This is a genomic window from Pseudomonas sp. GL_117 (assembly GCF_057835125.1).
In genome coordinates this window covers 2,229,349-2,284,999 of sequence record NZ_CM174418.1, presented here as the reverse complement: position 1 = coordinate 2,284,999, position 55,651 = coordinate 2,229,349, and the positions used below count along the sequence as shown (strand labels likewise).

Genomic DNA, 55,651 nt, shown 5'->3' with positions numbered 1-55,651 from the left:
TCTGCCACCGCCGCTTTGCCTGTCACCGATCTTTCCAGCGCCAATGAAGCCCTGACCCTGCGCCTGCCCAGCTCCCTTGAGCTCAAGCATCAGTTGCCCCTCAGTCCATTCCTCAACGAACAAGTCCACAACCATCGCCAAGCCGTGCGCGCCATCCTCAATGGCGAAGACTCACGCTTGCTGGTGATTGTCGGCCCGTGCTCGATCCACGACCCCGAATCGGCCATGGAATACGCTCGCAACCTGAAGAAACTGGCCTTGGATGTCAGCGACCAGATGCTGCTGGTGATTCGTGCCTACGTCGAAAAACCGCGCACCACCGTCGGCTGGAAAGGCCTGGCCTACGACCCGCACCTGGATGGCAGCGATGACATGGCCGCCGGCCTCACCCTGTCCCGCCAGCTGATGCGCGAAATGTTGCGCCTGGGCCTGCCGGTGGCCACCGAGCTGCTGCAACCCATGGCCGCCGGCTACTTTGATGACCTGCTCAGTTGGGTCGCGATTGGTGCGCGCACCACCGAGTCGCAGATCCACCGTGAAATGGCCAGCGGCCTGGGCATGCCCGTGGGCTTCAAGAACGGCACCGACGGCGGCGTCGCGATTGCCTGTGATGCGATGCGCTCGGCGTCCCACCCGCACCGCCATTTCGGCGTCGACAGCCAGGGCCACCCGGCGATCATCCAGACCCCAGGCAACCCCGATACACATCTGGTGCTGCGCGGCGGTCACCGTGGGCCGAACTACGATGTGCAAAGCGTCGCGCAGGTGAAGCACGACCTGGCCAAGTCCAAGGTGGCGGCGCGGATCATGGTCGATTGCAGCCACGCCAACAGCGGCAAAGACCCGCTACGTCAGCCGGCGGTGTTCAATGAGGTGCTGGAACAACGCCTGCAGGGCGATACCTCGCTGGTGGGCATGATGCTCGAAAGCCATCTGTTCGAAGGCTGCCAGCCGCTGAGCGCGTCGATGAAGTACGGCGTATCGGTGACCGATGGTTGCCTGGGTTGGGACGGCACCGAGCAACTGTTGCGCAGTGCGGCCGAGCGTTTGCGCATGCAAAACAGAACCGACTGAGAGACGACGGCCAACCGATGGGAGGGCGCCCCCTCCCACGGTCGGATTCGTGACCTGCGGTAAAGACTCCTTTTCAGATTCGACGGTTTTTCCGAAGGCGTGAGCAGCAGATACTCGACGCTACTGTTCACCCCCTTCAGGAGTTACTGATGTCTGTCCCTACCCAAACCGTTCCGGCCTTCGGCCTTGGCACCTTCCGCCTGCAAGGCAAGGTGGTGATCGACTCCGTGAGCACCGGCCTGGAGCTGGGCTACCGCGTGATCGACACCGCGCAGATCTACGAAAACGAAGCCGACGTCGGCCAGGCGATTGCCGACAGCGGTATCCCGCGTGATGAACTGTTCATCACCAGCAAGATCTGGATTGCCAATTTCGCTGAAGGCCAACTGATTCCAAGCCTGCGCGAAAGCCTGCGCAAACTGCAGACCGACCACCTGGACCTGACCCTGATCCACTGGCCGTCGCCGGAAGACCAAGTACCCGTCGCCGAATTCATGGGCCAGTTGCTGGAGGCCAAGCGCCTGGGGCTGACGCGCCATATCGGCATTTCCAACTTCACTGTCGACCTGATGAAACAGGCGATTGCCGCGGTTGGCGCCGAACACATCGCCACCAACCAGATCGAGCTGCACCCCTACCTGCAAAACCGCAAAGTGGTGGATTTCGCCAGCGCCAACGGCATTCAGATCACTTCGTACATGACCCTGGCCTATGGTGAAGTACTGAAAGACCCGGTCATCCAACAGATCGCCGAACGCCATCAGGCCACGGCAGCCCAGGTCACCCTGGCCTGGGCCATGCAATTGGGTTACGCAGTGATCCCGTCGTCAACCAAGCGCGCCAACCTGGAAAGCAACCTCAAGGCCCTGGAGCTGACCTTGAGCGCCGCCGACATGGCACAGATTGCCGGCCTGGAGCGTGGCCATCGCTTGACCAGCCCCAAGGGTATCGCGCCGAAATGGGATTAAACCCCGGTCGCCGGCGTACGGGATAATTCACGCAGCCATGGCAACACGCGCAAGCCACGGGCCGCCGTCGGGGGGTCGATGATGTCCATGAAGTGTTCAAGGTTGACGTGGTCCGGCACCCCCGGCAAACGCACGAGCACCGCTGGGGCAATACCAGCAGGTTGGCCAAGGTCCAGGTGGTCGTAGACCAGCACATGACGTACCTGAAGCTGCGGCCCGCTGGCCTGGGCCGCGAGCCCCGCGTTGATGATCAGCACATCAAACGGCTTCGCCGGGATGGCAGTGAGGATCTGGACTTCATCGAAGGTCTGCACCGGCACTATCCGGTGATACCCCAGTTGGTTGAGCATTTTTTCGATGTGCAGCCGCTGCAGGTGCTGTTCATCGGCAATCAGGATGGTTAGTGCTTTGTTCGGCATGGCAAACCCCTGGGCAGGCAGCGCTCGTCAGTGAGCGCCGCCCATTTTCCAGACATCTTCCGAAGACAAAATCAGGCTTGTTCCCCCTTCGCGTAGGAGTTCTCCCAAACCCACCGAACGGTACTCAAGGTTGATTGCAATAAACGCTCAATCTCTGCTGCAGATCAGCGCAAGCGTCACTCACCGCGTCAACCGCCGCCCCCAGGGCCGTCTTGTCCTTGGCTTCACACACCGCTTCCAGCGTTTCACAACAGCTGATCAGCGCCTGCGCCTTGACCATGCGCGCTCCGCCCTTGGCCCGATGCGCAACGTCGTGCAACCTGGCAAAGTCGGCCTCTTGTCGCAGCGTCGGCAATAACGCGCGATCCGCTTCCAGGCTGTCGAGCAGCGGCGTCAACAATTCCTTGAGAGCGCCGCGATCATTTTCCGTCAACGCGATCAGCGTGCTCAAGTCATACGCCTCGACGGCATTCGCCGCAGCGACGCTCGCCACCCGCGAGGCCAACGCCGCTCGCAAGTCATCCAGCCCGGTGGGTTTGAACAGGCAGCCATCCATTCCCGCTTGCCGGCAGCGCTCGGTTTCTTCCGGCTGCGCATTGGCCGTAAACCCCAGGAGTAAACATGGCACCAGCCCCCGTGCCTGCTCTTGAGCACGAATATCCTGCGCCAGCTGGTAGCCGTTCTTGAGCGGCATATTGCAATCGGTGATGACACCATCAAAATCCCCCGACTGCCAAAGCGCCAGCCCCTGAACACCGTCTTCGGCGGTGGTGATTCGGTGCCCCAGGAAGCTCAATTGTCGCGCCAACAACAAGCGGTTGGCCGGATAGTCATCCACTACCAGGATGTTCAATGCCCGGGCGGGTGGAGTGTGTGCAACCGCTGCTCCCGTCTCGAGCGCTGACGCCGCTGCCAGGTCCAGTTGCATTCGCACATCAATCCGCGTGCCCTGCCCCAGCACACTGCTCAACTGCAACTGCCCCCCCAGCATTTCGCACAAGTTGCGGCTGATCACCAAACCCAGGCCGGAACCGCTGCGCACCGATTGCTCGTTGTTGCTGCCCTGGATAAACGGGTTGAATAGCCGCTGCTGATCTTCAGCGCTGATGCCGACCCCGGTGTCCAGCACCCACAGCCGCAATATCAGTTGGTCAGCCGTCACCTCCCCTTGCGCACCGAGCAACACCTGGCCGCTGGCGGTGAACTTGATGGCATTACTCAGCAGGTTGGACACCACCTGCTTGAAACGCAGGGGATCGATCAGCACCGGGCGATCAATCGATGGGGCCAGTTCAACCTGCAGCGCCAGGCCCTTGGCCCGCGCCAAGCCCTCGAATACCCGCGCCACGGACATCAACAGGTCGCGCAGGTTGGCCGGCTCCAACGCCAGAGAAAGATGCCCGGATTCAATCCGGGCAATGTCGAGAATATCGCCGATCAGCTCCAACATGCCGTGGGACGCCACCGAGGCGACCTCCAGCGCATCACGATCAGCCCGGCCCTGCTCGGCGTTTTTCAACGCCAACTCGATCATGCCGATCACGGCGTTCATTGGCGTGCGGATCTCATGGCTCATGGTCGCCAGAAAAGTCGTCTTGGCGCGGTTGGCGGCGTCGGCCTCGTCCTTGGCGTCCTGCAATTGGCCCAACAGGCGCTGGCGCTCGCTCACATCCACCCAGCCAGCGATCATGCCCACGACCTTATCGTTGCCATCGCGGTACGGCAGCATCCACTGGTAGATCGTCAGGACATCCCCCGAGGGCAACCGAAGTATCCGGTCATGAATCTGCGGCTCGCCCCGGGCCATCAACTGCAGGTAATCCTCATGAAACGACTGGGCTTGCGGCGGGTTGCCGGTGTCGGTTTCCACGACAGTCTTGCCGATCACATCCTCGAGCTTGAAGCCGAACACATCGAGGTAGGCGTTGTTGCAGGCCATCAAGCGGCCCTGGCGATCACGCACATAAATCGGGTGCGGCGTGCCGTCGATCAGCACACTCATAAAGCGCATCTGATCACTCAGCGCCCGCTCCGCCTGGGCCCTTCGGCGAATCAGGTTACGCAGGTAGATCGCCCAGCCCAGGGTAATCAGTAACAACAGCGCCGCGAGGCCGAACCCTTGCAGAATTGCGTTGCGATGCCGCAGCCAATAGCTGTCCTGGATGATCACCTCATTGCGCCAGTGGTTGCTCAGTTCGTCCATTTCTTCGGGCGTGATGCTCAACAGTGCCTTGTCCAGGATCGAGTACAACTCCAACTGGCTGCGGTTGACGCCAAACGTCACACGTGCCGGTTCCGTGCCGACAGTGCTGGTCACCCTCAAACGATCGCGGTAATAGCGGGCAATCATGTAGCGCGCACTGAGGAGCGACAGCACGGTCGCGTCGACGTTGCCACTGGCCACCATCGCCATGGCTTGCTCAGGGCTTTCGGTATCAACAAAGACGATGCCGGGATAGTCGCGGGCAATTCGCTCGCCCAGGCTGTTGCCACCGATAAAGGCCAGGCGCTTGCCGTGCATATCTTCCAGCGTGATCGGGCTATTGCCCTCAATGCGGCTGACGAGCACATAGGGACTGCTCAGGTAGGGCCGGGTAAAACGGATCTTGTCAGCGCGCTCATTGCTGGGGGTGACGACCGCGAGCATATCGACACTGCCCGCACTGGCTTCGTCGATTTGGCGAGGCAGTGAGTTGCCCTTTACCACGTCGAATTTCAGCCCCGTACGCAAGCTGATCCGCGACAGTACCTCGGCACTCAAACCCTCGAGCTGCCCCTGCTCGTTGAAAAATGACAGTGGCAGAAACTTATCCAGAGCGGCCACTTTCACCCGCGGGTGTTTCTCCAGCCAACGTTGCTCGCGTTCACTCAGGCGCAGCCGGTCAACTTCCATGGCCCCGCCGCCACCGGCGCTCCAACGTCGCAGGATTTCCATCTGCGTGGTCACCGGCACGGCCGCCAACGCGGCATTGAGGATACGTAGCAATCGATCATCACCCCGGGTGACCGCAAACGCGAAAGGGTTGACTTCCAGGGCGGAAAAATCCGCCATGCGCACGTTATTCAGGTGGTTTTTATTGATCAGGTAACGCGTGCTGATCGCGTCGCCCAGGTACACATCCGCCTGCTCGAACGCGACCGCCCCCAGCGCCTCAAAGGACGAGGCGTAGAGCAGCAAATGGGCGCGGGGGTAAAATTTCTGTACCGCCTCGGGCTGCATATAGTGATACAGCATGGCCACGCGCTTGCCGGCCAGGTCGGCACTCAAACCCTGGGTGTCTGCGCTGCGGGTCGCCAGCACCGGTTGGTCATTGGCATAGGAGCGCGACAGCGCCAGTTGCGGGTCCACCGCTTCAAAACCGTTGGCGGAGCCGAGAAAATCCACCGCGCCCAGCTTGAGTGCCTCGATGACTTCATCGCGGGTGTCGTAGCGACGGACCTCTACCCGGATATTCAACGCCTGCGCCACCAGCGCCGCGTAATCGGCGGTGATGCCTTCGAAATCCTCACTGTTGCTCATGTCGAAGGGCGCGTAGTCGGGGGCCGATACGCCCATCGATAACACCCGCCGTTCGCGCAGCCAGCGCCAGTCGGCTTCGTCCAGCACGACATTGGGGTTTTCGAGGCGAGAGTGGCCCAGCAACTGCAGCGAGTAAGGTTCGTCAAGGGCTTGCGCCGCCAGGGGCAACAGGCTCACCCAGAGCAGCGCGACCAACCCTCGCAGCGCGCGGGCGTTCATTTCAGATCAGCTGATTACGTTGTGCGAACTTGGACAAGTGCACCACCGACGACATGTGCAATTTCTCCTTGAGTCGCGTCTTGTAGGTGCTGATGGTCTTGTGGCTCAGCAGCATGTCCTCGGCGATTTCCTTATTACCCAGGCCCAGGGCCAACTTCTGCAACACCGTCAATTCGCGATCAGACAGTGCTTCCACCAATTCAATCTCGGACGCTTGCAAATCATCACGGCGCACTGAACTGGTAGGCAGGCTGGGAAAACAGCTGTAGTTGGACATCACCGCCTTGATTGCTTTTTGCAACTCGTGCAGCTCACCCGTCTTGGCAACAAAACCCATGGCTCCAGCGCGCATGCAGCGGGTGGAAAAAAACACTGCGAGGTACGACGTCAACACCAGGATCTTGCATGGCAAGCCCAGCGCCTTGATTCGGCTGATCACTTCCAAACCGCCCAGTTTGGGCATCGCCAAGTCGAGGATAATCAGGTCGGGGCACTGTTCGCGAGCAATCTGCATAGCATCGGCGCCATTGCCCGCCTCGAAGATTTCATTGAAGCCTTCCTGCTTTAGCAGAAAGCGAACCGTGGCACGAATGAACGGGTGGTCATCCACAATTAAAGCTTTGCTCATTAAGACTCCCCTGAAGGACAAATTAATCTGACACATCACACGGGACCCAGCTACCTGTGAGAATTGACAGTTCCGACGAGCGGTTCCGCACTTTTCCAGATGCCAGCCAGGCAGTGCCTGGTCCCTCCAATTGAACAACACCATTGATGCCTGAAGTTCTGCGCAGCCTTTTAGGTAGCAGCAAGCGCGCAACCTTAACAATGAAGTGGTGCTTGAATTGAAGGGATAGTCCTGACTGCGTGTAGGATTTATCCGTAGGAAATCAGTCGGTCGTGCTCGGACTCCAGAACGCCTGCACCACCAGGCTGGAGTTGGATATGCGTGTCACCAGTGCATCCAGCTCATCGCCATCGACCGACGTCGCAACCAAAGTGGCCTCGATCTCCACCTCTTCACTGCCGAACGGCCGCACATCCACGTCGCTGGCCGGGTAGTTGCACCGTGCGAGCTCGGCTTCCAGCAACACCATTACCGCCTGCTGCTGACTGCGCTGCGCGATCACATACAGAATGTTGGTGACCTCCGCCGACACCACATCCAGCGGCTGGCGGTTGATGTTATTGACGATCGGCCGCAGCAACGTGTTCGCTGCCAGCACAAACAACGTGCCCAGCAGCGCTTCGAGGATCAGGTCGGCACCGGCGCAAGCGCCGACTGCCGCCGACGCCCACAGGGTGGCCGCAGTATTCAGCCCGCGCACATTGCCCTCTTCGCGCATGATCACGCCGGCCCCCAGGAAACCGATGCCCGAGACCACGTACGCCACCACCCGCACCGCCCCTTCCGCGCCGCCCAGGCGGTTGGCCATGTCGACAAAAATCGCCGCCCCCACCGCCACCAGCACGTTGGTGCGCAAACCGGCCGTGCGCTGGCGATACTGGCGCTCGAAGCCGATCAAGCCGCCGAGAATAAACGCCGCACTGAGACTGACCAGGGTGTCGACCAGCGAGTCGAGGTTGATGTTGTTGATTGCCTGCATAAGAAATCTCCTCAGTTCATTGCCAGCCACATTGATGGATGTGGCTGCTGCGCGAGAACACCGTCATGCAGGTACGACCCGCTGCGCCACGCCCATCGGGTAGGCGCAGTCAGCTTGGCCCGCCCGCCGTAAAAGGCAGGCGCGTCCGTAGCATCCCGAAATGGCTCGGGTGCTGGTCAGCGTCGATGAGAGGGAGTCCGGCAGGCGCCAGGACTGGCTGCTGCCGGGATGCCGCTTCTCGCGTGTATTGGCGAGACAACGGCATCGAAAGAATGCGCGTTACCTTGCCGAGTATGTGCCGGTAACCAGAACCGGCCGACGACTGTCGCTCGAACAAGTACCCACTGAGGGTCTCCGCTATTGATAAAACCGCGCCAAGGTTACGCCCCGACTACAGACGAGTAAACCGTAGGAAAGTTACTACATGACGAATAAGACGCTTCTTCAGGAGCGGTTCAGCCTGCTTGCGTCAGAACACTTCAATCATCCCGCGTCAGCACTTCGAGCAATTCAATCTCAAAACGCAGGTTGCTGTTGGGCTGGATATGCGCGCCCATCGAGCGCTCGCCGTAGGCCAGGTGCGCCGGCACGAACAGCGTGCGCACACCACCGACTTGCATGCCCATCAGGCCTTGGTCCCAGCCCTTGATCACACGGCCCGTGCCGATCACGCACTGGAACGGTTTGCCACGCGCCCACGAGGAGTCGAACACGGTGCCGTCTTCCAGGGTGCCCGTGTATTGGGTAGTGATCAGTGCACCTTTGACCACGGTTTTGCCATCGCCCAGGCGGATTTCAGTGATCTGGAGTTGGTCGTTGTTCATGGCAAATCCCGTTGAATGCGCAAAGGCTGGGGTTTTCCCAGAATTGGTTGGGTTTGGCAAGCGCTTCACGGTGGCACAGGCAAGCCCCCTGCCAGTGGTTTGACCGCGTACCTTGCACTATCGCGAACCACAACTGTCCTAATCTCATGCCCCCTCGCCCCCTCGGAGCCCCCATGACCCAGGATGTCCTCGCCAAAGAAACCAACCGCCGCCAACTCCAGCAGATCATCTCCGGCCTGTCCGACGGGATCATCCTTGCCGAAGTCGACCAGACCCTCCTCTGGGCCAATGAGGCGGCGCTGAACATGCATGGCGTGGACGACGTGATGGCATTGGGCGCCAATACCCAGGAATACGCCGAGCGCTTCACCCTGCGCTATCGCAACAACCACCCCGTGCTGCTGGACAACTACCCACTGGCCCGTGTGGCGGCAGGCGAGGAGTTCAGCGACGTGGTGGTGGAAGTCACCCCCACTGCCGATCCGGACAGAACATGGGTCCACCGCCTGCGCAGCCTGGTGATCAGCGATTCCCACGGCGCACCGGAATTGCTGGTGCTGATCCTCAGCGATGCCACCGAGTGGGCCAGCGCCGAGCAACGCTTCGAAAAAACCTTCAACGCCAACCCGGCACCCGCCGTGATCTGCCGCTTGAGCGACCTGCGTTACATCAAGGTCAACCAGGGGTTTCTGGAGATGACCGGCTACAACCGCGATCAGGTCATCGGCAAATCCGTGTACGAGTTGGATGTGCTGGAACAGGCCGAACGCAAAGACCTGGCGATTGCCCGCCTGGGCGAAGGCGCGACGATCCCGCAGATGCAGGCCGAGCTGAGATTGCCCGGGGGCGGCAGCAAGCTGGTGATCGTCGCCGGGCAACCGCTGGACATGAACGAGGAAGACTGCATGTTGTTTTCCTTCACCGACCTGGAGCCGCGACGCAAGGCGGAAACCGCCCTGCGCCAGAGTGAAGAGCGCTTCGCCAAGTCGTTCCGCCTGACGCCGGTGCCGACATTGGTGTGCAACGCCGGCAACCGCCAGGTGGTGGATGTCAACGAAGCCTTCATGAGCATTACCGGCTATATCAGTGAGGAGCTGGTCGGCAAGGCCATCGAAGACATCGATTTCATCGACAGCCCCCAGGCGGGCACACAGTTGTTTGCCACCCTGGAAAAGTCCGGCAACCTCGACGGCCAGGACCTCAAGGTGCGTAAGAAAGGCAACGAGGTGATCGATTGCGTGGTGTCCGCCGACACCGTGATCATCGATGACGTGCCCTGCTACCTGCTGGTGATGATGAACATCACCGAACGCAAGCGCTCGGAGCTGGAGCTGGTGGCGGCCATCGAGGAGGTGATGCAGGACGCATCTTGGTTCAGCCAGACACTGATCGAAAAACTGGCCAACGCCAAGAGCGTCAACAGCCCCAACCAGCCTGCCATTGCCTTCACCGACCTCACGGCCCGTGAACGCGATGTACTGGGACTTATCTGCGAAGGCTTGGCCGACAAGGAAATCGCCGCGCGCCTGAAACTGGCGCCCAACACCGTACGCAACCATGTGGCCACGGTGTATTCCAAGCTGGGGGTGCACAGCCGCAGTGCAGCCATCGTTTGGGCCCGTGAACGCGGGCTGTTTGCCGGTGAACTGCGCCTGAAAAAATAGCCCGGCCAAGTGCAAATGCACTAGTGCAGCTAGTGCGAATTCGCCTTATTGCGGCGCCAGTCAAGCCATAACCTTCAAGACATCGAACTTTTGTCTTGAAGGAACCTGCATGTTTACCCTCGCCCAACTGCGCAACTGCATCGAAGAAGGCCTGTCGCCGCTGACATGCGAGTTCACCCTGTGCCGGGATGCCTCCTTGACCCTCAAGGTATTTGACGCTGATACCGGCCGGGTGGACCTGGTGGTGACAGGGATCAGCACCAACCGGCTGCAGACCCCGCACGAAGTGGAAAAGATGGTCGAAGAGTTGCGCTACGAATTGCAAAGCAACAACGTCGGCAAGCTCACGCTGAAGGACTGGCCTTCAACGACGAACCAATGAAATAGAACACCCCACCTGCGACGATAAACGCCCCGAGCATGTAGAACATGGAGTGGGCCGGCAGACTGGCCAGCACCAGCCCACACAACACCGGCCCCAGGGCGGCGCCCAGGTTGGACAGATTCTGCGCGCCGTAGTACATGCCGCGCAGGTGGTCCGGGGCGATGCGGTCGATAAACATATATTCGGCCGGAAACACGATGATCTCCCCCACCGTGAACACCGCCATCGCCAACACCCACCACAGCACGCTGGTGGACAGCGCAAAGCCGATCAGCCCCAGCATGAACATGCTCAAGCCGAAAATCAGCCACTGGCTCAGGTGGCGGTGGGAAATGCGCCGACCAATCACGTACTGCAAGGCAATCACCAGCACGGCGTTGGTAGTGAGGACGGCGCTGATCACGGTGTAGGTGTATTCGGCCGAGGTCGTGGTCACCAGGTATTGCGACAAGTAGGCCGTGAATTGTCCAAACACCACCGCGCTGAGCAAACCGCCGACGGTAAAGCACACCAGGCGATGATCCCTCAACAGCACACGCCCGACGGCAAGAAATGACACAGGCTTGTGTGTCGCGTCGATGGTGGTCAACGTGCGGTCGCCCCAGCGCCAGTACAGCAGGAAGAACCCCGCCCCCAGCAGCGCCGACAGGATGAACGGCAGGCTGATGTCCAGCTTGGCCACCACCGCACCGAACGCCGGCCCGACGGCATAGCCGATATTGGTCAGGGTGTACTTGATCGAAAACACCTCGCTGCGCGCCTCTTCAGGCAACAGGCTGGCGAAACCGGCCTTCACGGCGATGTCGATGACCGCGTAAGCGAGGTTGATCAGGATCAGGCAGCTGTAGAACCCCCAGATATACTGCGCGAGGACCGTGCCGATAAAGCCCAGCACGAACAGTACGCTCAGGCAGAGCAACAGCCGGTAACTGTTGATGCGGTCGACGAGAAAACCACCGTACACGCTGAGCAATGAGCCGACGATCAATGAACTGCCGATCACCAGGCCGACCTGGGTGATGTCCAGGGAGAAATGGCTGGTAAGGTAAATCACAAGGTAGGGAAAGGTAATTGCCTTGGCCAGCGTCAGCATCAATGTGGCGGACAACAACAGGTTCACGGTGCGGGGGTAGTTTCTTATTGTGGCAAGCATCCTGCTCTCTTTCCTTGAAGGTAACGCGGCCTTTTCAGCCGCCTACCTTAACGCAAGAATCGGAACAACAGGCAGGTCATTTTTTGACGGGCGTGATCTCAAGGATGGTGCCGTTGGTGGTCTTGAGCAGCACGAATTTATCGTTCACCCGCGCCCATTGGCTGTCGGCTTCAGGCTGCTTGAGGCCGCGCTTTTTCCAATCGCTGACAGCGGATTCCTTGCGCATCAGGATGTCTGGGGCTCGATCGCCTTCTTTCAGATCACGGCTGTTGATATTCGAAGGTTGCACGGTTTCCTGGGGGGTGTCTGCGGCTTGCACGACGAAGCTCGCGCCTGACAGGCTGGTCGCTACAAACAGGCAGGCGGCTAGGCATTTGGCTTTCATGGGTGCTCCTTCAATGAATGATGCGTACCCAGATTCCGACCGCTGCCACGCAGGATCATTCAACCCATATTTCATACCTGTGGTTTGCCTTTATAGCCCGCATGCATCTTTTGCAGAGGGTGCTCGGTGGGTGTCTTGGGGCTGCTGCGCAGTCCAGCGGGAGCAAGCTCCTCACCTTCGTCCCATCCGGCCATTGCCCTGGTGAAATAAATCCTGTAATTTTTCATGAAATTTATAGAAATAAATTTCATGACCCCACAAGAAGAACTTGCCACCCTCGCCGCGCTGATCCACGACCTGCGCAAGCACAAGAAACTCACCCTCGCCCAGCTCGCACAAAAAATCGAGCGCTCTGTGGGTTTCCTGTCCCAGGTCGAACGCGGCCTGTCGCGCCCCACCGTGGCCGACTTGACGGCCATCAGCCACGCCCTCGACGTGCCCACCACCTACTTCTACAGCCAGCCAAAACCCAAGGCGGTGGACTGGATCACTCGCCCCAACGAGCGGCGCACGGTGTATTACGCCAATGGCATCACCGACATCCTCGTTTCGCCGAGCATGAACGGTGCCTTTTCGATGCTCGACAGCCTACTGGCACCCGGTGCCAACAGCGGCGAACAAACCATGAGCGACCGCGCCGAACAGGCCGGTTTTGTACTGGAAGGCGAGCTTACGTTGTGGGTCGAAGGTGAAAACGACTGCGTCACTCTCGGCCCCGGCGACAGCTTCCACCTGGCCAGTTTCGCCCATTGCCGCTACGCCAACCTGACCGACCTGCCCGCCCGCGTGCTGTGGGTTTACAACTAGGAGCTGCCCCCGTGAAAAGCTATTCCTCTGCGTTGCTGGCCGAAGTACGGAGCTTTCGTCAGAACCATCCCGATGTGCGCTACGTCGACCTGATTGCCCTGGACATTCCCGGGCATTTCTACGGCAAGCGCTACCCGGTGGAGATGCTGGAAAAAGTTGCCGCCGGCAGCCCATTGAAGCTGCCGCAGAACGCTGTGCTGCTGGGGGTCCAGGGTGGGCTGTTCAAGATTGGCGACTACTGCTTCAACGACGGCGACCCGGACGCCAACCGGCGCCTGGTGCCCGGCACGCTCAAGCCGGTGAGCTGGGAATCACAGCCCCTGGGGCAGATGCTGATCACCTCGGATGGCACCGAAGCGCCCATCGAATTCGAACCCCGCGAGGTACTGGCCAAGGTATTGGAGCGTCTGCATCACAAGGGCATTCACCCAGTGGTGGCGTTCGAATTGGAGTTCTACCTGTTCGATAAAAAACTCGCCGGCGGCCTGCCGCAATTCGCCCGCGACCCGCTGAGCGATGACGCCGACGACCAGCCCAACCTGCATATCGAACGGCTGTCGCGTTTCAGCGAGGTGCTCGACGACATGGCGCAAACCGCCAAGGACCAGGGCATCGACATCACCGTGATTACCGCCGAGCTGGGCCCCGGCCAGTTCGAGATCAACTTCGGCCACCTCGACGACGGCCTGCGTGCCGCCGACTGGGCCGCCCTGTTCAGCCGCAGCACCCGCGGGGTGGCGCTCAAACACGGGTACCGCGCCAGCTTCATGGCCAAGCCATACCTGCAATACCCCGGCAGCGGCATGCATGTGCACGTCAGCCTGTATGACGGCGCCGGCAATAACCTGCTGGCGGCGCACCAGCAACAACCGCTGCGCCACGCGGTGGCGGGCTGCCTGGAGTTGCTGCCGCACTGCATGCCGATCTTCTCGCCCAACCACAACGCCTTCCGCCGCCTGGGCGGCACAGTCAACGCGGCGACCCGTGCCAGCTGGGGTTTCGAAGACCGCGATGCGTGCGTGCGCATCCCCGACTCCGATCCACGCAACCTGCGCATCGAACACCGCCTGGCCAGCGCCGACGCCAACCCGTATCTGGTACTCGCGGCGATCCTGGCAGGTTTGGAACATGGCCTTGAAACCCAGCGCGAGCCCTTCGCCCCACTCAACGAAGACCGCAACAGCGGCGCCGACTTCCCCCTGGAAATGCTCGATGCCGTACGCGCCATGAGGCACCAACCGGTATTGCGCGATAAGCTGGGCGCCGAATTTGTCGACGTGTACTGCGAGAACAAACGCCAGGACCACTTGGCTTTTCAGCAAGAGATCCATGCGCGGGAATATCGCTGGTTTCTCTAACCCCTCTGATGGAATCACCGATGACCGAGCAAAGCGCCCCAGCCCTCAAGGAAATCTTCAACGTCGAGCGCCTGCAACACATCGCCAGCGAAATGACGGCGGTGTACCCGGCATTCGACGCCAAGGGTTTCCTCACGCACGCCACGGCCGGGCTGGCCGAGTTGTCGGTGTTGCAACGCATGGCGCGGGTCAGCGAAAGCCTGCATGCGGTAATCCCACTGGCGTACCCGCAAACCCTTGAACTGCTCTACGCCCTGGCACCGCGCCTGAACAGCAGTTTCGTCAGCCTGTTCCTGCCGCACTTCGTGGCAAGCTACGGGCAGGATGACTTCAAGCGCTCCATGGCCGCACTCAAGTATTTCACTACCTTTGGCTCCTCCGAATTCGGCATCCGCCACTTCCTGCTGCGCGACTTCCCGCGCACCCTCGCAGTGATGCAAACCTGGTCGCAGGACACCAACGAGCACGTACGCCGCCTCGCCAGCGAAGGCTCGCGCCCGCGCCTGCCCTGGTCGTTCCGCCTGGCCGAAGTCCAGGCCAACCCTGAATGCTGTGCGTCGATCCTCGACAACCTCAAGGCCGACCCCAGCCTGTACGTGCGCAAATCGGTGGCCAACCACCTCAACGACATCACCAAAGACCACCCCGACTGGGTACTCACGCTGATCGAAGGCTGGTCGCTGGACAACCCCCACACCGCCTGGATCGCCCGCCACGCCCTGCGCAGCCTGATCAAACAAGGCAACACCCGTGCGCTGACGCTCATGGGCGCCGGGGCGAAAGCCGAGGTAAAACTGCACCAACTGAGCGTGACCCCCGCGGTGATCAACCTGGGTGAGCGGATCAACCTGTCGTTCAGCCTGGAATCCACCGCCGACACCGCGCAGAAGCTGGTGGTGGACTACGCCATCGACTACGTGAAAAGCGCGGGGCACAGCGCAAAAAAAGTGTTCAAGCTCAAGGCGTTCACCTTGGGCGCGGGTGAACAGCACAACATTCGGCGCGAGCAACATATCCGTGAGCTGACCACTCGCAAGCACTATCCCGGACGGCATGTCGTGCACGTGTTGGTGAATGGGGAAAGGCTCGGCAGTGCCGAATTTGAATTACGTGCCTGAACAAGTTGCTTAGAGAAATGCCTCTGAAACAGGCGTTCCAGACAGCACCAGCGACGAACGTCCAGACAAGGCGCAGAAAACGTTCAAGTTTGTATCATCAGTAATGGCATTTAGCCTTTAATCTGAGGCATTATCCCAACCATATATAAGGTTATTGGAAGGGAGTTCTGTAATGGCCTGGTCGCTGGCACTCAATTTGGATGAGCAGGTCTACCCGCTTAGGATCGTGCAGCGCGTGGTCTATAGCCTCGCCAAGGATTTCTCCTTTTTGGTGCGCCATGAGCATACGCAATGGGTGCTTGAAGTCACGCCGAATGATTCATCCAATCTGCTGGGCTACGCTGCTGAAACGGCCAGAGCCATGATCCTTCGCCATCTGAATGATTTCGCACTCCGCGACCAGATTGCACTGGAAACCCGCGGTTTAAGGGAGCTTCTCGCCAGTGTCGCCTTGAAAGAGTGCGGCTACTGATATGTCTGTCGCCCTGATTGCCAAGCAAACCGATTACCGATTGCTCCCGTTTCGTTTTATGCGAATGCCTGAAGTCGGCGACTCACAAGTACTGATCACGGCAGACACGGGAGAGCACCTGTTTGTGAAAGACAGTGACCTGCCTGGGATCGTACATAAACGTCTCGATCGTCAGTCAGCCTTGTATAAAGACCTACTCGCACGTCATTTCATTTACGAGCCGGAAATACACACGCCCTTTCCAGAAATGGCCGCGCAGATTCGCAGCCGCAAGAACTTCCTCTTCGGAGGCCCGGCACTGCATTTGTTTGTGGTCACTTTGCGATGCAATCACACCTGCCAGTACTGCCAAGTATCCCGCGCCCCGCTAGGCGACCATGCACATGACATGTCTGCCGAAGATGCCATGCACGCAGTCGACCGATTATTCGAGTCTCCCTCGCCGGTGCTCACCGTAGAGTTTCAGGGCGGCGAGCCCCTTCTGGCATTTGACCGGGTCAAACAGATCATCGAGGCCGTGAGTGCTCGCAATGAAACCGAACACCGCAGTATTCAGTTCATTATCAGCAGCACGTTGCATCACCTCACAGACCCGATCCTGGCGTTTGCCAAACAGTACGCCGTGCAATTTTCAACGTCCCTGGACGGCCCGGCTTTTTTGCACAACGCCAACCGCCCCACCCCGGAAAAAAATGCCTATGAGCGCACACTTGAGGGTATCCATCGCATACGCGATGTCCTAGGCCATGACGCCGTGTCAGCACTCACCACACTGACCTCAAGAAGTCTGGAGCACCCGAAGGCAATCATCGACGAATACGTCAAGCAAGGGTTCAAGAGCATCTCCCTCAGGCCGCTGAGCCCCTACGGCTTTGCCAAGAAGTCCAGCGAGCGCTTGGACTATTCGATTGACCAATACTTGAGTTTTTATACCGAGGCGCTGAGTTACCTGATTCAACTCAACAGCGAAGGAACCTACTTGAGCGAGGGCTATGCCTCGTTATTGCTCGGCAACATGCTCACGCCGTTCTCAAGTGGCTATGTCGATTTGCGCTCACCATTGGGCGCCGCGGTGGGAGCATTGGTCTACAACTACGACGGTGACGTATACCCCTCTGATGAGGCACGTATGCTGCTAGAGATGGGCGAAAGCGGATTGAAGCTGGGTACTGTCCGCCAGCCGTTGAGTGAACTGTTGCACTCGCCGGTTGTGAGGCAACTCTTGGACGCCGGAATAGCGGAGGCATTGCCGGGCTGTTCCGATTGCGCATTGGTGCCTTATTGCGGCGCAGACCCTATCGAACACTTCGCCCGCCAGGGGGACCCGATAGGGCATCGATCCTTCAGTACGTTCTGTCAAAAAAATACGGCACTGCTTACCCACCTGTTCGGGTTATTACGCAATGGGGATCACTCGACCCAACGAGTACTGATGTCGTGGCTGGCACGCCGCTCATTCAATGATCTAGCGCAGCCAGGATACGGAGGCTGAGATGCTCAGACTGGATACGCAATTTGAGATTCAACACCTCGACAGGGCACGCCTGCTCAAAGTCATCAGCGTTAACGAGTTGATCGAAAAAGGCACAAACGGCTGCGCCGGCGAAGCCAGCTTCAACGACCTGCTGCTATGGCTGACACTCGAAGAAGTGCTTGAGCAACCCACACTGCTGACACTGCCAGTCGCTGGCATCTTGCTCGTCGACGGCGCGCTTGCGACCGATTACCCAGGAATCATCCTCACGGCCCCCAAAGACAACCGAGTGGTTCAACCAGGGGATGTGATTGCGCTGTCACCGGCTTCGAATGTCGTCAGGGTGCTTTATAGACGCAACGCCAACAGCAACCTGCTGTTCATCACCGACAGATGCAACAGCCTGTGCCTGATGTGCTCGCAACCCCCCAAGGACATCGACGACTACTGGCATGTCGAAGAAAACCTGCGGCTGATTGATCTGATGGATAAAGGCGATGAACAAATAGGTATCAGCGGCGGCGAACCGACGTTGTACGCCGACGGCCTCCTGGCACTGATCAAAAAAGCCAGTGAGGTCTTGCCGGAGAAATCGCTGCACATTTTAAGTAACGGACGCCTGTTGGCGCAGGCAGGCTGGCTGGCCTGTCTCAACGAAATCCAACACCCACGCCTCACGTGGGGTATCCCGCTGTATGCCGACAATGCGGCAGACCACGATCATGTCGTGCAAGCGCCCGGGGCGTTCAGCGAGACCATGAAGGGGCTGTACAACCTTGCTCGTGCCGGTCAAAACATCGAAATCAGGATTGTACTCAGTCATTTGACGACATCACGGCTACCTGAGCTGGCGCATTTCATTTTCCGCAACCTGCCGTTCGTGCAGCACATCGCAATGATGGGAATCGAGAATACGGGGCTTGCAAAGAAGAATTACGACGTCTTATGGATCGACCCGTTGGACTATCAAGACACACTCGCCAGCGCCTGCCATTTCCTCGATATCCGGGGGCTGAGTGTGTCGGTCTATAACTTGCCGTTGTGTGTACTTGATCCATCGCTGAAACGGTTCTACCGGCAAAGCATTTCCGATTGGAAGAATCTGTTTATCGACACCTGCCAATCCTGCACAGCCAAACACTACTGTGCCGGTTTCTTCAAATCTCACTCCCTTCGCTGGCAGAGCCGAGGCATTCGCCCGCTCAATCTGAACGAAGGCATCAACTACGCAAGGAGCGCTTCATGACACTGATGGACCGTTGGAAAATGCTGATCAGCCAAGGCGTCGCGCTGGTTCCCGTCGCATTGAGCCCCTTGGCTTATGCCAATCAAGTCGCATTGACCCAGCCTGAATGGACGACGACAGATAAATCCCCTGTCTTCAACAACACACTCAACGCCCCCGACGCCGTCAATATCTACGCGGCACATCGCTCCCACAGCTCCCACAGGTCACATAGTTCCCACAGCTCGCACTACAGTGGCTCGGGTGGTTACAGCGCCCCACGCAGCTACACGCCACCGGCTTCCGCCTACAGCGCCCCCTCTACGACAACCAATCGTTTCAGCGGATCAAGCGGCCGTGCTGCGTCTACAGCACCTTCAGCAGCGCCAGCCAGAACATCTGCTACACCTGATCGAAACCAGTTGGTCATGCGCGTGCAGACGGCATTGATGGTCAAGCGGTATTACAGCGGCAGCATCGATGGTGTTTTAGGCAATAGTACCCGCGGAGCTTTGATGGCTTTCCAGGCGGACTCGAACTTGCAGAATCATGGCCGAATGGACACGCCGACGCTGAATGCACTGGGGATTGCGATTCCCTAGTCGATTTCGAAATACCAGACGTAGGAATGCTCAAAAGAAGGCTCTAGAACGGGCCTTTCAACAACATTGATTGTCGAACGATCCTGGCCTTCCCCGTTGCGATCCATTATCATCCGGCGCCTTCTCGCTACCTGCCAGGTAGCTGTTTCAATGTGTCACCCGAGGCGCCCATGTACCGTTTTTTGTTTCACCGCCCTTTGATTGCCATCAGTCTGGGGCTTGTTACCCCAGCCGTTTTTGCCGCATTGCAACCCTTGGCCGAAGCCCCGCTGGCCAGCGACACCGAGCTGCATTGCCACTTCAATCGTGACGCCAGCACCGACTGCACCACCACTTACCAGTACACCATTCTCAAGCCCAGCGGCCGCGAGATGCTCTCGCGGATCGACTTCGATTACTCCGAAGGCGATACCTTCGAAGTACTCGGCGCGCAATCCACCCAGCCCGGTGCCAAGCCGGTCGCCCTGGCGGACACGCAGATCGATACGCGTACCGCGCCCAACCCGGACCAGGGTTTCAGTCGCGACAAGCAGACCTCCCTGGCCTTCCCCAACCTGCGCGTTGGCACTCGGATTCGCTACACCGTGCGCGAGCATCACCCCGCCAAGCCGCTGATGACGCAGTTTCATTACGCCCTCAAGTTCGGCCCCAGCGCAGCCCGGCGCGACCACTTCAAGGCACGCTTTACTGCCGAGCGGCCGATCCAGTGGCGCAGTGAAGGGTTCGACGGTTTCCAGGTGACGCCATCAGCCAACGGCAAGACCCTGGACGTGGTGCAAAAAGCCCCGACTTTTCTGAACTACATCAACGAATCCTCCAACGCTGCGCTGCTGCACATCCCGCGCATCGAGGTGGGCAGCGCCCTGGAACGTCAGGCGTATTTCGGCGATCTGGGCCAGCGCTACAACCAGATCCTCGGAGCCAACCTGCCGCCGCAAAGCGCCGCTGCCGTCGTCGCCGTGCGCAACCTGGCGCCGGCCGAGCAGGTTGCCCGGTTGATGCAGCACATCAACGATCACTATCGTTACCTCGGCGACTGGCGCGCCACGGAACGCGGTTATGTGCCGTTCAACCTGGCAGAAATCGAGCAGCATGGGTATGGCGACTGTAAAGACCTGGCGATCCTGTTGACCGCCCTGCTCAAGGCCAGCGGCATTCACGCCGAAACCGCCTGGGTCAGCCGCGGTGATCTGGCCGAGTCGTTGCTGATCCCCGGCACCCACGCGCCAAACCACGCCATCGTGCGCGCCCAGGTGGACGGCCAGGTCTGGTGGCTGGACCCGACCAACCCGGTGTTTGCCCCAGGCCAGACCATGCCTGACCTCCAGGACCGCTGGGTGCTGGTCAACGACGCCCAGGGCCAGGTGCGCGAGGAACATATCCCGTTGGAACGTGCCGAAACCACCCTGCGCCTGAATAAACAGGTGCACTACGACCAGCAGGGCAATGCCACGATTCAAGCAACCCTCGCCTTCAGTCGCCTGCCGCTGATGCAACTGAGTGTCGCCGACCGCCAGCAAGGCGCCACCGCCACCGACCAGAACATCTGCGCCAACTTCGGCCACGAGATCAGCGACTGCCGCGTCTCCCGCGCAGCCACAGGTTTTGTCGTACACGACGGGTATAGCATCACGGCCAACATGAGCGACCAGCGTGCCCTGGAAAAACTGGGGAACGACTACGTCTACTCCGATGAGTCGCTCAAAGGCCGCTGGGATACCTTCATCGACTACCGCCGCCAGGGGCAGCAAGCCGACCTGGACCAGGGCAATCCGCAAACGAATGACTACACCATTACCCTGAGCGGCGGGCAGATGGAAAAGACCATTCCCGGCTGCCAGGTACGCTCGCCGTGGTACGACCTGGACCTGGAAGGCAAGCGCGAGGATGGCGTCTTGCGCTATCACTATCGCCTGAGCCAGAAAATGCGCTGGCTGACCCACGATGAAATTGTCAGCGCGGCGTTTGGGAAGATGGTCGACGATGCACGGGCCTGTGCGGAGCAGGTGCATCAGGTGGTGAAACTCTAAACCGTCCTGACACACCAAAATCAAACTGTGGGAGATTCTATGGTTGAGGGGCAGCATATCCGCCAACAGTGCCGCCTTCGCAGCCTCGCTAAAGCTCGACACAGGGGATTGGCAGTGCCTGGGCGATCTCCAGCCGAGCGCTGACAGCCCAGCAACACCGATCACCTGTGGGAGCGGGCTTGCCCGCGAAAGCCGAGTGTCAGTCAGTAGATGTGTGACTGATTCACCGCATTCGCAAGCAAACCCGCCCCCACAGGTTTAATCCGGTTTCAGTCAGTTGGTTTCGCCGAGCAGCAACCCTTGCTCCCGCGCACACAACCCCACCACGTAATCCCACAACACCCGCAGACGCACCGACTTGTGCAGCTCCCGGCGCGAACTGATCCAGTAGCTGCGCTGGATGTTCTCTGCCGGCAACAACGGCACCAGGTCCGGGTCGCCAGCCGCCATGAAACACGGCAACACGGCAATCCCCAGCCCCGAACGCGCCGCCTGGTGCTGGGCGATCACACTGGTGCTGTGAAACACCACCTTGGGGTTGCGGCAGAAGCTGCTGAGGAATTTCAGCTCCTGACTGAACAGCAAGTCGTCCACATAGTCGATCCACGCGTGCGCCGCGAGATCTTCACGCTTTTCAATCGGCGGACTGCGGTCCAGGTACGCGCGACTGGCGTAGAGGGCCAGGCGATAGTCGGTGAGTTTGCGCGTGACCAGCTGATCGACACTGGGGCGTTCCAGGTGGATGCTGATCTCCGCTTCACGGTTGAGGATGCTGACAAAGCGCGGCACGGCCACCAGCTCCACTTCCAATCCAGGGTAGCGATCAAACAACCCTCCCATGCGACTGGCGAGGAACATCACCCCCAGGCCTTCGGCGACGCCCAAGCGGATCTTGCCCAACGGCGCAGCGCTATGGGTGAGTTCGTCTTCGGCCAGCAGCGCGACGTTCTCCATGGCTTCGGCGTGCTTGAGCAGCGCTTCGCCGGCTGGCGTCAGCTCGTAGCCCTGGGCGTGTTGCACGAACAACGCGGTGCCGAGGCTCTTCTCGATGGCCTCGATATGCCGGGCGACGGTGGCGTGGGTGGTTTTCAGGCGCTGTGCGGCGGTGATCAGGCGGCCGCTGCGTTGCAACTCGAGAAAATAGCGCAGGTCATTCCAGTCGAACATGACACCTCCATTGCATCAGCCTGGGCGGTGCTGTTTAAAAACGCACAGCAGCTGGGTAAAAACTAACATTTTTAAGACGAAAACTAACAACTAGGATGGGGGCAATAAGAAAAACAAGCGAGCCCTTCAGATGCCCACTGCAACTGCTGAATTCGACTACATCGTCGTCGGCGCCGGCCCCGCTGGCTGCCTGCTGGCCAATCGTCTGTCCGCCAACCCCGCCCACCGCGTGCTGTTGCTCGAAGCCGGTGGCCGCGACAACTATCCCTGGATCCACATCCCCGTCGGCTACCTGTTCTGCATCGGCAACCCGCGTACCGACTGGTGTTTCAAGACCGAAGCCCAGGAAGGCCTGCAAGGCCGTGCATTGAGTTATCCACGGGGCAAGGTGTTGGGTGGCTGCTCGTCGATCAACGGCATGATCTACATGCGTGGCCAGGCCCAGGATTACGACGGTTGGGCGGCGGCAGGCAACCCGGGCTGGGCGTGGGACGAGGTGTTGCCGCTGTTCAAGAAAAGCGAAAACCATTTTGCCGGCAGCTCGCCATTTCACAGCGATGGCGGTGAATGGCGTGTCGAACAACAGCGCTTGCACTGGCCGATCCTCGATGCGTTCCGCGATGCAGCGGCGCAAAGCGGCATCGCCAACACCAACGATTTCAACACGGGTGACAACGAAGGTTGCGGCTACTTCCAGGTCAACCAGAAGGCCGGTGTGCGCTGGAATGCGGCCAAGGCGTTTCTCAAGCCGATCCGCCAGCGGCCCAATCTCACAGTGCTGACCGGCGTGGAAGTCGATCGCGTGCTCCTGGAAAACGGCCGCGCCTCGCAAGTGGTCGGCCGCCAGCTGGGCCAGTCGTTGAACTGGAAGGCGCGCAAGGAAATCGTGTTGTGCGCCGGCTCAGTCGGTTCGCCAGGCATTTTGCAGCGTTCGGGGATTGGCCCTTCCAACGTGCTCAAGCCGCTGGGCATCAACCTGCTGCATGAATTGCCCGGCGTCGGCGGCAACCTGCAGGATCACCTGCAACTGCGCCTGATCTACAAACTGGAAAACGCCCGCACCCTCAACCAGATCGCCGGTTCCGTGTGGGGCAAGCTGGGCATGGGCCTGCGCTACCTGTATGACCGCAGCGGCCCACTGTCGATGGCCCCCAGCCAACTCGGCGCGTTTGCCCGCTCGAGCCCGGAGCAGACCTCGGCCAACCTTGAATACCATGTGCAACCGCTGTCCCTGGAGCGCTTTGGCGAACCGTTGCACGGGTTCCCGGCGTTTACCGCCTCGGTCTGCGACCTGCGTCCGCAAAGCCGTGGCCGTGTGGACATCCGCTCGGCCAACCCGGCAGATGCGCCGCTGATCCGGCCCAATTACCTCAGCCATCCGCAAGACCTGCGGGTGGCTGCCGATGCGATCCGCCTGACCCGCCGCATCGTCGCCGCGCCGGCCCTGCGCCCGTTCAAGCCGGTGGAATACCTGCCCGGCGACGCGCTGCAAACCGAGGACGAACTGCACGAAGCCGCCGCGCGGATCGGCACCACCATCTTCCATCCGGTGGGCACCTGCCGCATGGGCAACGATCCGGATGCCGTGGTCGACGCCCAACTGCGCGTGCATGGCGTACCCGGCCTGCGCATCGCCGATGCCTCGATCATGCCGCGCATCACGTCCGGCAATACCTGTTCACCCACGCTGATGATCGCGGAAAAAGCCGCACAGCTGATCCTTTCGCCGAATACAAGGAGCCTTGCCCCGGAGAGAGAACTGGTCCATGCAATCTGAATAGCGGCGCCACACCTGGCGCCGACAGTGGAACAACAATAAATAATCACTGTGAGGGCTACCCGATGTCAGAACATGTTCAAACCCTGGGCTCGGCGGCAGACGCGAGCACCGGTAACGAATCCAAGAAGGTCATCTTCGCCTCGTCCCTGGGGACGGTGTTCGAGTGGTATGACTTTTTCCTTTACGGCGCCCTTGCGGCGGTGATCAGCAAGCAGTTCTTTGCCGGGGTCAACGACACCACGGCCTTCATCTTTGCCTTGATGGCCTTTGCGGCCGGCTTTGTGGTGCGGCCGTTCGGCGCACTGGTGTTCGGGCGCCTGGGCGACATGATCGGGCGCAAATACACGTTCCTGGTGACCATCATCTTGATGGGCGTGGCGACGTTCTGCGTGGGGTTGTTGCCGACCTATGCGAGCATCGGCATTGCGGCGCCGATCATCCTGATCGTGCTGCGCATGCTGCAAGGCCTGGCACTGGGCGGCGAATACGGCGGCGCGGCGACCTATGTGGCCGAGCATGCCCCAGCGGGCAAGCGCGGCTTTCATACCAGCTGGATTCAATCCACCGCGACCGTCGGCCTGTTGCTGTCGCTGCTGGTGGTACTGGCCTGCCGTTACTTCACCGGCGACCAGTTCGAAGTGTGGGGCTGGCGTATTCCGTTCCTGTTTTCCATCGTACTGCTGGGCATTTCCACCTGGATTCGCATGAGCCTGCACGAGTCGCCAGCGTTTCTGAAAATGAAAGAGGAAGGCAAGGCGAGCAAATCGCCGATCCGTGAGTCGTTCGGCAAGTGGGAAAACCTCAAGGTGGTGCTGATCGCGCTGTTCAGTATCAACGGCGGCCAGGCAGTGACCTTCTACGCGGCGCAGTTCTATGTGCTGTTCTTCCTCACCCAGTTCCTGAAAATGGACCCGGCCCTGGCCAACATGTTGTTGATCATCAGCGTGGTGATTGGCGCACCGTTCTTTATCTTCTTCGGCTGGCTGTCGGACAAGGTCGGGCGCAAGCCCGTGCTGATGCTCGGCCTGCTGCTGGCGACCGCGCTGTACTTCCCGATCTTCAAGAGCCTGGCGCACTACACCAACCCGGCCATGGACCAGGCCAGCCAACAGGCACCAATCACCGTGCTGGCCGACCCGGCCACCTGCACCTTCCAGTTCGACCCGGTGGGCAAGGCCAAATTCGACAGCCCATGCGACAAGGTCAAGACCTTCCTCGTCAAGCAGGGCCTGCCCTACAGCAGCGCCGCCGCCCCAGCCGGCAGCCCGGTGCAGGTCAGCATCGGCGAAGTGCGCATCGACGGTTTTGACGAAGCGGCCCTGCGTGGCGCGGTGACCCTGGCGGGCTACCCGAGTTCGGCGGACGTGGCCCAGGTCAACAAAACCATGGTGGTGGTGCTGATCGTCGCGCTGATCCTGATCGCGGCCATGTGCTACGGCCCGCTGGCGGCGTTGATGGTGGAACTGTTCCCGACGCGCATCCGCTACACCTCGATGTCCCTGCCCTACCACATCGGCAACGGTTGGTTTGGCGGGTTCCTGCCGACCGTGTCGTTTGCGTTGGTGGTGTACACCGGGGATATTTTCTACGGCCTGTGGTATCCGGTGGTGGTGACCGGGGTGAGCCTGGTGGTGGGGATGATCTGCCTCAAGGAAACCCGGCACGTGGACATCGACAATAACTGAGGGCCCCCTGAACACGGGAGATTCCCCGTGGGAGCGGGCTTGTGTGGGAGCGGGCTTGCCCGCGAAAGCAGTGGATCAGTCAACCATGTATTGGCTGACACGCCGCCTTCGCGAGCAAGCCCGCTCTCACAATTGTTTTGCGGCGACCACACAAATTGCTGTACATCCATACAGATAATGGTTGATCAATGCCCGCTGACTGAGCATCCTGCACAGCATCAACCCGATCTGATGTGATGACCATGCGGCTGTACCTCTGTGAAAAACCCTCCCAGGCCAAGGACATCGCGGCCGTGCTCGGCGCCAGTCGTCGCGGCGACGGTTGCTGGCTGGGCAATGGGGTCACGGTCACCTGGTGCATCGGCCACCTGCTGGAAACCGCCCCACCCGATGCCTACGACGAAAAGTACAAGCGCTGGGTGCTGGCCGATCTGCCGATCGTTCCGGAAAAATGGAAGATGCGGGTCAAGCCCAAGACCGCCAGCCAGTTCAAGGCGGTCAAGCGCCTGCTGGGGGAAGCCCAGGAACTGGTGATCGCCACCGACGCCGACCGTGAAGGCGAGATGATCGCCCGCGAACTGGTGGAGCACTGCCGCTATCGCGGGCCGATCCAGCGCCTGTGGCTGTCGGCGTTGGATGACGCATCCATCCGCAAGGCCCTCGCCGCACTCAAGCCCGGTGCCGAGACCTTCAGCCTCTATCACTCGGCCCTTGGCCGTTCCCGCGCCGACTGGCTGATCGGCATGAACATGAGTCGCTTGTTTACCCTGCTCGGGCGTCAGTCCGGCTATCAAGGCGTATTGCCCGTGGGCCGCGTGCAGACTCCGACCTTGCGCCTGGTGGTGGACCGCGACCGCAGCATCGCCGACTTCGTGCCGGTGGCGTACTGGGCCATCGATGTCGACCTGCGACACGCGCACATGACCTTCACCGCCCAATGGCGCGCCGCCGAAGATGCCTGTGATGACCAGGGCCGCTGCCTCAACCTGCCATTGGCGCAGGAGGCCGCCGCTGGCATGCGCAACGCCGCCAGCGCACGACTGGTCAAGTTGCGCACCGAGCGCATGCGCGACGTGGCGCCCCTGCCCTTCGATCTGGGTACCCTGCAGGAAATCTGTTCGAAAAAACTCGGCCTCGGCGCCCAGGAAACCCTGGACATCGCCCAGTCGCTGTACGAAACCCACAAGGTCATCACCTACCCCCGTAGCGACTGCGGCTACCTGCCGCTGAGCCAGCACGGCGATGCACCGAAAATTCTCGCGGCGCTGGGCCGTGCAGATGCGGCAGTGAATGAACTGATGCCCCATCTCGACCCGCAACGCCGCTCCCGAGCGTGGAACGACGCCAAGGTCAGCGCCCACCACGGCATCATTCCCACCGGCGCGGGCAAGGATGTCGGGCAACTCACCGGCAAGCACCGCGCGGTGTACACCTTGATTCGCGCACGTTACCTGGCGCAGTTCCTGCCCATCCATGAATACGATCGCACCCAGGCCGACTTCGACTGTGCAGGGCAAGCGTTGCGGGCGGTGGGCAAGGTTGTGATCGAACCGGGCTGGAAGCGCGCCCTGCCGGAAGCCCTGGCGCCGGCAAAGGGACGTGACGTTGCGACGCCCCAAGCCTTGCCGCCATTGGTTCAGGGCCAGGATTACGCGGTGGACAAGGTCAACCTCAAGGACCTGTGGACCCAGCCCCCCAAACCCTTTACCGAAGGCGACCTGATCAAGGCGATGAAAAACGTCGCCAAGCTGGTGCAAGACCCGCTCCTCAAGCAAAAGCTCAAGGACACCACCGGCATCGGCACCGAAGCGACCCGTGCCGGGATTATCCAGGGCTTGCTGGACCGTGGTTACCTGGTGAAAAACGGCAAGGCCCTCTCGGCCACCCCGGCGGCATTCAGCCTGATCGACGCCGTGCCCCGCGCCATCGCCGACCCCGGCACCACCGCGATCTGGGAGCAGGCCCTGGACATGGTGCAAAGCGGCGAGATGAGCCTGGAAGAATTCGTCGCCAAACAAGCGGCCTGGATGAGCAAGCAGGTGGCACGTTGCAACGGCCTGCGCATGACCATCAGCGGCCCGGCGAGCCCGGCAGGCCGAGGGGCTGCCCCCTGGAAAAAGAAGCGAAAGAGCGCTCCACGCAAGACCGCGGCGGGCCCCAAGCGCGGCAAAAAACCGACAAATGCCGGGTAAAACGGGAAAAAAACCGGTGAATGACGTTTTTCGACGGGTTTAACGCCGCTTTGGACCTTGCTCCAGCGTGAGCCGTCTAGGATTCTGTAGGGGACCCGCTGACTTCCAAACAACAACACCGGAGTGGCCGCCATGAAAACCGTTGCACAAGTGCTCAAAGCCAAGGACCAGAAAAACCAGGAAGTCCATGTCATCAAACACGACCACACCGTGTTTGAAGCGCTGGTCCGCATGTCGGAGAAAAACGTCGGGGCCTTGCCGGTCGTCAAGGATGGCGTAGTGGTAGGCATCATCAGCGAACGGGACTACGCGCGCAAAATCATGCTCAAGGGCCTGTCGTCGGTCACCACGAAGGTCCACGAGGTGATGAGCTCGCCGGTGATCACCGTCGACACCCATAAAAAGGTCGATGAGTGCATGAATATCATGACCGACAGTCACCTGCGCCACCTGCCCGTGGTCGAAGACGGCAAACTGCTTGGGCTGCTGTCCATCGGCGACCTGGTGAAAGAAGCCATTGCCGACCAGGCTGATCTGATCAAGCAGCTGGAGCAATACATCCGCGGCGAATAGGCGACCCCATGCTCGATAGCCTTGCACATCAGGAAGACCACCTCGAGACCCTGCACCGGGCCATGGCGCAACGGCGCTTTCTGGTACTGACCGGTGCAGGGATCAGCACGTCTTCGGGAATTCCCGATTATCGCGACAGCGAGGGTGTGCGCCGAGGCAGGGCGCCGATGATGTACCAGGAGTTCCTCGCCACCACGCAAGCCCGCCGCCGTTATTGGGCACGGGCGATGCTGGGTTGGCCGAAGGTGCGAATCGCCCAGCCGAACGCGGCCCATCGGGCGCTGGCAACTCTGCAACAACGCCAGCGCATCAGCGGGTTGGTCACACAAAACGTCGACACCCTGCATGACCAGGCCGGTAGTCATGACGTGATCGAACTGCACGGCAGCCTGCACCGCGTGTTATGCCTGGACTGCCAACAGCGCAGCGAGCGCGACGTGATCCAGCAATTGATGGAGACCGAGAACCCCTACCTGGCCGGCGTCGACGCTGTGCAAGCCCCCGATGGTGACACGCTGCTTGATCCGGCGTTCGAGGAGCGCTTCCAGGTACCCCGCTGCCCCCATTGCACCGGTCAACGCTTGAAACCGGATGTGGTGTTCTTCGGCGAGAACGTCGCCCAAACCACGGCCGCCAAGGCAATGGCGGCCGTGGCGGATGCCGAGGGGTTGCTGGTGGTGGGCTCATCGCTGATGGCGTACTCGGCGTTTCGTCTGTGCAAGGCGATGGTGGAGCAAGGCAAGCCGGTGATAGCGATCAACCTGGGCAAGACGCGTGGGGATGAGTTGTTGCAGGTAAAGATCGAGGCATCGTGCGAGCGGTTGTTGCCGTTGCTTGTTGAGCGCTTGAGATAGCAACACTACCACTCGTTTCAACTATGGAGCTGGCTTGCCTGGGATAGCGGTATTTCAGTTACAGATGTATCAACTGGCTGATCGGTTTCGCGGGCAAGCCCGCTCCCACAGGTGATTGGTGTTGATGGATAGTGAGTGCTCGGCTGGAGCTGTCGAGCTTTAGCGAGGCTGCGAAGGCGGCGACACTGTTGGTAGAGGTGTTGCGCCGCAACCCTAGAATCTCCCACAGGGGGTTTGTGTCGAGTGGACCATCCTGGATCCAAGACCACCCACACCAAAAAATGACGCCCAAGTCACATTTCCACGCATCTCCCCGTGTCCACGACGATTTATGTAGTGATCAAAAATAATCACTACATAACCGTTGACGTAACCTTTTTGTCCTTGCATTATCGAGACGTCTCCCGGATCGGGAGCGTTGGCAACAGGTGTTTTGAAAGAGCTCGTCTGACCGCCGAGCTGTTTTTTCCGGATGTGCACTGCCCACAAGGCAGATTGATGAAGCTGACCGGCCCGCAAGGATCGGTACAAGGAGCTCAAACGCTGCTTGTCTTCGTTATGAAACCATTGCGTAGCAGTTCATCAGCAAAACTACATGCATCAGGTTCAAGACCCTGCCCGTATTCGGCAGACAGACGCTGACGCCCGGTTTTCGGAACCGGAGACAACTAACGACGTATCAATTGATAGATCGCCAACTGGTCAAGGGGCTTACACATGAATCTGAACAACCAACCAACTATCGATGAATTGGCTGAGATGTTCGCAGCGCAGAAAGACACTCTCGACGACCATGTCCTGTGGATTGGCAAGTCGGGCGAAGTGCAACTTGACTGCCTGGCGCCCAATACCCAAGAAGCCGAGTTTGACCGTAATAACCGTGAGTTGGCAGCGCGCTTGAAGGTGTACCGCCGCGGCCAGGGTTATGTCGGCAAGAAGGCTGCGGCTGATCGCAACTTTATCGAGCAAGTATTCGACACACTTAATAATGCTTGGGCAGCCGTCAAGGACAGCTCGCAAGTTAAAGTGATTGATCGCTACTACTAGAAAGTAACTCGCGCACTACTGTGGGAGCTGGTTTGCCTGCGATAACGGTTTAAACTTCAACACTGTTGTTGAATGTTAAATAGCTGTCGCAGGCAAGCCAGCTCCCACACTTGTTTGCGGTGTATTCAGAAAGTCGGAAACCGCCCCTTCGCCGCTTCATCGCGAAAAATATCAAACAGCACTTGCGCCGCCGCCGACAGTTCATGCCCCGGCTTGGTCAGCACACCAATCGGCCGTTCAATCACCGGATCGTTCAAGGTGATGCAATGGGCGCCCGCCTCCTCCATTTGCCGCGCACACAATGCAGGCACGGCGCTGACGCCCAAACCGCTCGCCACCATCTTGCCCACCGTCGCCAATTGATGGCTTTCCAGTGCTACCGGCAACTTCATCTGCAAGTCGCCCAGATGTTCTTCCAGCATTACCCGAACCGTTGATGGCCGCTGCAATGTGATGAACGGCTGATCCAGCAAGGTTTTCCAGTCAATTTCGCTGCGCTTGGCCAACGGCGAATCGCCCGGCACCACCGCAATGAAGCGATCCAGATACAGCGGGGTAAACGCCAGTGACGAGCCTTCAGCGGGCTCGAACGCCACACCCAGTTCCACCTGGCGTTCGCGCACCATCTCCAGGACCTGTTCGTTGATCAAGTCATGCACCGTCACATTCACCTGAGGGTAACGCGCGCGGAATATCTTCAGGATCGGCGGCAGCAGGTTGCCGGCGAACGAAGGCATCGCGGCGACTGTCACGCGCCCGCGCTGCAGGGTAAAGCGCTGGCGCAGTTCGTCTTCGGCGTTGTCCCAGTCGGCAATCAACCGGCGAGCCAGGGGCAATAGGGATTCACCTTCAGGGGTCAGCGCGACGTTGCGGGTATTGCGGCTGAACAAGCGCCCACCCAGCCCTTCTTCGAGGCCCTTGATGGTCAGGCTCAGCGCCGATTGGGAAAGGTGCAGGCGCTCGCAGGCGGCGGCAAAACTCAGGCTCTGGGCCACGGCGAGAAAGGCCCGCATCTGTTTAACGGTCATGGGAAGCTCCAAGCTGCAAGTTGAAAGCTGCAAGTGAACGCCGCGTGTTACCGCTTGTAGCTTACGGCTTGAAGCTGATTATGCTGTTTTTCAAACCAATCAACCTTAAAAAACAACTTAACAAATCAATCCAGCAGCGCAACACTCGGTTCATTGGCTGGCCCACAAACAATAAAAGAGGTGCATATGGCAGGTTTCGATAAACGCGTGGCGTCCTATGAAGAAGCGCTGGCAGGCTTGGAAGACGGCATGACCGTACTTGCCGGTGGTTTTGGCCTGTGTGGCATTCCGGAAAACCTCATCGCCGAAATCAAGCGCAAAGGCACCCGCGACCTGACTGTGGTTTCCAACAACTGCGGCGTCGACGGTTTTGGCCTGGGCGTACTGCTGGAACAAAAACAGATCCGCAAAGTGATCGCATCCTACGTCGGTGAAAACGCCCTGTTCGAAAAGCAGCTGCTCAGCGGCGAAATCGAAGTAGTGCTGACTCCCCAAGGCACCCTGGCGGAAAAAATGCGCGCAGGCGGCGCCGGCATCCCGGCCTTCTTCACCGCCACTGGCGTGGGCACTCCAGTTGCCGAAGGCAAGGAAACCCGCGAATTCAACGGCCGCTCGTACCTGATGGAAGAGTCCATCACCGGCGACTTCGCCATCGTCAAGGGCTGGAAAGCCGACCACTTCGGCAACGTCATCTATCGCCACACCGCCCAGAATTTCAACCCGCTGGCCGCCACCGCCGGCAAGATCACCGTGGTCGAAGTCGAAGAAATCGTCGAACCGGGCGAGCTGGACCCGGCGCAGATCCACACCCCTGGCATCTACGTCGACCGGATCATCTGCGGCACGTTCGAGAAGCGCATCGAACAGCGCACCGTACGCAAATAATCCGCCTCCAGCCCGAACAATAAGGACTCATAAAATGGCTCTTACCCGCGAACAAATGGCTCAACGCGTCGCCCGCGAAATGCAGGACGGCTTCTACGTCAACCTCGGCATCGGCATCCCGACCCTGGTGGCCAACTACATCCCCGAAGGCATGGAAGTGATGCTGCAATCGGAAAACGGCCTGCTCGGCATGGGACCGTTTCCTACCGAAGACACCATCGATGCCGACATGATCAACGCCGGCAAACAGACCGTCACCGCACGCATCGGCGCGTCGATTTTCTCCTCCGCCGAATCCTTCGCGATGATCCGCGGCGGCCACGTCGACCTCACCGTGCTTGGCGCGTTTGAAGTGGACGTAGGGGGCAACATCGCCTCGTGGATGATCCCCGGCAAGCTGGTCAAGGGCATGGGCGGCGCCATGGACCTGGTGGCCGGCGCAGAAAACATCATCGTGATCATGACCCATGCGTCCAAGGACGGTGAGTCCAAGCTGCTCAGCCGCTGCAGCCTGCCGCTGACCGGCGCGAACTGCATCAAGCGCGTACTCACGGACCTGGCGTACCTGGAAATCGAAAATGGCGCTTTTGTCCTCAAGGAACGCGCACCTGGCGTCAGCGTTGAAGAGATTGTGAGCAAGACCGCCGGTAAACTGATCGTCCCGGACCACGTTCCAGAAATGCAATTCCAGTGAGGACAGATCTCATGCAAGACGTCGTGATTGTTGCTGCCACCCGCACCGCCGTGGGCAGCTTCCAGGGTTCGCTGGCGAATATTCCGGCACCGGAACTGGGCGCCGCCGTGATCCGTCGCCTGCTGGAGCAAACCGGCCTCGACCCGGCCCAGGTGGATGAAGTGATCCTTGGCCAGGTGCTGACCGCAGGCTCAGGCCAAAACCCGGCGCGCCAGGCGTCGATCCTCGCCGGCCTGCCCCATGCGGTGCCGAGCCTGACCCTGAACAAGGTTTGCGGCTCCGGCCTCAAGGCCCTGCACCTGGGCGCGCAAGCCATTCGCTGCGGCGACGCCGAAGTGATCATCGCCGGCGGCATGGAGAACATGAGCCTGGCCCCCTACGTATTACCCGCCGCGCGCACCGGCTTGCGCATGGGCCACGCGAAAATGGTCGACAGCATGATCAGCGACGGCTTGTGGGATGCGTTCAACGATTACCACATGGGCATCACCGCCGAGAACCTGGTGGACAAGTACGGCATCAGCCGTGAAGCCCAGGACGCCTTCGCCGCAGCCTCCCAGCAAAAAGCCGCGGCGGCCATCGAGGCCGGACGTTTTGCCGACGAAATCACGCCGATCCTGATCCCCCAGCGCAAGGGCGACCCGGTGGCCTTCGCCGTGGATGAACAGCCACGCGCCGGCACCACCGCCGAGTCCCTGGGCAAGCTCAAACCCGCGTTCAAGAAAGACGGCAGCGTCACCGCCGGCAACGCTTCGAGCCTCAACGACGGCGCTGCCGCGGTACTGCTGATGAGTGCCGACAAGGCCAAGGCCCTCGGCCTGCCGGTGTTGGCACGCATCGCCAGCTACGCCAATGCCGGCGTCGATCCGGCGATCATGGGTATCGGCCCGGTCTCGGCCACCCGCCGCTGCCTGGACAAAGCCGGCTGGAGCCTGGGCGACCTGGACCTGATCGAAGCCAACGAAGCCTTCGCTGCGCAAGCGCTGGCGGTGGGCAAAGAGCTGGAGTGGGATGCGGACAAGGTCAACGTCAACGGTGGCGCGATTGCCATCGGTCACCCGATTGGCGCTTCAGGTTGCCGTGTGCTGGTGACCCTGCTGCATGAAATGATCAAGCGCGATGCCAAGAAAGGTCTGGCGACGCTGTGCATCGGTGGTGGCCAAGGTGTGGCCTTGGCCCTCGAACGCAGCTGATTGGCAAGAGCAACATGGACAAGGCCCGGTTCCACGAAAACCGGGCCTTTTCTTTACCCGCTCGATCTGAATAAACACAGTCCCAGGGTGGAAGCTGTTGAGCTTTAGCGAGGCTGCGAAGGCGGTGGCATGGCTGGTAGAAGTGTTGGCTGAACCACCGCTTTCGCGGGCAAGCCCGCTCCCACAGGTGATTGGTGTTGATGGGGAGTGAGTGTTCGGCTGGAGATCGCCCAGGCACTGCCAATCCCTTGTGGGAGCTGTTGAGCTTTAGCGAGGCTGCGAAGGCGGTGGCATGGCTGGTAGAGGTGTTGGCTGAACCACCGCTTTCGCGGGCAAGCCCGCTCCCACAGGGGATTGGTGTTGATGGATAGTGAGTGTCCGGCTGGAGATCGCCCAGGCACTGCTAGTCCCCTGTGGGAGCTGTCGAGCTTTAGCGAGGCTGCGAAGGCGGTGGCACTGTTGGTGGAGGTGTTGGCTGAACCACCGCTTTCGCGGGCAAGCCCGCTCCCACAGGTGATTGGTGTTGCTGGGGAGTGAGTGTTGGCTGGAGATCGCCCAGGCACTGCTAGTCCCCTGTGGGAGCTGTCGAGCTTTAGCGAGGCTGCGAAGGCGGTGGCACTGTTGGTGGAGGTGTTGGCTGAACCACCGCTTTCGCGGGCAAGCCCGCTCCCACAGGTGATTGGTGTTGCTGGGGAGTGAGTGTTGGCTGGAGATCGCCCAGGCACTGCTAGTCCCCTGTGGGAGCTGTCGAGCTTTAGCGAGGCTGCGAAGGCGGTGGCACTGTTGGTAGCGGTGTTGCGCCGCCCCCATAGAATCTCCCACATTTGATCTTTATTGCCTGTCGGATTGGGGCACCGCAAACACCGCATTCGCCCGCGCCACAACCTTGTCCCCCACCTGCAGGCTCACCGTGGCAAACGCCATCTGCCGCCCACGCTTGTGATGCTCCAGCTTCACCACAATCCACTCCCCCACCTGCACCGCGCCCAGGTAATCCAAGGTCATGCTTGCCGTGATCAACGGTAACGGCGGCTCGCTGGAAAACGCCATCGCATAACCCATACCGACATCCGCCAGAGTCGCCAGCACGCCGCCATGCACGGTGCCACGGCCATTGGCGTGGCGATTATCGGCGCGCAGGCCGATCTCCAGTTGCAGGCCTTCGCCCCGGCAATACGCAGGCCCCAACAGATCGAGCAGCGGACTGCTGCGGGGCAGCGAGACAAAACCTTCGGGCACGGCGTGGGCGATCATGGCGATTCTTCCTTGGAGTCAGGCTTGAGGTGTACGCCAGACTCCTGGGGACGGCCAGCACCATCAACGGTACAAATCCTCCACGATGCTTTGCGTTAATCCCCCAGACCCGCTTTAATCGCCGTCCAAATTTCCCCGTACCTCCCAAGGAACCGCAATGCGCCATCCGGACGGCAAAGCCACACCGTTTTTCTTGATCTTGTTCGCAGGCTTGACCCTCGCCGGTTGCTCGCCCAAGGACCACTCCAGCGCCAGGGCGATCAACGGTGAACAAAGCCAGGCCGGTGCACAACTAGCCTATGAACACGAGCTGACCCTGGCCCTGCCCGGCGCCCTGCTCGCGCCGCGCATGCAGGCCACGCGCGAGGCCTGCGAGACGGCACGTTTTGGTGCCTGCAATATCCTCGGCATCACCGAGGACGGTAACGGCGGCAAGATCATCCTGCGCATCGCGCCCACCGGCGTGGAGCCGATCGTCGCCATGGCTGCCGAAGGCGGCAAGCTCGGCCAACGCATCACCACCGCCGAAGACCTGGCCGACGCCGTCGCCGATGTACGCCGCCGCCAGGACCGCCTGCAAGCCCAGCAACAACGTCTCGACGAGTTGGCCAAGCGCAAGGACATCACCGTCAGTGACTTGATCGCCTTGAGCAAGGAACAGGCCTCCATCGAAAACGAGCTGCAGCAGCTGGCGCAGATCGGCGCCAACCAGCAACGCCGTCTCGACACCAACCGTGTGACCCTGAACTTCCGCTCCGCCGACGGCGCGAACCAGCCGTCACGCTTCAGTCGCATGTTCAGCAACCTCGGCGACAACCTGGTGAACGGCACCGCCGACGCCCTGGAACGCGCAAGCTATGTGCTGCCGTTTGTGATCCTGGCGTTCCCGGTGGTGTGGTTGTGGGTGTGGTTGTGGCGCCGGTTTATCAAGCGCCGCAGCTGATCAGCGCTGCATGCAACGCTGATAGCGCTCATCCACGCGCTTGGCGAACCACGCGGTGGTCAGGTTGCGGGTGATCTTCGGACTCTTGAGCACGATGCCCGGCAGGATCGCCCGTGGCATCGGCTTGCCGGCAGCCTTGTCTGCCAGCGCGAAAACGCGCTTGTAGAGGGTGGTGTCTTCAAAGTCCAACTGCTCACCCTGCTCCAACTGGCTGCGGATGCTCGGGTTACGCATGTCCAGCTTCGCGCCCAGTGAACGCACCGCCAGCTCGGTGGTGCCGGGCAGCAATGAACCGTAGCGGATCAAATCCCCATCCAACGCCAGTTCGGTGCCAGAGACGCGGCTGAGCGCCGCCTGGAATGCCGCGTTGCGGCTGGCGTACCACCCCGCGTTGAAGTCGGCGAAGCGGTACAGCGGCTGGTCGTAGTTCACCGGGTAGCCGAGCAGATGGGCAATGCCAAAGTACATGCCACCGCGCCTGGTGAAGACTTCGCGTCGGATCGTGCCGTCAACCGTGTAGGGATAACCCCGCGCCTGTTTCTGTGCAAAGTCGATGCTGACTTGCATGGGACCGGCGGTATGCACCGGGTTGAAGCCACCAAACAAGGTGTTGCCAAGGGGCACCATGCTGATGAAATCGTCAAAGATGCCGCTGAGGTCCTTCTCTGTGCGTGCGGCATTCAGGCGGTCGGCGTAGGACTTGCCGGTGGGCGAGCGCAACTGCAAGGCGCTGCGTACCACAAAGGCCGGCACATGGACTTTTCCGGCACGCCGCAGGATTTCATCCCCAGCGATCTTGCCCATGTTCGGCACAGGCGGGTCGACCTGATAGGTGGACTCCTGCTCGGTCACTGCCAGTACGGCGCAGATGTTCTCGGTGCTCGGGTAGATCTTCTGGGTGTCGAAGGCGGTGTAGATGTCCTGGGCCCAACCGTTGCGGTCCGCGAGTTGTGCAGGCAACAAGCGCACAATCTGCGCCTTCACCTCGGCTTCGCTACGCGCCGGCTGTTGCGGGCCGCGCGAGGTGGAACAACCGGCCAGCACCAGCAACGGGATGAGGCACAGGATCAGGCGGCTTAGGGACATGGGCGCTTCCTTGAATAACGGCGGGACCGGGTATATCGACCGGCAAGTGTAACCAGGGTTCGCGAAACGGACGCGCTCGCCAACCGGCGCCTATCGTGACAGGATCTGTCATCGACCATTCCTACAAGGAGTTTGAATGCCATGCTCAGCCTGAACTTCCTCGTCACGTGCCTGATTGTGGTGCTGATTCCCGGCACCGGGGTGATTTTTACCGTATCCACCGGCCTCACCGCCGGCAAACGCGCCAGCGTGTTCGCAGCGCTGGGCTGCACCGCCGGGATCATCCCGCACCTGCTGGCCTCGATTCTCGGCCTGTCCGCCCTGCTGCACACCAGTGCCCTGGCGTTCGACATGCTCAAGTATGCTGGCGTCGCCTACCTGCTGTATGTGGCCTATGCCACCTGGCGGGATCGCTCGGCGTTTGCCGTCAGTGACACGCCCACGGTCGCGAGTGCGCGCAGCCTGATGCTGCGCGCCTTCTTGATGAACATTCTGAATCCGAAGCTGACCATTTTCTTCCTGGCCTTTTTGCCGCAGTTCGTCGCGCCGGGCAGCACTTCGCCTAGCGTGCAGCTGCTGGTACTGAGCGGCGTGTTCATGGCGATGACATTTGCGGTGTTCGTGGCGTATGGCCTGCTGGCCAATGTCTTTCGGCGCGCGGTGATCGAATCGCCACGGGTGCAGAACTGGCTGCGTCGCAGTTTTGCGGCGGCCTTTGCGGGGTTGGGGTTGAATCTGGCGTTTGCGCAGCGCTGATAGGCAACACAAAACAATGTGGGAGCGGGCTTGCTCGCGAAAGCGGAGTGTCAGTCACTAGATCTTTTACTGAACCACTGCTTTCGCGAGCAAGCCCGCTCCCACATTTTTAGATCCCGGCCAGGGCCAGGTCCATGGCGAAATAGGTGAAGATCAAGTCCGCACCGGCCCGCTTGATCGAACCGAGGGTTTCGCGCACCACGCGAGCTTCATCAATCGCCCCCGCCTGGGCACCGAACTTGATCATCGCGTACTCGCCACTGACCTGATACGCCGCCACCGGCAAGCGCGAGGCTTCGCGGATGTCGCGGATGATGTCGAGGTAGGCCCCCGCCGGCTTGACCATCAGCGCATCGGCGCCTTCCTGTTCATCCAGCAGCGATTCACGCACGGCTTCGCGGCGGTTCATCGGGTTCATCTGGTAGCTTTTGCGGTCGCCCTTGAGCGCACTGCCGCCGGCTTCGCGGAACGGGCCGTAGAGGGCCGAGGCGAATTTGGTCGAGTAGGCCATGATCGGGATGTGGGTGAAACCGGCGTCATCCAGGGCACGACGGATCGCCTGGACCTGCCCGTCCATCGCTGCCGACGGTGCGATCACATCGGCGCCAGCACGGGCGGCGGCTACGGCTTGTTTGCCGAGGTTGACCAGGGTCGCGTCGTTATCGACGTGGGCACCGTGCATCACGCCGCAGTGGCCGTGGTCGGTGTATTCGCAGAAACAGGTGTCGGACATCACGATCATTTCCGGCACGGCGTCCTTGATGATCGAGGACATACGCGAGACCAGGCCGCGCTCCTTCCACGTATCGCTGCCGCTGGCGTCCAGGTGGTGGGACACGCCAAAGGTCATCACCGACTTGATGCCGGCACGGGCGTAGCGCTCGATCTCGGCGGCCAGTTTCTTCTCAGGGATACGCTGCACGCCGGGCATGCTGGTGATCGGCACGAAGTCGTCGATTTCTTCTTCGACGAAAATCGGCAGCACCAGATCGTTGAGGGTGAACTCGGTTTCCTGGAACAAGCCACGCAGCTCCGGGGAGCGGCGCAGGCGGCGTGGGCGAGCTTGGGGGAACTGGCTGGTCATGGCGGTCCTGAAAAATGGCTAAAGACTTTGGGGCGAAAGCTTATGCCCACCGGCATGGGCAACACAAACGCCGACGACCCAATAGTGTATTGCACGGGCGGTAACAGTTTATTGATCTAGAGCTGTAGACGCCCCTCGATACACACTGCGACCGCACCGCCGACCCAGATGTCATCGCCCTGGCGTTCGACGCGAATCCGCCCTGCACGCCCGAGGGCCGTGCCCTGACTGACCACATAACGCTCTGGCGCCAAGCCTTCGCCCAGCAGCCATTGGGCGATACCGGCGTTCAAGCTGCCGGTGGCCGGGTCTTCCGGGGCGCCGTCTCCAGCGATAAAGCCGCGCACTTCAAACTGCGTGTCCACGTCGTCGCGCACCGGGTCGCAGGGGGCGATCACCCCCACCGCCAGACCGAGCAACTGCGAATAGTCCGGCTGCAAACTCAGCACTTGATCGCGATCGGCCAACATCAACGCCAGCCACCCTGCACCATTGTCGACCCACTGACTGCGCACAACGGCTTCGGGACTCAAGCCCAACCCCAGGCACACTCGCTGCAGCACAGGCGCTTGCACTGGACCGCAACGCAATAACGGCGGAGCAATAAACGCCAGTTCATCACCTTGGCGACGCACACGCACCAAGCCGATCTCGCACTCCTGGACGATGTCCTCGCCCTTGGGTACACCGCCCGCTTGCAACCACGCATGGCACGTGCCCAACGTCGGGTGGCCGGCGAACGGTAGTTCCTGCTCGGTGGTGAAAATTCGCACCCGGTAGTCGGCGAGAGGATCACGCGGTGTCAGCAAAAACGTGGTTTCACTGAGGTTGGTCCAATTGGCGAAATCGGCCATCTGCTGGTCTGTCAGGCTGTCAGCGCCAAGCACCACAGCCAGCGGGTTGCCCTTGAGGGGCACGTGGCTGAATACATCCAGTTGTTTGAAATCGAAAATCGGCATGCTTCAGCTCGGAATATTCAGGCCACGGATCACCGCCGGGCGGGCCACAAAGCCGTCCAGCGCGCGCAGTACATTAGGGAAGTCGGCGATACCCACCAGGTCGCCTGATTCGTAGAAGCCGATCAGGTTGCGGATCCATGGGAAGGTCGCGATGTCGGCGATGCTGTAGTCGTCGCCCATGATCCAGGTGCGGCCCAGCAGGCGCTGCTCCAGCACCGCCAGCAAGCGTCGGGACTCGGCGGCGTAGCGGTCGCGCGGGCGTTTGTCCTCGTAGGCCTTGCCGGCAAACTTGTTGAAGAAGCCCAACTGGCCAAACATCGGCCCGATGCCGCCCATCTGGAACATCAGCCATTGCAGGGTTTCATAGCGGGTGGCCGGGTCCTCGGAGAGCAACTGGCTGGTTTTTTCCGCCAGGTAGATCAGGATCGCGCCGGACTCGAACAGCGCCAATGGCTGGCCGCCGGGGCCGTCGGGGTCGATGATCGCGGGGATCTTGTTGTTGGGGTTCAGGGACATGAACTCGGGGGACAACTGGTCCTGGGTCTCGAAGCTGACCTTGTGCGCCTCATAGGGCAGGCCCAACTCCTCAAGCATGATCGAGACTTTTACCCCGTTGGGCGTAGGCAGCGAGTACAGTTGCAGGCGTTCGGGGTGTTGAGCGGGCCATTTGCTATTAATCGGGAAGCTGGCGAGCGAGTTCATCGGGAAATCCCCTGGGCGCAAAGCCCCCATGATAGTCATCTTCCCGGTGTCCTGCTTGGGTCATCAATGCGCAACATGCGCTGGCTATTATCCCGCGCAGGCGAACCAATGCGCCCTTGCGCACTCTTACCTGCGCTTGAACGGTGAATGGAGGCACCTTGCTGTAACGACAGGAAATACCGCAGGACGCCCTTGGCGTCACTGGGGCCGGGCTTGTCCGCCCTCACTCGATGCACTGAAGACTCCAGACCAATGACAATCAAGCCTCCGTGCCTTGCGTTACGCCTGAAACGCTATTCATACATCATGTTGCCGCTGTTGCTGGTCGGTGGCGCCATCGGCCTGACCCTGGAATCGCGCACCAGCCGTGCCGAGCAGGTAGACGGCGTGCAAACCCTGGTCTTCCTGCGCCACGGCGAAAAACCCGCTGGCGGCCTGGGCCAGCTCAATTGCCAGGGCCTGAACCGGGCGATGAACCTCGCCACGGTATTGCCGGAAAAATTCGGCAAGGCCAACTTTGTGTTCGCCGCCAACCCGACGCGCAATGTCGAGGAAGGCGAGTTCGACAATTCCTACAGCTACATTCGCCCACTGATGACCATCAGTCCCAGCGCCATCAAACTCGGCCTGCCGGTAAACATCAAGTTTTCGGCAAACGACACCAGTGCCCTCGCCGATGAACTGGTGGAAGACAAGTACCACAACGCCACCATCTACACCGCCTGGTCCCACGGCTACCTACCGGAGTTGATCAACAAGGTGGCAAGTGAAGCGTCGGGCGAAAAACACACCATCACCGACGACTGGTCAGGCAGCGACTACGACACCCTGTACGTGCTGACCTTGACCTGGCACAACGGCAAGGCGTCGCTGCTGAGCCGCAACTACAAGCAAGGCTTGAACAACGGCGAAGAATCCTGCCCGGAACCGACGCAGGTGAGCGCCGATAGCTGACAGCGTATGATGCGCCGCTATCGAATCACCTGCGGATCCTCCCCATGCCCAATCCCACATCCACCCAGCCCCAACGGGGCTGGTCTTTCTGGTGCAAGCCGGCGCTGTTTGTGCTGGTTGCCTGCGTCGGCCTTTATTATGTGAAGTGGTCGCCCTACTACCTCAAGGCCTTCGTGGCCGCCGACAACCACAGCATCGGCGCCTCGATTCTCAACGATCAGCACAGTGCGCCATGGGCGGCGGCACTGGCCTACGCCCAGGTGTACTTCCTGGCCATCTGGAAGGCGGCCTTGCTGGCGGTGATCCTGGGTTCCCTGTTGCAAGTCCTGATCCCCCGCGATTGGCTGCTGCGCCTGTTTGGCAAAGCCGGGCTGGGTTCGACCCTGCGTGGTGGGTTGTTCGCCCTGCCGGGCATGATGTGCAGTTGCTGCGCGGCACCGGTGGCCGCCGGCATGCGTCGCCAACAGGTCTCGGTGGGCGCGGCGCTGGCGTTCTGGATCGCCAACCCGGTGCTGAACCCGGCCACCCTGGTGTTCATGGGCTTTGTGCTGGGCTGGGGTTTTACTGCGCTGCGACTGGTGGCGGGTATCGTACTGGTGGTGGGTGTGTCGTTGGTGGCGCAACGTATCGCCCGTGCGGAACAAGTGCCGCCAGCGGCACTGGACGCCGTGGCCGAAGCCAGCGTGATCGAGTCGCAGCCGTTCCTGGGCCGCTGGCTGCGGACCCTGTGGCAGCTGTTCTGGAGCACCATCCCGGTGTACATCCTGGCGGTATTGATCCTCGGCGCGGCGCGGGTATGGCTGTTTCCCCATGTGGACGGCGCGATGGCTGACAGCCTGGTGTGGCTGGTTCCCCTGGCGATTGTCGGCACGTTGTTCGTGATTCCTACCGCCGCGGAGATCCCGATCGTACAAACCATGATGACCCTGGGCATGGGCACCGGGCCGGCCGTGGCGCTGCTGATGACGCTGCCCAGCGTCAGCCTGCCGTCACTGCTGATGCTGCGTAAGGATTTCGACACACGGGTGCTGGTGACGGTGGCCGGGCTGACGATGCTGATGGGCGTCGTATGTGGTTTGATCGGCGCACTTATCCTCTGACGCGCGCGCGCTCGCGCAAATACTCGACCACGGCGCCCTGCTCCCCGATGAACTCGATGCGGGTGCCTTTGCTTTCACGCTGGAAGGCGTACATCGGGTCGTAATATTCCCGCAAAAGCCCTTCGATCCAGGCGCGGTGCAGGTCCACCGCACCACTGCGGGCCTGTTCTGCCAGGGCCGCCTGCAAGATGCCGTGCAAACGCTGGAAGCGCTCACCGCCCAGGCGCTTGTGGATATTGCCCAGGCTCTGGGTCAGGCGCTCGGCGAACAGCGCCTGGCCCGCGTCGCCAAACACCGCGATAAATTCGGCACACAGCTCTACCACGTAGTCACGCAGGATGCGTTCGACCCGGCCTTGCACACTGTCTTGCAACCACACCATTGGAAACGCCTGCATGCCCTTGTGCAGCGCCAGCGGCAAGGCGCAACTGCCGATCATGCGGCTTTCGTCCTCGACCACGAACTGCTCGATCCCGGCGGCGCGCTTTTTCAGCAGGTCCACGGCCAGGCGGTTTTCGAAGTCGATGTTGGAGGGCTGCACCGTGGCACGCTTGCCGAAACTGGAACCGCGATGGTTGGCGTGGCCTTCCAGGTCCAGGGCGTTATGCAATTGGCCAAGGACCTCGGTCTTGCCTGTACCGGTCATGCCGCCCAGCAACACGAAATCACACTGGGCCGCAGCCTGCTCGACGGTTTCAAACAGGAAGGTGCGCATCGCCTTGTAGCCGCCGCCGACACGCGGGTACTCGATGCCTGCCTCGGTCTTGAGCCACTGCTGCACAATCTGCGAACGCAAGCCCCCACGAAAGCAATACAGGTAGCCGTCCGGGTGAGCCTGGGCGAATTGTGCCCAGCGCTCGATGCGTTGCGCCTTGATCGCGCCGGATACCAGCTCATGCCCCAGCACAATGGCGGCCTGCTGGCCACGCTGCTTGTAGCAAGTGCCCACCCGCTCGCGCTCGTCGTCGCTCATCAGCGGCAGGTTGACCACGCCGGGGAAGGCGCCTTTGGCAAACTCGACCGGCGCGCGGGTGTCCATCATCGGTCGGTCGCTGAGGAAGATGTCGCGGTAGTCGGTGATGTCGCCTGTCATCACATCACCTCTACCGCGTGGATCTGTCGCTCGACCAGTACGCCGATTGGCTCGAGGGTCAGGCCCAGTTCGCAGGCTACCGCGTGGAAGTCGGCGTCGCCGTCAGGGGTCACGGCAATCAGCAGGCCGCCGCTGGTCTGCGGGTCGCACAGCACACGCTTGTGCAACTCTTGCAGGCGTCCGAGCTTGCTTGAGTAACTGTCAAAGTTACGCAGGGTGCCACCTGGCATGCAGCCCTGATCCAGGTAGTCCTCGATCCCGGCAAGGCGTGGGACTTTGCTGTATTCAATACGCGCCGTTACCCCACTGCCGTCCGCCATTTCCACCAAGTGCCCCAGAAGACCGAAACCAGTGACGTCGGTCATTGCCATGACCCCTGCCAGCTTGCCAAACCGGCTGCCAGGCTTGTTGAGGGTGCACATCCAGTCGCGGGCCAGGCCCACATCCGCTTCACGCAACTTGCCCTTCTTTTCGGCGGTGGTCAGGATGCCGATGCCCAGGGGCTTGGTGAGGTACAAGCGACAGCCGACGGTGGCTGTGTCGTTGCGCTTCATATGGCGCTTTTGCACGATGCCGGTTACGGCTAGCCCGAAGATCGGTTCTGGCGCGTCAATGGAGTGACCACCCGCCAGCGCAATACCCGCGTCGTCGCACACCGCACGACCGCCGCGAATCACCTCGCGGGCAATCTCCGGCGCCAGCACGTTGACGGGCCAGCCGAGAATGGCGATGGCCATCAACGGGTCGCCGCCCATCGCGTAGATGTCGCTGATGGCGTTGGTGGCCGCGATCCGACCGAAATCGAACGGGTCATCGACAATCGGCATGAAGAAGTCAGTGGTGGAGACTACGCCGCGTTCATCGTCAATGGCGTACACCGCCGCATCGTCCCGCGAGGCGTTGCCCACCCACAGCTTGGGATCGAGGTTCTGTGCGCCGCTGCCGGCGAGGATCACCTCCAGGACCTGGGGGGAAATCTTGCAGCCACAACCCGCGCCATGGCTGTACTGGGTAAGACGAATCGGCTCGTTCATGTAGGACCTCAAGCTATCAAGTGCACGAATTCTAACAGACAGCAAAAGGCCGGCTGGGCTCTTGTGAGCGCAGCCGGCCTTTTGAGGTCAGTGGTTATTGGCGGGCAGCCAGCAAACGCTTATGCCGATTGCGTCGAGCGATGTTCAGGCACTCGATCACTGCCGAGAACGCCATCGCTGCGTACACGTAACCTTTTGGCACATGGGCGCCGAAGCCTTCGGCGATCAGCGTCATGCCGATCATGATCAGGAAGCCCAGGGCCAGCATCACCACGGTCGGGTTGTCGTTGATGAACTTGGCCAGCGGTTCAGCCGCCACCAGCATTACGATCACCGAGGTCACCACGGCGATGATCATGATCGGCAAGTGCTCGGTCATGCCCACGGCGGTAATGATGCTGTCGATGGAAAACACCAGGTCCAGCAACAGGATCTGGCCGATGGCCGCCGCGAAACCGATGGTCACCGTATTGCCGACGCTGACCTTCTCCTCGGGCTCCGGGTCCATGCTGTGATGGATCTCGGTGGTAGCCTTCCACACCAGGAACAGGCCGCCGGCGATCAGGATCATGTCCTTCCACGAGAACGCCTGGCCGAACACTTCGAACACTGGCGCCGTCAGTTGCACGATGAACGCGATGGTGCTCAACAGGCCCAGGCGCAATACCAGCGCCATGCTGATGCCGATGCGTCGCGCCTTGGCCCGGTGCTGCTCAGGCAGTTTGTTGGTGAGGATCGAGATAAAGATCAGGTTATCGATGCCCAGCACGATTTCCATGACGATCAACGTCGCCAATGCCACCCAGGCGGTGGGGCTGGCGGCCAGCTGTAAAAGGTAATCCATAGGTCAGTCCTGAGGTTGTGCCGGGGAATTAGGTTTCTTGGGTGTCGGAAGCGTCTTCAGCTTCTTTTTCCTGCTTCTCAGGCTTGATCAAGCCTTGTGTCGCTTCACTCAACGCCTGCTCGGCGGCCTTGTGGGTGTCATCGATCGCTTGCTTGGCCGACTCGGTGGCCTTGCCCAACACCTGCTGGGCGCTTTTTTCGACCTGATCGCAGCCGCTGATCACCACCAATGAAAGCGCAAGCAACGATGCCGCGCCCAGGGAATTGAGTTTCATTATGTATTCCTCGTTAGAACCATTGGGTCCAAATAGTGGCCCCGCGATAGCGAGGCATTCTATGCAGGTGAACAGTTCAGAAAAATTCGTATTTTTCTCACGTATACTTCGATTTTCACGAAGTGATAGCCAGCATGCTCAATTACCGCCAATTGCATTACTTCTGGGTCGTGGCCAAGACGGGCAGCATCGTGCGCGCCTGCGAGCAACTGAACCTTACGCCCCAGACCATCAGCGGGCAGATCAGCCTGCTTGAGCAAACCTTTGGCATCGCGTTGTTTCAGCGGGTCGGCCGCCAGCTGGAGCTGACCGAAGCCGGGCGCCAGGCCCTGCCCTACGCCGAGCAGATGTTCCAGACCGGCAATGAATTGGAGGCGATGCTGCGCGCGCAGCCGAATGAGCAGCAGATCCTGTTCCGCGTCGGCGTGGCGGATGTGGTGCCCAAATCCATCGTCTACCGCCTGATTGCGCCGACCATGGAGTTGAGCGAACCGATCCGCATCACCTGCCGCGAAGACAAACTCGAACGGTTATTGGCTGACCTGGCGATCCAGCGCCTGGACCTGGTGATTTCCGACAGCCCGATGCCAACGCACCTGGACATCAAGGGCTACAGCCAGAAATTGGGCGAGTGCGGGATCAGCTTTTTCGCCACCCAGGCGTTGGCTGACGCCTACAGCGGCACCTTCCCACAGTGCTTGCAGGGGGCGCCGCTGTTGATTCCGGGTGCAGAGACGGTCGTACGCAGCCGTTTGCAGCGTTGGTTCGCCGAACAGCAGATCCAACCCAGGATCATCGGCGAGTTCGACGACAGCGCCTTGATGCAGGCCTTCGGCCAATCCGGCAGCGGGATTTTCATCGCCCCCAGCGTGATTGCCGATGAAGTGGTGCGCCAATACGGCGTGGCGTTGATTGGCCAGACCACGGCGGTCACCGAGTCGTTCTACGCGATCTCGGTCGAGCGCAAGGTCAAGCATCCCGGCATCGTCGCGATTACCGAAGGTGCCAGGCGGGAGTTGTTCACCGCCCTGCCCTGATGCCTATGTGGCGATGAAGCTTGCGCCCTCGCCACAGCAGGCCAACAGCCATGAATCAGGCATAGTTCGGCGCCGACTTGACACTCATCAGCCACAGGGCCAGCAGGATCGACACGAGGATAAACCCGGACGCAGCAAAGCCCAGGCTGCCAAGGCCCAGGGTGTCGATCACATGCCCGCCAACCAGCGCGCCCAAGCCGATGCCCAGGTTGGCCCCGGCGATGTTCAGCGAAGCGGCGAACGCCGGCGCATGGGGCGCGGCCTTCATCAAGCGCACATGGCTGACCAGGAACATTGCCGCCTGGGTCACGCCCCACACCGCCATCGCGGCCGCCAGGCCGATGGTGGAATGAATCGCCGGCACCAACGCAACCATGCCAGCGATCATGAAACCGCAGAACACCATGGACGCAATCAGCGGGTGACGATCCACCGCACGCCCGCCCAACGAGTTGCCGATCAACCCGACCGCGCCGAAGCCCATCAAGCACCAGCCCACCAGCGTGCCGTCGAACCCGGCCAGGCGTTCAAGGATGTCCGCCAGGTAGGTATAAGCGGTGAACATGCCGCAAAACACCAGGATCGACAGCAGGATATGCCCCTGCATCAGCGGGTTGCGCAGGATCTTGAACTGCGAGCGCAGCGTCACTTCGGCGTTTTTCGGTGCAGTCACCGGCAGGTAGATAAACAACAGCAGTGCCTTGGCCAACGCCACCACCGCGAGGATGGCAAACGCGCTGCGCCAGCCGAACATATCGGAAATCAGCGTGCCCACCGGGATGCCGAACACGGTGGCGCAGACAATGCCGAAGCCGATCTTCTCGATGGCACGCCCGGCGTACTCCGGGCCGACGATGTCCACTGCGGTTTCACTGGCCAGGGCCCAGAACACCGGCAAGCCCAGCGCGGGGATCAAGCGTGCCACGGCCATCACCCAGATGTTTGGCGCCAGCGCAGCCACGGTATTGGCCACCCCGAACAGGATCAGGATGCTGATAAACAGGCGCTTGCGCGGGAAACGCGCGCAGTAGGCCGTGAGAAACGGCCCGAATGCCGCCACGGTAAAAGCAAACAAGGTCACCAGCAGCCCGGCCTGGGACACGCTGACATGCAGGTCCCGGGCGATGGACGGCAGCAGGCCGACGATGACGAATTCCGTGGTCAGCACGGTAAAACCGGCGGCCGACAGCAGCAGGATGGGGAACAACATGAAAACTCCAGAAACGACGACAGCAACGACAGCCCGAAGGGCCCGCTGACAGATGGGAAAGGTGAGAGGCGAGAATCTTAACAGAGTATGTCCGGCTTTGCCGAAGCGCCGCCGGCGTGGGTGACGGAATGCCGCAGCAGCGAGGACATTTCCTACGACATGCTAGACTCCGCGGCTGCTTCCTACAGCCCTTTCTGCCTGCAATGCTGCGCCCTACTAAAAAAATCAGAGACAACTGTTTATGACTGCTGCCCCCTCCCTGCTCCAGCGCCTGACACGCGTCAGCCTGGTTACACAAATTGTCATCGGTTTGATCGCCGGCATTCTGCTCGCGCTGTTGGCGCCCCAGGCGGCCCAAGCCACCGGGTTTATCGGCAAAGTGTTTGTCACCGCGCTCAAGGCCGTGGCGCCAATCCTGGTGTTTGTGCTGGTAATGGCGTCGATCGCCAACCATAAACACGGCCAGGAAACCCATATCAAACCGATTCTGTTCCTGTACCTGCTTGGCACCTTCGCCGCCGCCGTGGTGGCGGTGATTGCCAGCATGTGGTTCCCGTCACCCCTGGTGCTGATCACCCATGACACCTCCGTCAGCGCCCCCGGCGGTATCGGCGAAGTGTTGCAAAGCCTGCTGTTGAGCGTGGTGGACAACCCGGTCAGCGCGCTGATGAACGCCAACTTTATCGGCATCCTGGCCTGGGCCATCGGCATGGGCATCGCCATTCGCCATGCTGGCCAAACCACCCGTACCGTACTGGATGACCTGTCCAACGGCGTGACGTTGATCGTGCGGGTAGTGATCCGCTTCGCGCCCCTGGGCATTTTCGGCCTGGTCGCCTCGACCCTGGCCACCTCCGGTTTCGGCGCCCTGCTCGGCTATGCGCACCTGCTGGTGGTGCTCATCGGTTGCATGCTGTTCGTGGCACTGGTGATCAACCCGGCCATCGTGTTCTGGAAACTGCGCCGCAACCCCTACCCGCTGGTGTTGATGTGCCTGCGCGAAAGCGGCATCACCGCCTTCTTCACCCGCAGTTCGGCGGCAAACATCCCGGTCAACCTGGCGTTGAGCAAGCGCCTGGGCCTGCATGAAGACACCTACTCGGTGTCGATCCCACTCGGCGCCACCATCAACATGGCTGGCGCCGCCATCACCATCACCGTGCTGACCCTGGCCGCCGTGCACACCCTGGGTATTGCCGTCGACCTGCCCACCGCCGTGCTGCTCAGCGTGGTCGCCGCGATCTGCGCCTGCGGTGCTTCGGGCGTAGCCGGTGGTTCGCTGCTGCTGATCCCGCTGGCGTGCAGCCTGTTTGGCATCCCCAGCGAGATCGCGATGCAGGTGGTTGCGGTCGGTTTCATCATCGGCGTGTTGCAGGATTCGGCGGAGACCGCGCTGAATTCGTCCACCGATGTACTGTTTACCGCTGCGGCGTGCCTGGGCAAGGAAGAACAACCGGCCTGACCTGCGCGCACAAAAAAGCCGGGGCGGTTCTTGAGTGAACCGCCCCGGCTTTTTTTTGGCCGCTTAGAACGCGCCCATGTAATCGCGCTTGCCCACTTCCACACCGTTGTGACGCAGCAGCGCGTATGCGGTGGTGACGTGGAAGAAGAACTGCGGCAGGCCGTAGGTCAGCAGGTAGGACTGGCCGCTGAAGCGCTTCTCTTTCGGCGTGCCAGGGCGGGTGATGATCTCGATGCCTTCCTTGCCGTCGATTTGCTCAGGCTTGAGGGTGTCGACGAAGGCCAGCACCTTGGCGATCAGGGCTTGCAGGTCGGCGAAAGTCACTTCGCTGTCTTCGTATTTCGGCACTTCGACCTCGGCCAGGCGTGCGGAAACGCCCTTGGCGAAGTCAACGGCGATCTGCACCTGGCGCACCAGTGGGAACATGTCCGGGAACAGACGCGCTTGCAGCAGAGCGTTCGGCTCGATGTTCTTGGCGGTGGCGTGGGCTTCGGCCTTGGTCAACACACCGCTCAGGGCGGTGAGCATTTGCTTGAAGACTGGGATGGAAGCGGCGTACAGGGAAATAGTCATGGCAGTCTCATGGGTGATGATGCGGTTTGAACAGGCGACGATTATAGACCGGCCGGTCGCTTGTCTTTTATTTTTTCCGGCTTACGCTAGGCACTTCACTGCATAGGGAAAGCGCGATGACCGCCGAGCACGACACCGACACCCCTGAGCCGCGCCTGAACAGCACGGAAATCCGCATCCTGGGCTGCCTGATCGAAAAACAGGCGACCAACCCGGAAACCTACCCCCTGACCCTCAACGCCCTGGTGCTGGCCTGCAACCAGAAGACCAGCCGCGAGCCGGTGATGAACCTCAGCCAAGGCCAGGTCGGCCAAAGCCTGCGCGCACTGGAAGGCCAGGGTTTTACCCGCCTGGTGATGGGCAGCCGCGCCGACCGCTGGGAACACCGCGTGGAAAAGGCGCTGGAACTGGTGCCGGCCCAGGTGATCCTGACCGGGCTGCTGTTTTTGCGTGGCCCGCAAACCGTCAATGAACTGCTGACCCGCAGCGGGCGCATGCACGACTTTGAAGATGCCGAGCAAGTGGTGCATCAGCTGGAACGCTTGATTGCCCGGGGGCTGGCACTGTTGGTGCCGCGTCAGGCGGGGCAGCGGGAGGATCGATACACCCATGCGCTGGGGGACCCGGCGGATATCGAGGTGATTATCGCGGCGCGAGGCAATCCGGTGGAGCGTGGGAGCACGGTTTCAGCCGATCGCATTGAAGAGCTGGAAGCACGGATTGCCGCACTGGAAGAACGCCTGACCCAGCTGGAACAGGCATAACACCCCCCTAAATGTGGGAGCGGGCTTGCTCGCGAATGCAGTGTGTCAGTCACCGGAGATGGTGGCTGAACCACCGCCTTCGCGAGCAAGCCCGCTCCCACACAAGCCCACTCCAACATTAGAGCTTCGGGGGGCCTTAGGTTCGGGCGAAGGCAACCGCCGCCTGGAACTGCTCGTCTGTAGGCCGCACCCCGGTGTACAGCACAAACTGCTCCAACGCCTGGATCGCAATCACTTCCAGCCCGGTAATCACGCGCTTGCCTTGCGCCTGTCCACGCACGATCAACGGCGTTTCGGCGGGGATCGCCACCACATCGAACACAGTGTCCGCCACATCGATTGCCTCGGCGTCAAACGCCAACGCATTCGCCTGCGCCCCGCCGGTCATGCCGATGGGTGTCACGTTGATCAGCATCTGCGGGCGCGCGTCGCCCAGGTCCGCCTGCCATTCGTACCCGAGGTTGCGTGCCAACGCCCGGCCCGCCGCTTCGTTGCGCGCCACGATCAGGCCATTGCCGTAGCCACCGTCACGCAGGGCGCTGGCCACGGCCTTGGCCATGCCGCCGCTGCCGCGCAGGGCGAAGGTCGAGTCTGTGGGTACCGCATGCTTTTTCAGCAGTTGTTCGATGGCGATGTAGTCGGTGTTGTAGGCCTTGAGATGGCCATCGGTGTTGACGATGGTGTTGAGCGAGTCGATGGCTTGAACCGAATCGTCGAGTTCATCCACTAAGGCAATGGCGGCCTCCTTGAACGGCATCGACACCCCGCAACCGCGAATGCCCAGCGCCCGGATACCACCGATCGCGCCGGGCAAATCCCGGCTGCTGAAGGCTTTATAGTAGAAGTTCAGACCCAGCTGTTCGTACAGGTGGTTATGAAAACGCAGGCCAAAATTCCCGGGACGCGCCGACAGCGACATACACAGTTGGGTGTCCTTGTTGGGGTGCATTTGCATGGAAAACTCCTCTGAGTAAGCAAATCGGTACAGACCTTACACAACCTTTACCTAGCGGCCGTGCTGTTTTCTTGAAATACGTTGTCTTAAAAGCATCCCCGCGACAATCCTTGAGTCTATTGATTGCAGACCACAAGCGCAGGGGCTAACCGAGGAATGACCATGATTCGTACAATCCCCAAGATCGCCTTGCTGGTTGGCGCACTCGCGATGGCAGGCCAAGCCTCCGCCCACGGTGGTGGTGGATGGGGTGGCCCGGCCGTATTGGGTGCTTTAGTCGGCGCCGCCGTCGTAGGCTCCGTGGTTGCCAGCCAGCCGCGTGAAGTCTATGTGCAGCAGCAACCGGTGTACGTCCAGCCACAGCCGGTGTATGCAGCTCCGCCGCCGGTCTACTACGCACCGCCACCGCCGGTGTACGTGCAACAACAGGTCTACTACCGCCCGGCGCCGGTCTATTACGGCCCTCCGCGTGGCTACTACGGCCCTCCGCACGGCTACTACGGTCGCGGCTGGTAAGCGCCAATTGTCTGAAACAGGCCTCGCCCACCCTGCGAGGCCTTTTTTTTGCATGGAAAGTCTGGATTCATCGCGCCAAGGTCGCTGTGAGGACAATGGTCGAGGCGCAATCGCACATCATCAACACCATTGTCTACTTGCTCGAACGGGGCTCGCGCTGTCATGTTTGTGTCACGACACACTCTCACTATCGAGCCTGTCCACCCAATAACAACAAGGACGACTGACCATGCCCACACAAAACCCGCACCATACCGCTGGCCTCTGTACGTCCAGCAAGGTCTATAGCGCGCTTACCGAACTCAAGCACCTGGAAGGCCACCGCAGCGCCAAATTCCTTGCGTTGCTCGCAGAAAGCCTGGTGCGCAAGGGCTTGCTCAGCGAGCAGGAAGTGGTGGTGATGCTCGATCAAGTGGTGGACTGACGCGTCCCGTCAATGTCCACTATCGAGACAGGTGATTTTTCCCCGATCCCTGCGCCGCGTAAGGTGACGTCCATAGCGATTGGAGGTTCTTATGCCCACTGTTCAAATCATGTCCGTCATCGGCAGCGCCGTCCCCGCCCCTCTGCGTGAGCTGGGGTTGCTGGCCTGCTGGTATCTGGTGCGCGATGGCGAGCCTATCAGCGGCCCGCTCACTTCATTGTCCGCCGCCGAAACGCAGCTGCAACATGCGTCAAACTTCAAGCTGCACGCCTGAGCCTCATGGCAACGGCAACTTGACCCGCGGCTTGCTCTCCACGAACAGCGCCCAGCTGGACATGAACAACGCCGCCACCAGCGGCCCGATCACGAACCCGTTCAGGCCGAACACCGACAGGCCGCCGAGGGTCGAGATCAGGATCAGGTAGTCCGGCATCTTGGTGTCCTTGCCCACCAGAATCGGGCGCAGCACGTTGTCCACCAGCCCAATGACAAACACACCGAACAACCCCAGCACCACGCCCTGCCAGATCGAACCGCTCAACAGGAAGTAGGCGGCCACCGGCCCCCACACTATCCCCGCGCCCACCGCTGGCAACAGCGACAGAAACGCCATCAACACCGCCCACAGCAAAGCACTGGGAATGTCCAGGAACCAGAAGATCAACCCGCCCAGCGCACCTTGGGTCACGGCCACCAACACGTTGCCCTTGACCGTGGCACGCACCACCCGATTGAACTTGAGCTGCAACCGACGCTTCTGCGGCTCGGCCAACGGCACCGCCGTGCGCACTTTGCGCACCAGATCAGGGCCGTCGCGCAACAGGAAAAACAACAGATACAGCATGATGAAAAAGCTCACCAGGAAATCAAACGTGCCCTGGCCAAAGCTGAACGCCTGGGTCGCAAAAAACTGACTGCCCTGCATCGCGCTCTTGACGATCTTCTCGCGCAGCCCTTCCAGGTTGCCCATGCCGAAGCGGTCCAGCAGGTGCTGGAAGTACGGCGGCAGGAAGTTCTTGAACTGCTCGATATACCCGGCCACGTCCAGCTTGCCGCTTTCGATGTTTTTATAGAGCGTCGCCCCCTCTTGCACCAGCAAGGCACTGGTGATGATCACCGGCAAGATCGCGATCACCAGGCACACCGTCAAGGTACTCAGGGACGTCAGATTGCGGTTCCAGCCAAAGCGCTGCTGCAGGCGGCGCTGCATCGGCGCAAAGATGATGCCGAGGATCACTGCCCAGAACACCGCGCCGTAGAACGGCAGCAAGATCCAGATAAACGCGATGGTCACGAGGCCCAGCAGTAGCAGCAAGGTCTTGAATTGCAGGTTGGTTTGATTCATGTCCGGTCCATGTCAGAAAAACAGAGGACCTGTGTAGGCCCCTGCTGCTTAGTCCACGCCCAGTGCCACGAGTGCCCTCTTTGTTGCAAGGCTAGACCCAGATCAATAAACCACAGACCGACTTGCTCTACCCTGCCGCACTTTTTTGACTCAAGTGCTCACCATGCCCCCTGTTATCGCCCCCGAATTGCTCGCCCCTGCCGGCACCCTGAAGAACATGCGCTACGCCTTCGCCTACGGGGCCGATGCGGTCTACGCCGGCCAGCCGCGCTACAGCCTGCGGGTGCGCAACAACGAGTTCGACCATGCCAACCTGGCCCTCGGCATCGACGAAGCCCATGCGCTGGGCAAGCGCTTCTACGTGGTGGTCAACATCGCACCGCACAACGCCAAGCTCAAGACCTTCCTCAAGGACTTGGCCCCCGTGATCGCCATGGGCCCGGACGCGCTGATCATGTCCGACCCCGGACTGATCATGCTGGTACGCCGACATTTCCCACAAATGCCGATCCACCTGTCGGTGCAGGCCAATACGGTGAACTGGGCCAGCGTGGAGTTCTGGCAACAACAAGGGATCTGCCGGGTGATCCTGTCGCGGGAATTGTCCCTGGAAGAGATCGGCGAAATCCGCCAACAGGTGCCAGCCATGGAACTGGAAGTGTTTGTGCACGGGGCGTTGTGCATGGCCTATTCCGGGCGCTGCCTGCTCTCAGGCTATATGAACAAGCGCGACGCCAACCAAGGCACCTGCACCAATGCCTGCCGCTGGAAATACCAGGCCACGCCGGCGGTGGAAAACGCCACGGGGGACATCGTCCAGCAATTCCAGCCGACCCTGGGGATCGGCGCACCGACCGACCAAGTGTTCCTGCTCCAGGAA

General features: G+C 60.7%; 55 protein-coding genes (2 of these 55 running past the window's edge). 32 read left to right on the top strand and 23 right to left on the bottom strand.

Annotation, left to right across the window (positions count from 1 at the left end; all coding sequences use genetic code 11):
- Positions 1-1,074, top strand: partial view of a 3-deoxy-7-phosphoheptulonate synthase gene (locus AC3ISR_RS10410; RefSeq protein ID WP_463985061.1) — the 3' portion only. 6 nt of this gene lie to the left of the window's left edge; 1,074 of the gene's 1,080 nt are visible here — the last part of the coding sequence; its start codon lies off the left edge, out of view; its stop codon occupies positions 1,072-1,074.
- Between the two features lie 149 nt (positions 1,075-1,223).
- Positions 1,224-2,042, top strand: coding sequence for a 2,5-didehydrogluconate reductase DkgB (gene dkgB / locus AC3ISR_RS10405; RefSeq protein ID WP_226456052.1), 819 nt, complete (start codon positions 1,224-1,226; stop codon positions 2,040-2,042).
- Here dkgB and AC3ISR_RS10400 read toward each other — a convergent pair.
- The 5 genes from AC3ISR_RS10400 to AC3ISR_RS10380 form a co-directional block, all read right to left on the bottom strand.
- Entirely contained in the window at positions 2,039-2,461 is a 423-nt protein-coding gene (locus tag AC3ISR_RS10400) for an ANTAR domain-containing protein (RefSeq protein ID WP_192300380.1), read from the bottom strand. The two genes, dkgB and AC3ISR_RS10400, sit on opposite strands and share 4 nt — an antisense overlap.
- A gap of 124 nt (positions 2,462-2,585) precedes the next feature.
- Entirely contained in the window at positions 2,586-6,200 is a 3,615-nt protein-coding gene (locus tag AC3ISR_RS10395; protein ID WP_489324732.1) for a transporter substrate-binding domain-containing protein, read from the bottom strand.
- Position 6,201: 1 nt separating this feature from the next.
- Positions 6,202-6,828 (bottom strand): response regulator transcription factor, encoded by a 627-nt coding sequence (locus AC3ISR_RS10390; RefSeq protein WP_192300378.1) that lies wholly within the window; start codon positions 6,826-6,828, stop codon positions 6,202-6,204.
- A 262-nt stretch (positions 6,829-7,090) separates the two neighbouring features.
- Entirely contained in the window at positions 7,091-7,807 is a 717-nt protein-coding gene (locus AC3ISR_RS10385; protein WP_192300377.1) for an MgtC/SapB family protein, read from the bottom strand.
- A 479-nt stretch (positions 7,808-8,286) separates the two neighbouring features.
- Positions 8,287-8,631 (bottom strand): FKBP-type peptidyl-prolyl cis-trans isomerase, encoded by a 345-nt coding sequence (locus AC3ISR_RS10380; protein WP_463984995.1) that lies wholly within the window; start codon positions 8,629-8,631, stop codon positions 8,287-8,289.
- A gap of 173 nt (positions 8,632-8,804) precedes the next feature.
- On the opposite strand from AC3ISR_RS10380, the gene AC3ISR_RS10375 reads away from it, so the two are divergent.
- Complete coding sequence (locus tag AC3ISR_RS10375) at positions 8,805-10,295, top strand: PAS domain S-box protein (RefSeq protein WP_463984996.1); 1,491 nt, start codon at positions 8,805-8,807, stop codon at positions 10,293-10,295.
- 109 nt (positions 10,296-10,404) lie between these two features.
- Positions 10,405-10,677 (top strand): DUF1652 domain-containing protein, encoded by a 273-nt coding sequence (locus AC3ISR_RS10370; protein ID WP_226456056.1) that lies wholly within the window; start codon positions 10,405-10,407, stop codon positions 10,675-10,677.
- Here AC3ISR_RS10370 and AC3ISR_RS10365 read toward each other — a convergent pair.
- From AC3ISR_RS10365 to AC3ISR_RS10355, 3 genes are all read right to left on the bottom strand, one after another.
- Positions 10,640-11,833 (bottom strand): MFS transporter, encoded by a 1,194-nt coding sequence (locus AC3ISR_RS10365; RefSeq protein WP_489324731.1) that lies wholly within the window; start codon positions 11,831-11,833, stop codon positions 10,640-10,642. The genes AC3ISR_RS10370 and AC3ISR_RS10365 overlap by 38 nt on opposite strands.
- A gap of 76 nt (positions 11,834-11,909) precedes the next feature.
- Entirely contained in the window at positions 11,910-12,218 is a 309-nt protein-coding gene (locus AC3ISR_RS10360; RefSeq protein WP_463984998.1) for an RcnB family protein, read from the bottom strand.
- Between the two features lie 71 nt (positions 12,219-12,289).
- Positions 12,290-12,469 carry a hypothetical protein gene (locus tag AC3ISR_RS10355; RefSeq protein ID WP_192300371.1) on the bottom strand — a complete coding sequence of 60 codons (180 nt, stop codon included), beginning with the start codon at positions 12,467-12,469 and terminating at the stop codon, positions 12,290-12,292.
- Here AC3ISR_RS10355 and AC3ISR_RS10350 point away from each other — a divergent pair.
- The 8 genes from AC3ISR_RS10350 (at position 12,468) to AC3ISR_RS10315 (ending at position 21,304) form a co-directional block, all read left to right on the top strand.
- Positions 12,468-13,025: a helix-turn-helix domain-containing protein gene (locus AC3ISR_RS10350; protein WP_192300370.1), complete on the top strand. Its 558-nt coding sequence runs from the start codon at positions 12,468-12,470 to the stop codon at positions 13,023-13,025. The two genes, AC3ISR_RS10355 and AC3ISR_RS10350, sit on opposite strands and share 2 nt — an antisense overlap.
- Positions 13,026-13,036: 11 nt before the next feature.
- Positions 13,037-14,383: a glutamine synthetase family protein gene (locus AC3ISR_RS10345; RefSeq protein WP_463984999.1), complete on the top strand. Its 1,347-nt coding sequence runs from the start codon at positions 13,037-13,039 to the stop codon at positions 14,381-14,383.
- A gap of 20 nt (positions 14,384-14,403) precedes the next feature.
- On the top strand, positions 14,404-15,501 hold the full coding sequence (locus tag AC3ISR_RS10340; protein WP_463985000.1) for a DNA alkylation repair protein: 1,098 nt from the start codon (positions 14,404-14,406) through the stop codon (positions 15,499-15,501).
- Between the two features lie 172 nt (positions 15,502-15,673).
- Positions 15,674-15,973, top strand: coding sequence for a His-Xaa-Ser system protein HxsD (hxsD, locus tag AC3ISR_RS10335; protein ID WP_463985001.1), 300 nt, complete (start codon positions 15,674-15,676; stop codon positions 15,971-15,973).
- 1 nt (position 15,974) lies between these two features.
- Complete coding sequence (hxsB, locus tag AC3ISR_RS10330; RefSeq protein WP_463985002.1) at positions 15,975-17,465, top strand: His-Xaa-Ser system radical SAM maturase HxsB; 1,491 nt, start codon at positions 15,975-15,977, stop codon at positions 17,463-17,465.
- 1 nt (position 17,466) lies between these two features.
- A complete protein-coding gene (gene hxsC, locus AC3ISR_RS10325; protein WP_192300365.1) occupies positions 17,467-18,693 on the top strand; it encodes a His-Xaa-Ser system radical SAM maturase HxsC in 1,227 nt (408 codons plus the stop codon).
- Complete coding sequence (hxsA, locus tag AC3ISR_RS10320; protein WP_192300364.1) at positions 18,690-19,274, top strand: His-Xaa-Ser repeat protein HxsA; 585 nt, start codon at positions 18,690-18,692, stop codon at positions 19,272-19,274. Before hxsC ends, hxsA begins: the two co-directional genes overlap by 4 nt.
- A gap of 170 nt (positions 19,275-19,444) precedes the next feature.
- A complete protein-coding gene (locus AC3ISR_RS10315) occupies positions 19,445-21,304 on the top strand; it encodes a DUF3857 domain-containing transglutaminase family protein (protein WP_192300363.1) in 1,860 nt (619 codons plus the stop codon).
- 273 nt (positions 21,305-21,577) lie between these two features.
- On the opposite strand, the gene AC3ISR_RS10310 is transcribed toward AC3ISR_RS10315, so the two are convergent.
- Complete coding sequence (locus tag AC3ISR_RS10310; protein ID WP_192300362.1) at positions 21,578-22,471, bottom strand: LysR family transcriptional regulator; 894 nt, start codon at positions 22,469-22,471, stop codon at positions 21,578-21,580.
- Between the two features lie 130 nt (positions 22,472-22,601).
- Between AC3ISR_RS10310 and AC3ISR_RS10305 the strand changes: the two genes are divergently transcribed.
- The 6 genes from AC3ISR_RS10305 (at position 22,602) to AC3ISR_RS10280 (ending at position 30,602) form a co-directional block, all read left to right on the top strand.
- A complete protein-coding gene (locus AC3ISR_RS10305; RefSeq protein ID WP_192300361.1) occupies positions 22,602-24,248 on the top strand; it encodes a GMC family oxidoreductase in 1,647 nt (548 codons plus the stop codon).
- A 65-nt stretch (positions 24,249-24,313) separates the two neighbouring features.
- A complete protein-coding gene (locus AC3ISR_RS10300; RefSeq protein ID WP_192300360.1) occupies positions 24,314-25,936 on the top strand; it encodes an MFS transporter in 1,623 nt (540 codons plus the stop codon).
- 242 nt (positions 25,937-26,178) lie between these two features.
- Positions 26,179-28,128: a DNA topoisomerase III gene (locus tag AC3ISR_RS10295; RefSeq protein ID WP_192300426.1), complete on the top strand. Its 1,950-nt coding sequence runs from the start codon at positions 26,179-26,181 to the stop codon at positions 28,126-28,128.
- A gap of 132 nt (positions 28,129-28,260) precedes the next feature.
- On the top strand, positions 28,261-28,701 hold the full coding sequence (locus tag AC3ISR_RS10290; RefSeq protein ID WP_024074507.1) for a CBS domain-containing protein: 441 nt from the start codon (positions 28,261-28,263) through the stop codon (positions 28,699-28,701).
- Positions 28,702-28,709: 8 nt separating this feature from the next.
- Entirely contained in the window at positions 28,710-29,555 is an 846-nt protein-coding gene (locus AC3ISR_RS10285; RefSeq protein WP_192300359.1) for an NAD-dependent protein deacetylase, read from the top strand.
- Positions 29,556-30,272: 717 nt separating this feature from the next.
- Entirely contained in the window at positions 30,273-30,602 is a 330-nt protein-coding gene (locus tag AC3ISR_RS10280; protein WP_192300358.1) for a hypothetical protein, read from the top strand.
- Positions 30,603-30,727: 125 nt separating this feature from the next.
- Here the strand turns inward: AC3ISR_RS10280 and AC3ISR_RS10275 are convergent, their stop codons facing one another.
- Positions 30,728-31,630, bottom strand: a complete 903-nt coding sequence (locus AC3ISR_RS10275; RefSeq protein WP_192300357.1) for a LysR family transcriptional regulator — start codon at positions 31,628-31,630, stop codon at positions 30,728-30,730.
- A gap of 186 nt (positions 31,631-31,816) precedes the next feature.
- Here AC3ISR_RS10275 and AC3ISR_RS10270 point away from each other — a divergent pair, with 186 nt between their 5' ends.
- From AC3ISR_RS10270 to AC3ISR_RS10260, 3 genes are read left to right on the top strand one after another with little or no spacing between them, the layout of a single operon-like run.
- Positions 31,817-32,515, top strand: coding sequence for a CoA transferase subunit A (locus AC3ISR_RS10270; RefSeq protein WP_463985003.1), 699 nt, complete (start codon positions 31,817-31,819; stop codon positions 32,513-32,515).
- Positions 32,516-32,549: 34 nt separating this feature from the next.
- Positions 32,550-33,209: a CoA transferase subunit B gene (locus tag AC3ISR_RS10265; protein WP_489324730.1), complete on the top strand. Its 660-nt coding sequence runs from the start codon at positions 32,550-32,552 to the stop codon at positions 33,207-33,209.
- 11 nt (positions 33,210-33,220) lie between these two features.
- Complete coding sequence (locus AC3ISR_RS10260) at positions 33,221-34,402, top strand: acetyl-CoA C-acetyltransferase (RefSeq protein WP_192300354.1); 1,182 nt, start codon at positions 33,221-33,223, stop codon at positions 34,400-34,402.
- Between the two features lie 831 nt (positions 34,403-35,233).
- Here the strand turns inward: AC3ISR_RS10260 and AC3ISR_RS10255 are convergent.
- Positions 35,234-35,656, bottom strand: coding sequence for a PaaI family thioesterase (locus AC3ISR_RS10255; protein ID WP_192300353.1), 423 nt, complete (start codon positions 35,654-35,656; stop codon positions 35,234-35,236).
- A 157-nt stretch (positions 35,657-35,813) separates the two neighbouring features.
- On the opposite strand from AC3ISR_RS10255, the gene AC3ISR_RS10250 reads away from it, so the two are divergent.
- Complete coding sequence (locus AC3ISR_RS10250) at positions 35,814-36,599, top strand: DUF4349 domain-containing protein (RefSeq protein WP_463984868.1); 786 nt, start codon at positions 35,814-35,816, stop codon at positions 36,597-36,599.
- Here AC3ISR_RS10250 and AC3ISR_RS10245 read toward each other — a convergent pair whose 3' ends face one another.
- A complete protein-coding gene (locus AC3ISR_RS10245) occupies positions 36,600-37,685 on the bottom strand; it encodes a DUF1615 domain-containing protein (RefSeq protein ID WP_192300351.1) in 1,086 nt (361 codons plus the stop codon).
- A 141-nt stretch (positions 37,686-37,826) separates the two neighbouring features.
- Here AC3ISR_RS10245 and AC3ISR_RS10240 point away from each other — a divergent pair, with 141 nt between their 5' ends.
- Positions 37,827-38,441 carry a LysE family translocator gene (locus AC3ISR_RS10240; RefSeq protein WP_226456073.1) on the top strand — a complete coding sequence of 205 codons (615 nt, stop codon included), beginning with the start codon at positions 37,827-37,829 and terminating at the stop codon, positions 38,439-38,441.
- 109 nt (positions 38,442-38,550) lie between these two features.
- Here the strand turns inward: AC3ISR_RS10240 and hemB are convergent, their stop codons facing one another.
- The 3 genes from hemB to AC3ISR_RS10225 form a co-directional block, all read right to left on the bottom strand.
- Positions 38,551-39,525, bottom strand: coding sequence for a porphobilinogen synthase (gene hemB / locus AC3ISR_RS10235; RefSeq protein ID WP_192300349.1), 975 nt, complete (start codon positions 39,523-39,525; stop codon positions 38,551-38,553).
- A 116-nt stretch (positions 39,526-39,641) separates the two neighbouring features.
- Positions 39,642-40,484 (bottom strand): PhzF family phenazine biosynthesis protein, encoded by an 843-nt coding sequence (locus tag AC3ISR_RS10230; protein WP_463984869.1) that lies wholly within the window; start codon positions 40,482-40,484, stop codon positions 39,642-39,644.
- A 3-nt stretch (positions 40,485-40,487) separates the two neighbouring features.
- Positions 40,488-41,186 (bottom strand): glutathione S-transferase N-terminal domain-containing protein, encoded by a 699-nt coding sequence (locus AC3ISR_RS10225; RefSeq protein ID WP_192300347.1) that lies wholly within the window; start codon positions 41,184-41,186, stop codon positions 40,488-40,490.
- A 252-nt stretch (positions 41,187-41,438) separates the two neighbouring features.
- Between AC3ISR_RS10225 and AC3ISR_RS10220 the strand changes: the two genes are divergently transcribed.
- Both AC3ISR_RS10220 and AC3ISR_RS10215 read left to right on the top strand, forming a co-directional pair.
- The gene (locus AC3ISR_RS10220; protein ID WP_192300346.1) at positions 41,439-42,140 is read left to right on the top strand and encodes a histidine phosphatase family protein; all 702 of its coding nucleotides are present in this window, start codon (positions 41,439-41,441) and stop codon (positions 42,138-42,140) included.
- A gap of 44 nt (positions 42,141-42,184) precedes the next feature.
- Entirely contained in the window at positions 42,185-43,240 is a 1,056-nt protein-coding gene (locus AC3ISR_RS10215; protein WP_192300345.1) for a permease, read from the top strand.
- On the opposite strand, the gene mnmH is transcribed toward AC3ISR_RS10215, so the two are convergent.
- The 4 genes from mnmH to AC3ISR_RS10195 form a co-directional block, all read right to left on the bottom strand.
- Entirely contained in the window at positions 43,230-44,333 is a 1,104-nt protein-coding gene (gene mnmH / locus AC3ISR_RS10210; protein WP_192300344.1) for a tRNA 2-selenouridine(34) synthase MnmH, read from the bottom strand. The two genes, AC3ISR_RS10215 and mnmH, sit on opposite strands and share 11 nt — an antisense overlap.
- On the bottom strand, positions 44,333-45,367 hold the full coding sequence (gene selD, locus AC3ISR_RS10205) for a selenide, water dikinase SelD (RefSeq protein WP_192300343.1): 1,035 nt from the start codon (positions 45,365-45,367) through the stop codon (positions 44,333-44,335). Before selD ends, mnmH begins: the two co-directional genes overlap by 1 nt.
- 94 nt (positions 45,368-45,461) lie before the next feature.
- Complete coding sequence (locus tag AC3ISR_RS10200) at positions 45,462-46,211, bottom strand: TerC family protein (RefSeq protein ID WP_192300342.1); 750 nt, start codon at positions 46,209-46,211, stop codon at positions 45,462-45,464.
- 28 nt (positions 46,212-46,239) lie between these two features.
- On the bottom strand, positions 46,240-46,485 hold the full coding sequence (locus AC3ISR_RS10195; RefSeq protein WP_192300341.1) for a hypothetical protein: 246 nt from the start codon (positions 46,483-46,485) through the stop codon (positions 46,240-46,242).
- Between the two features lie 134 nt (positions 46,486-46,619).
- On the opposite strand from AC3ISR_RS10195, the gene nhaR reads away from it, so the two are divergent.
- The gene (gene nhaR / locus AC3ISR_RS10190) at positions 46,620-47,522 is read left to right on the top strand and encodes a transcriptional activator NhaR (protein ID WP_192300340.1); all 903 of its coding nucleotides are present in this window, start codon (positions 46,620-46,622) and stop codon (positions 47,520-47,522) included.
- A gap of 55 nt (positions 47,523-47,577) precedes the next feature.
- Here the strand turns inward: nhaR and AC3ISR_RS10185 are convergent, their stop codons facing one another.
- Positions 47,578-48,732 carry an MFS transporter gene (locus AC3ISR_RS10185; RefSeq protein WP_463984870.1) on the bottom strand — a complete coding sequence of 385 codons (1,155 nt, stop codon included), beginning with the start codon at positions 48,730-48,732 and terminating at the stop codon, positions 47,578-47,580.
- Positions 48,733-48,973: 241 nt separating this feature from the next.
- Between AC3ISR_RS10185 and sstT the strand changes: the two genes are divergently transcribed.
- Positions 48,974-50,194, top strand: coding sequence for a serine/threonine transporter SstT (gene sstT, locus AC3ISR_RS10180; protein ID WP_192300338.1), 1,221 nt, complete (start codon positions 48,974-48,976; stop codon positions 50,192-50,194).
- Between the two features lie 63 nt (positions 50,195-50,257).
- On the opposite strand, the gene AC3ISR_RS10175 is transcribed toward sstT, so the two are convergent.
- On the bottom strand, positions 50,258-50,767 hold the full coding sequence (locus AC3ISR_RS10175; RefSeq protein WP_192300337.1) for a DUF1993 domain-containing protein: 510 nt from the start codon (positions 50,765-50,767) through the stop codon (positions 50,258-50,260).
- 116 nt (positions 50,768-50,883) lie between these two features.
- On the opposite strand from AC3ISR_RS10175, the gene AC3ISR_RS10170 reads away from it, so the two are divergent.
- Positions 50,884-51,531, top strand: coding sequence for a YceH family protein (locus tag AC3ISR_RS10170; RefSeq protein ID WP_489324729.1), 648 nt, complete (start codon positions 50,884-50,886; stop codon positions 51,529-51,531).
- 136 nt (positions 51,532-51,667) lie between these two features.
- Here the strand turns inward: AC3ISR_RS10170 and AC3ISR_RS10165 are convergent, their stop codons facing one another.
- Entirely contained in the window at positions 51,668-52,486 is an 819-nt protein-coding gene (locus AC3ISR_RS10165) for a shikimate 5-dehydrogenase (RefSeq protein WP_192300335.1), read from the bottom strand.
- A 156-nt stretch (positions 52,487-52,642) separates the two neighbouring features.
- On the opposite strand from AC3ISR_RS10165, the gene AC3ISR_RS10160 reads away from it, so the two are divergent.
- The 3 genes from AC3ISR_RS10160 to AC3ISR_RS10150 all read left to right on the top strand — a co-directional run bounded on the left by AC3ISR_RS10160 (position 52,643) and on the right by AC3ISR_RS10150 (position 53,700).
- The gene (locus tag AC3ISR_RS10160) at positions 52,643-53,002 is read left to right on the top strand and encodes a hypothetical protein (protein ID WP_122490077.1); all 360 of its coding nucleotides are present in this window, start codon (positions 52,643-52,645) and stop codon (positions 53,000-53,002) included.
- Between the two features lie 229 nt (positions 53,003-53,231).
- Positions 53,232-53,426, top strand: coding sequence for a hypothetical protein (locus AC3ISR_RS10155; RefSeq protein ID WP_192300334.1), 195 nt, complete (start codon positions 53,232-53,234; stop codon positions 53,424-53,426).
- Between the two features lie 91 nt (positions 53,427-53,517).
- Positions 53,518-53,700: a hypothetical protein gene (locus AC3ISR_RS10150; RefSeq protein ID WP_192300333.1), complete on the top strand. Its 183-nt coding sequence runs from the start codon at positions 53,518-53,520 to the stop codon at positions 53,698-53,700.
- Between the two features lie 3 nt (positions 53,701-53,703).
- Here the strand turns inward: AC3ISR_RS10150 and AC3ISR_RS10145 are convergent, their stop codons facing one another.
- Positions 53,704-54,771 (bottom strand): AI-2E family transporter, encoded by a 1,068-nt coding sequence (locus AC3ISR_RS10145; protein ID WP_192300332.1) that lies wholly within the window; start codon positions 54,769-54,771, stop codon positions 53,704-53,706.
- 163 nt (positions 54,772-54,934) lie between these two features.
- On the opposite strand from AC3ISR_RS10145, the gene trhP reads away from it, so the two are divergent.
- On the top strand, positions 54,935-55,651 hold the 5' portion of the coding sequence (trhP, locus tag AC3ISR_RS10140) for a prephenate-dependent tRNA uridine(34) hydroxylase TrhP (RefSeq protein WP_192300331.1). It continues 597 nt past the right edge of the window; only the first 717 of its 1,314 coding nucleotides appear in the window; the start codon lies at positions 54,935-54,937; the stop codon falls past the right edge of the window.

Bases quoted from the DNA above. Each gene is read 5' to 3' on its own strand.
- AC3ISR_RS10295 (WP_192300426.1), top strand. From the start codon at position 26,179: ATGCGGCTGTACCTCTGTGAAAAACCCTCCCAGGCCAAGGACATCGCG.
- AC3ISR_RS10380 (WP_463984995.1), bottom strand. From the start codon at position 8,631: ATGAACAACGACCAACTCCAGATCACTGAAATCCGCCTGGGCGATGGC.
- AC3ISR_RS10300 (WP_192300360.1), top strand. From the start codon at position 24,314: ATGTCAGAACATGTTCAAACCCTGGGCTCGGCGGCAGACGCGAGCACC.
- AC3ISR_RS10385 (WP_192300377.1), bottom strand. From the start codon at position 7,807: ATGCAGGCAATCAACAACATCAACCTCGACTCGCTGGTCGACACCCTG.
- AC3ISR_RS10175 (WP_192300337.1), bottom strand. From the start codon at position 50,767: ATGACTATTTCCCTGTACGCCGCTTCCATCCCAGTCTTCAAGCAAATG.
- hxsA (WP_192300364.1), top strand. From the start codon at position 18,690: ATGACACTGATGGACCGTTGGAAAATGCTGATCAGCCAAGGCGTCGCG.
- AC3ISR_RS10360 (WP_463984998.1), bottom strand. From the start codon at position 12,218: ATGAAAGCCAAATGCCTAGCCGCCTGCCTGTTTGTAGCGACCAGCCTG.
- AC3ISR_RS10215 (WP_192300345.1), top strand. From the start codon at position 42,185: ATGCCCAATCCCACATCCACCCAGCCCCAACGGGGCTGGTCTTTCTGG.
- AC3ISR_RS10250 (WP_463984868.1), top strand. From the start codon at position 35,814: ATGCGCCATCCGGACGGCAAAGCCACACCGTTTTTCTTGATCTTGTTC.
- hxsC (WP_192300365.1), top strand. From the start codon at position 17,467: ATGCTCAGACTGGATACGCAATTTGAGATTCAACACCTCGACAGGGCA.
- AC3ISR_RS10365 (WP_489324731.1), bottom strand. From the start codon at position 11,833: ATGCTTGCCACAATAAGAAACTACCCCCGCACCGTGAACCTGTTGTTG.
- AC3ISR_RS10270 (WP_463985003.1), top strand. From the start codon at position 31,817: ATGGCAGGTTTCGATAAACGCGTGGCGTCCTATGAAGAAGCGCTGGCA.
- AC3ISR_RS10265 (WP_489324730.1), top strand. From the start codon at position 32,550: ATGGCTCTTACCCGCGAACAAATGGCTCAACGCGTCGCCCGCGAAATG.
- AC3ISR_RS10240 (WP_226456073.1), top strand. From the start codon at position 37,827: ATGCTCAGCCTGAACTTCCTCGTCACGTGCCTGATTGTGGTGCTGATT.
- AC3ISR_RS10245 (WP_192300351.1), bottom strand. From the start codon at position 37,685: ATGTCCCTAAGCCGCCTGATCCTGTGCCTCATCCCGTTGCTGGTGCTG.
- AC3ISR_RS10275 (WP_192300357.1), bottom strand. From the start codon at position 31,630: ATGACCGTTAAACAGATGCGGGCCTTTCTCGCCGTGGCCCAGAGCCTG.
- AC3ISR_RS10310 (WP_192300362.1), bottom strand. From the start codon at position 22,471: ATGTTCGACTGGAATGACCTGCGCTATTTTCTCGAGTTGCAACGCAGC.
- selD (WP_192300343.1), bottom strand. From the start codon at position 45,367: ATGAACGAGCCGATTCGTCTTACCCAGTACAGCCATGGCGCGGGTTGT.
- AC3ISR_RS10355 (WP_192300371.1), bottom strand. From the start codon at position 12,469: ATGAAATTTATTTCTATAAATTTCATGAAAAATTACAGGATTTATTTC.
- AC3ISR_RS10290 (WP_024074507.1), top strand. From the start codon at position 28,261: ATGAAAACCGTTGCACAAGTGCTCAAAGCCAAGGACCAGAAAAACCAG.
- dkgB (WP_226456052.1), top strand. From the start codon at position 1,224: ATGTCTGTCCCTACCCAAACCGTTCCGGCCTTCGGCCTTGGCACCTTC.
- AC3ISR_RS10170 (WP_489324729.1), top strand. From the start codon at position 50,884: ATGACCGCCGAGCACGACACCGACACCCCTGAGCCGCGCCTGAACAGC.
- AC3ISR_RS10195 (WP_192300341.1), bottom strand. From the start codon at position 46,485: ATGAAACTCAATTCCCTGGGCGCGGCATCGTTGCTTGCGCTTTCATTG.
- hemB (WP_192300349.1), bottom strand. From the start codon at position 39,525: ATGACCAGCCAGTTCCCCCAAGCTCGCCCACGCCGCCTGCGCCGCTCC.
- AC3ISR_RS10370 (WP_226456056.1), top strand. From the start codon at position 10,405: ATGTTTACCCTCGCCCAACTGCGCAACTGCATCGAAGAAGGCCTGTCG.
- AC3ISR_RS10165 (WP_192300335.1), bottom strand. From the start codon at position 52,486: ATGCAAATGCACCCCAACAAGGACACCCAACTGTGTATGTCGCTGTCG.
- AC3ISR_RS10185 (WP_463984870.1), bottom strand. From the start codon at position 48,732: ATGTTGTTCCCCATCCTGCTGCTGTCGGCCGCCGGTTTTACCGTGCTG.
- AC3ISR_RS10350 (WP_192300370.1), top strand. From the start codon at position 12,468: ATGACCCCACAAGAAGAACTTGCCACCCTCGCCGCGCTGATCCACGAC.
- AC3ISR_RS10400 (WP_192300380.1), bottom strand. From the start codon at position 2,461: ATGCCGAACAAAGCACTAACCATCCTGATTGCCGATGAACAGCACCTG.
- hxsD (WP_463985001.1), top strand. From the start codon at position 15,674: ATGGCCTGGTCGCTGGCACTCAATTTGGATGAGCAGGTCTACCCGCTT.
- AC3ISR_RS10200 (WP_192300342.1), bottom strand. From the start codon at position 46,211: ATGGATTACCTTTTACAGCTGGCCGCCAGCCCCACCGCCTGGGTGGCA.
- hxsB (WP_463985002.1), top strand. From the start codon at position 15,975: ATGTCTGTCGCCCTGATTGCCAAGCAAACCGATTACCGATTGCTCCCG.
- AC3ISR_RS10150 (WP_192300333.1), top strand. From the start codon at position 53,518: ATGCCCACTGTTCAAATCATGTCCGTCATCGGCAGCGCCGTCCCCGCC.
- nhaR (WP_192300340.1), top strand. From the start codon at position 46,620: ATGCTCAATTACCGCCAATTGCATTACTTCTGGGTCGTGGCCAAGACG.
- AC3ISR_RS10390 (WP_192300378.1), bottom strand. From the start codon at position 6,828: ATGAGCAAAGCTTTAATTGTGGATGACCACCCGTTCATTCGTGCCACG.
- AC3ISR_RS10255 (WP_192300353.1), bottom strand. From the start codon at position 35,656: ATGATCGCCCACGCCGTGCCCGAAGGTTTTGTCTCGCTGCCCCGCAGC.
- AC3ISR_RS10285 (WP_192300359.1), top strand. From the start codon at position 28,710: ATGCTCGATAGCCTTGCACATCAGGAAGACCACCTCGAGACCCTGCAC.
- AC3ISR_RS10230 (WP_463984869.1), bottom strand. From the start codon at position 40,484: ATGCCGATTTTCGATTTCAAACAACTGGATGTATTCAGCCACGTGCCC.
- AC3ISR_RS10260 (WP_192300354.1), top strand. From the start codon at position 33,221: ATGCAAGACGTCGTGATTGTTGCTGCCACCCGCACCGCCGTGGGCAGC.
- AC3ISR_RS10225 (WP_192300347.1), bottom strand. From the start codon at position 41,186: ATGAACTCGCTCGCCAGCTTCCCGATTAATAGCAAATGGCCCGCTCAA.
- AC3ISR_RS10160 (WP_122490077.1), top strand. From the start codon at position 52,643: ATGACCATGATTCGTACAATCCCCAAGATCGCCTTGCTGGTTGGCGCA.
- mnmH (WP_192300344.1), bottom strand. From the start codon at position 44,333: ATGACAGGCGACATCACCGACTACCGCGACATCTTCCTCAGCGACCGA.
- AC3ISR_RS10145 (WP_192300332.1), bottom strand. From the start codon at position 54,771: ATGAATCAAACCAACCTGCAATTCAAGACCTTGCTGCTACTGCTGGGC.
- AC3ISR_RS10315 (WP_192300363.1), top strand. From the start codon at position 19,445: ATGTACCGTTTTTTGTTTCACCGCCCTTTGATTGCCATCAGTCTGGGG.
- sstT (WP_192300338.1), top strand. From the start codon at position 48,974: ATGACTGCTGCCCCCTCCCTGCTCCAGCGCCTGACACGCGTCAGCCTG.
- AC3ISR_RS10395 (WP_489324732.1), bottom strand. From the start codon at position 6,200: ATGAACGCCCGCGCGCTGCGAGGGTTGGTCGCGCTGCTCTGGGTGAGC.
- AC3ISR_RS10375 (WP_463984996.1), top strand. From the start codon at position 8,805: ATGACCCAGGATGTCCTCGCCAAAGAAACCAACCGCCGCCAACTCCAG.
- AC3ISR_RS10340 (WP_463985000.1), top strand. From the start codon at position 14,404: ATGACCGAGCAAAGCGCCCCAGCCCTCAAGGAAATCTTCAACGTCGAG.
- AC3ISR_RS10220 (WP_192300346.1), top strand. From the start codon at position 41,439: ATGACAATCAAGCCTCCGTGCCTTGCGTTACGCCTGAAACGCTATTCA.
- AC3ISR_RS10280 (WP_192300358.1), top strand. From the start codon at position 30,273: ATGAATCTGAACAACCAACCAACTATCGATGAATTGGCTGAGATGTTC.
- AC3ISR_RS10155 (WP_192300334.1), top strand. From the start codon at position 53,232: ATGCCCACACAAAACCCGCACCATACCGCTGGCCTCTGTACGTCCAGC.
- AC3ISR_RS10305 (WP_192300361.1), top strand. From the start codon at position 22,602: ATGCCCACTGCAACTGCTGAATTCGACTACATCGTCGTCGGCGCCGGC.